The sequence below is a fragment of the Paenibacillus sp. 79R4 genome, assembly GCF_013393165.1.
Taxonomy (GTDB): domain Bacteria; phylum Bacillota; class Bacilli; order Paenibacillales; family Paenibacillaceae; genus Fontibacillus.
The window spans coordinates 1-57,671 of record NZ_QJOT01000022.1 but is presented as its reverse complement, the minus strand read 5'-3'; the positions used below and the strand labels follow the sequence as shown (position 1 = coordinate 57,671).

53 protein-coding genes, 1 rRNA gene and 2 riboswitches (1 of these 56 running past the window's edge) are annotated in these 57,671 nt (G+C 48.6%); of the genes, 2 read left to right on the top strand and 52 right to left on the bottom strand.

Annotated elements, in window-relative coordinates:
• The 39 genes from hslO to DMN77_RS21650 form a co-directional block, all read right to left on the bottom strand.
• A protein-coding gene (gene hslO, locus DMN77_RS21840) for an Hsp33 family molecular chaperone HslO (RefSeq protein ID WP_372776399.1) crosses the window boundary here: on the bottom strand, window positions 1-402 show its start. Its footprint begins 507 nt before the window's first position; only the first 402 of its 909 coding nucleotides appear in the window; it begins with the start codon at window positions 400-402; the stop codon falls past the left edge of the window.
• Between the two features lie 131 nt (window positions 403-533).
• Entirely contained in the window at window positions 534-1,298 is a 765-nt protein-coding gene (locus DMN77_RS21835; protein WP_068778542.1) for a type III pantothenate kinase, read from the bottom strand.
• Window positions 1,299-1,303: 5 nt separating this feature from the next.
• Window positions 1,304-2,170: a carboxylating nicotinate-nucleotide diphosphorylase gene (gene nadC, locus DMN77_RS21830; RefSeq protein WP_179016297.1), complete on the bottom strand. Its 867-nt coding sequence runs from the start codon at window positions 2,168-2,170 to the stop codon at window positions 1,304-1,306.
• Window positions 2,160-3,776, bottom strand: a complete 1,617-nt coding sequence (gene nadB, locus DMN77_RS21825) for an L-aspartate oxidase (protein ID WP_068778544.1) — start codon at window positions 3,774-3,776, stop codon at window positions 2,160-2,162. Before nadB ends, nadC begins: the two co-directional genes overlap by 11 nt.
• Window positions 3,777-3,811: 35 nt before the next feature.
• Window positions 3,812-4,750 (bottom strand): quinolinate synthase NadA, encoded by a 939-nt coding sequence (gene nadA / locus DMN77_RS21820; protein WP_179016296.1) that lies wholly within the window; start codon window positions 4,748-4,750, stop codon window positions 3,812-3,814.
• A 290-nt stretch (window positions 4,751-5,040) separates the two neighbouring features.
• Window positions 5,041-7,170, bottom strand: coding sequence for an ATP-dependent zinc metalloprotease FtsH (gene ftsH / locus DMN77_RS21815; protein ID WP_068778546.1), 2,130 nt, complete (start codon window positions 7,168-7,170; stop codon window positions 5,041-5,043).
• Between the two features lie 100 nt (window positions 7,171-7,270).
• Complete coding sequence (hpt, locus tag DMN77_RS21810) at window positions 7,271-7,810, bottom strand: hypoxanthine phosphoribosyltransferase (protein WP_068778547.1); 540 nt, start codon at window positions 7,808-7,810, stop codon at window positions 7,271-7,273.
• Window positions 7,811-7,864: 54 nt separating this feature from the next.
• On the bottom strand, window positions 7,865-9,313 hold the full coding sequence (gene tilS, locus DMN77_RS21805; protein WP_179016295.1) for a tRNA lysidine(34) synthetase TilS: 1,449 nt from the start codon (window positions 9,311-9,313) through the stop codon (window positions 7,865-7,867).
• Window positions 9,314-9,354: 41 nt separating this feature from the next.
• On the bottom strand, window positions 9,355-10,296 hold the full coding sequence (locus tag DMN77_RS21800; protein ID WP_179016305.1) for a serine/threonine protein kinase: 942 nt from the start codon (window positions 10,294-10,296) through the stop codon (window positions 9,355-9,357).
• Window positions 10,280-11,026, bottom strand: a complete 747-nt coding sequence (locus DMN77_RS21795; RefSeq protein WP_179016294.1) for a vWA domain-containing protein — start codon at window positions 11,024-11,026, stop codon at window positions 10,280-10,282. The genes DMN77_RS21800 and DMN77_RS21795 overlap by 17 nt, the downstream gene beginning before the upstream one ends.
• 235 nt (window positions 11,027-11,261) lie before the next feature.
• Window positions 11,262-14,969 (bottom strand): non-ribosomal peptide synthetase family protein, encoded by a 3,708-nt coding sequence (locus DMN77_RS21790; RefSeq protein WP_179016293.1) that lies wholly within the window; start codon window positions 14,967-14,969, stop codon window positions 11,262-11,264.
• Between the two features lie 63 nt (window positions 14,970-15,032).
• The gene (locus DMN77_RS21785) at window positions 15,033-16,784 is read right to left on the bottom strand and encodes a methyl-accepting chemotaxis protein (protein ID WP_068778551.1); all 1,752 of its coding nucleotides are present in this window, start codon (window positions 16,782-16,784) and stop codon (window positions 15,033-15,035) included.
• Window positions 16,785-16,941: 157 nt separating this feature from the next.
• A riboswitch (cyclic di-GMP riboswitch) is annotated at window positions 16,942-17,031 on the bottom strand.
• Between the two features lie 185 nt (window positions 17,032-17,216).
• Window positions 17,217-19,718, bottom strand: a complete 2,502-nt coding sequence (spoIIE, locus tag DMN77_RS21780; RefSeq protein WP_179016292.1) for a stage II sporulation protein E — start codon at window positions 19,716-19,718, stop codon at window positions 17,217-17,219.
• Between the two features lie 398 nt (window positions 19,719-20,116).
• Window positions 20,117-20,590 carry a S1 domain-containing RNA-binding protein gene (locus DMN77_RS21775; protein ID WP_068778553.1) on the bottom strand — a complete coding sequence of 158 codons (474 nt, stop codon included), beginning with the start codon at window positions 20,588-20,590 and terminating at the stop codon, window positions 20,117-20,119.
• A gap of 114 nt (window positions 20,591-20,704) precedes the next feature.
• The gene (locus DMN77_RS21770; protein WP_068778554.1) at window positions 20,705-21,049 is read right to left on the bottom strand and encodes an FtsB family cell division protein; all 345 of its coding nucleotides are present in this window, start codon (window positions 21,047-21,049) and stop codon (window positions 20,705-20,707) included.
• Between the two features lie 41 nt (window positions 21,050-21,090).
• Window positions 21,091-21,660 carry a spore cortex biosynthesis protein YabQ gene (gene yabQ / locus DMN77_RS21765; protein ID WP_068778555.1) on the bottom strand — a complete coding sequence of 190 codons (570 nt, stop codon included), beginning with the start codon at window positions 21,658-21,660 and terminating at the stop codon, window positions 21,091-21,093.
• Entirely contained in the window at window positions 21,657-21,938 is a 282-nt protein-coding gene (gene yabP, locus DMN77_RS21760) for a sporulation protein YabP (protein ID WP_068778556.1), read from the bottom strand. The genes yabQ and yabP overlap by 4 nt, the downstream gene beginning before the upstream one ends.
• A gap of 116 nt (window positions 21,939-22,054) precedes the next feature.
• Window positions 22,055-22,330, bottom strand: coding sequence for an RNA-binding S4 domain-containing protein (locus DMN77_RS21755; RefSeq protein WP_068778557.1), 276 nt, complete (start codon window positions 22,328-22,330; stop codon window positions 22,055-22,057).
• The gene (locus DMN77_RS21750) at window positions 22,330-22,602 is read right to left on the bottom strand and encodes an HU family DNA-binding protein (RefSeq protein WP_018753532.1); all 273 of its coding nucleotides are present in this window, start codon (window positions 22,600-22,602) and stop codon (window positions 22,330-22,332) included. Before DMN77_RS21750 ends, DMN77_RS21755 begins: the two co-directional genes overlap by 1 nt.
• A 181-nt stretch (window positions 22,603-22,783) precedes the next feature.
• Window positions 22,784-24,277, bottom strand: a complete 1,494-nt coding sequence (gene yabN / locus DMN77_RS21745; RefSeq protein ID WP_179016291.1) for a bifunctional methyltransferase/pyrophosphohydrolase YabN — start codon at window positions 24,275-24,277, stop codon at window positions 22,784-22,786.
• A 179-nt stretch (window positions 24,278-24,456) separates the two neighbouring features.
• Window positions 24,457-26,142 carry a putative polysaccharide biosynthesis protein gene (locus DMN77_RS21740; protein ID WP_179016290.1) on the bottom strand — a complete coding sequence of 562 codons (1,686 nt, stop codon included), beginning with the start codon at window positions 26,140-26,142 and terminating at the stop codon, window positions 24,457-24,459.
• Between the two features lie 215 nt (window positions 26,143-26,357).
• Window positions 26,358-26,900 carry a stage V sporulation protein T gene (gene spoVT, locus DMN77_RS21735; RefSeq protein WP_068778562.1) on the bottom strand — a complete coding sequence of 181 codons (543 nt, stop codon included), beginning with the start codon at window positions 26,898-26,900 and terminating at the stop codon, window positions 26,358-26,360.
• A gap of 284 nt (window positions 26,901-27,184) precedes the next feature.
• Entirely contained in the window at window positions 27,185-28,303 is a 1,119-nt protein-coding gene (locus tag DMN77_RS21730; protein WP_068778563.1) for a peptidylprolyl isomerase, read from the bottom strand.
• Entirely contained in the window at window positions 28,290-31,814 is a 3,525-nt protein-coding gene (mfd, locus tag DMN77_RS21725; RefSeq protein WP_179016289.1) for a transcription-repair coupling factor, read from the bottom strand. The genes DMN77_RS21730 and mfd overlap by 14 nt, the downstream gene beginning before the upstream one ends.
• Window positions 31,815-32,007: 193 nt before the next feature.
• Window positions 32,008-32,238 carry an anti-sigma-F factor Fin gene (fin, locus tag DMN77_RS21720; protein WP_068778565.1) on the bottom strand — a complete coding sequence of 77 codons (231 nt, stop codon included), beginning with the start codon at window positions 32,236-32,238 and terminating at the stop codon, window positions 32,008-32,010.
• 102 nt (window positions 32,239-32,340) lie between these two features.
• Window positions 32,341-32,901, bottom strand: a complete 561-nt coding sequence (pth, locus tag DMN77_RS21715) for an aminoacyl-tRNA hydrolase (RefSeq protein WP_179016288.1) — start codon at window positions 32,899-32,901, stop codon at window positions 32,341-32,343.
• 593 nt (window positions 32,902-33,494) lie between these two features.
• Window positions 33,495-34,448 (bottom strand): ribose-phosphate diphosphokinase, encoded by a 954-nt coding sequence (locus DMN77_RS21710; protein WP_068778567.1) that lies wholly within the window; start codon window positions 34,446-34,448, stop codon window positions 33,495-33,497.
• A 138-nt stretch (window positions 34,449-34,586) separates the two neighbouring features.
• The gene (glmU, locus tag DMN77_RS21705; protein WP_179016287.1) at window positions 34,587-35,996 is read right to left on the bottom strand and encodes a bifunctional UDP-N-acetylglucosamine diphosphorylase/glucosamine-1-phosphate N-acetyltransferase GlmU; all 1,410 of its coding nucleotides are present in this window, start codon (window positions 35,994-35,996) and stop codon (window positions 34,587-34,589) included.
• 124 nt (window positions 35,997-36,120) lie between these two features.
• On the bottom strand, window positions 36,121-36,405 hold the full coding sequence (gene spoVG, locus DMN77_RS21700) for a septation regulator SpoVG (RefSeq protein WP_068778569.1): 285 nt from the start codon (window positions 36,403-36,405) through the stop codon (window positions 36,121-36,123).
• Window positions 36,406-36,590: 185 nt separating this feature from the next.
• Window positions 36,591-37,418 carry a pur operon repressor gene (purR, locus tag DMN77_RS21695; RefSeq protein ID WP_068778570.1) on the bottom strand — a complete coding sequence of 276 codons (828 nt, stop codon included), beginning with the start codon at window positions 37,416-37,418 and terminating at the stop codon, window positions 36,591-36,593.
• Window positions 37,419-37,493: 75 nt separating this feature from the next.
• Entirely contained in the window at window positions 37,494-38,348 is an 855-nt protein-coding gene (gene ispE, locus DMN77_RS21690) for a 4-(cytidine 5'-diphospho)-2-C-methyl-D-erythritol kinase (protein ID WP_179016286.1), read from the bottom strand.
• A 220-nt stretch (window positions 38,349-38,568) separates the two neighbouring features.
• Complete coding sequence (locus DMN77_RS21685) at window positions 38,569-38,751, bottom strand: small, acid-soluble spore protein, alpha/beta type (RefSeq protein WP_068778572.1); 183 nt, start codon at window positions 38,749-38,751, stop codon at window positions 38,569-38,571.
• 198 nt (window positions 38,752-38,949) lie between these two features.
• A complete protein-coding gene (veg, locus tag DMN77_RS21680) occupies window positions 38,950-39,225 on the bottom strand; it encodes a biofilm formation stimulator Veg (RefSeq protein WP_179016285.1) in 276 nt (91 codons plus the stop codon).
• Between the two features lie 134 nt (window positions 39,226-39,359).
• Window positions 39,360-40,256 (bottom strand): sporulation peptidase YabG, encoded by an 897-nt coding sequence (yabG, locus tag DMN77_RS21675; protein WP_068778574.1) that lies wholly within the window; start codon window positions 40,254-40,256, stop codon window positions 39,360-39,362.
• A 52-nt stretch (window positions 40,257-40,308) separates the two neighbouring features.
• Window positions 40,309-41,199, bottom strand: coding sequence for a 16S rRNA (adenine(1518)-N(6)/adenine(1519)-N(6))-dimethyltransferase RsmA (rsmA, locus tag DMN77_RS21670; protein WP_179016284.1), 891 nt, complete (start codon window positions 41,197-41,199; stop codon window positions 40,309-40,311).
• Window positions 41,199-41,750 (bottom strand): ribonuclease M5, encoded by a 552-nt coding sequence (rnmV, locus tag DMN77_RS21665; RefSeq protein ID WP_179016283.1) that lies wholly within the window; start codon window positions 41,748-41,750, stop codon window positions 41,199-41,201. Before rnmV ends, rsmA begins: the two co-directional genes overlap by 1 nt.
• Before the next feature lie 273 nt (window positions 41,751-42,023).
• The gene (locus tag DMN77_RS21660; protein ID WP_179016282.1) at window positions 42,024-43,160 is read right to left on the bottom strand and encodes a resuscitation-promoting factor; all 1,137 of its coding nucleotides are present in this window, start codon (window positions 43,158-43,160) and stop codon (window positions 42,024-42,026) included.
• 259 nt (window positions 43,161-43,419) lie between these two features.
• A riboswitch (cyclic di-AMP (ydaO/yuaA leader) is annotated at window positions 43,420-43,633 on the bottom strand.
• A 216-nt stretch (window positions 43,634-43,849) separates the two neighbouring features.
• Complete coding sequence (locus DMN77_RS21655) at window positions 43,850-44,620, bottom strand: TatD family hydrolase (RefSeq protein WP_229520791.1); 771 nt, start codon at window positions 44,618-44,620, stop codon at window positions 43,850-43,852.
• Window positions 44,621-44,690: 70 nt separating this feature from the next.
• The gene (locus DMN77_RS21650) at window positions 44,691-45,980 is read right to left on the bottom strand and encodes an HD domain-containing protein (RefSeq protein ID WP_179016281.1); all 1,290 of its coding nucleotides are present in this window, start codon (window positions 45,978-45,980) and stop codon (window positions 44,691-44,693) included.
• 347 nt (window positions 45,981-46,327) lie between these two features.
• Between DMN77_RS21650 and DMN77_RS21645 the strand changes: the two genes are divergently transcribed.
• Window positions 46,328-46,582: an AbrB/MazE/SpoVT family DNA-binding domain-containing protein gene (locus tag DMN77_RS21645; RefSeq protein WP_068778580.1), complete on the top strand. Its 255-nt coding sequence runs from the start codon at window positions 46,328-46,330 to the stop codon at window positions 46,580-46,582.
• A 184-nt stretch (window positions 46,583-46,766) separates the two neighbouring features.
• On the opposite strand, the gene rsmI is transcribed toward DMN77_RS21645, so the two are convergent.
• From rsmI to DMN77_RS21595, 10 genes are all read right to left on the bottom strand, one after another.
• A complete protein-coding gene (gene rsmI, locus DMN77_RS21640) occupies window positions 46,767-47,657 on the bottom strand; it encodes a 16S rRNA (cytidine(1402)-2'-O)-methyltransferase (RefSeq protein WP_179016280.1) in 891 nt (296 codons plus the stop codon).
• On the bottom strand, window positions 47,654-48,409 hold the full coding sequence (locus tag DMN77_RS21635; protein ID WP_179016279.1) for a tRNA1(Val) (adenine(37)-N6)-methyltransferase: 756 nt from the start codon (window positions 48,407-48,409) through the stop codon (window positions 47,654-47,656). Before DMN77_RS21635 ends, rsmI begins: the two co-directional genes overlap by 4 nt.
• A 106-nt stretch (window positions 48,410-48,515) precedes the next feature.
• Window positions 48,516-48,881: an initiation-control protein YabA gene (locus DMN77_RS21630; protein ID WP_068778583.1), complete on the bottom strand. Its 366-nt coding sequence runs from the start codon at window positions 48,879-48,881 to the stop codon at window positions 48,516-48,518.
• A gap of 51 nt (window positions 48,882-48,932) precedes the next feature.
• Entirely contained in the window at window positions 48,933-49,733 is an 801-nt protein-coding gene (locus DMN77_RS21625) for a PSP1 domain-containing protein (protein ID WP_068778584.1), read from the bottom strand.
• A 132-nt stretch (window positions 49,734-49,865) separates the two neighbouring features.
• On the bottom strand, window positions 49,866-50,846 hold the full coding sequence (holB, locus tag DMN77_RS21620; RefSeq protein ID WP_179016278.1) for a DNA polymerase III subunit delta': 981 nt from the start codon (window positions 50,844-50,846) through the stop codon (window positions 49,866-49,868).
• 17 nt (window positions 50,847-50,863) lie between these two features.
• Window positions 50,864-51,307: a YaaR family protein gene (locus DMN77_RS21615; RefSeq protein ID WP_068778587.1), complete on the bottom strand. Its 444-nt coding sequence runs from the start codon at window positions 51,305-51,307 to the stop codon at window positions 50,864-50,866.
• Window positions 51,308-51,380: 73 nt separating this feature from the next.
• Window positions 51,381-51,710 (bottom strand): cyclic-di-AMP receptor, encoded by a 330-nt coding sequence (locus DMN77_RS21610; RefSeq protein ID WP_068778586.1) that lies wholly within the window; start codon window positions 51,708-51,710, stop codon window positions 51,381-51,383.
• A gap of 76 nt (window positions 51,711-51,786) precedes the next feature.
• Window positions 51,787-52,428, bottom strand: coding sequence for a dTMP kinase (gene tmk / locus DMN77_RS21605; protein WP_179016304.1), 642 nt, complete (start codon window positions 52,426-52,428; stop codon window positions 51,787-51,789).
• A 4-nt stretch (window positions 52,429-52,432) separates the two neighbouring features.
• Complete coding sequence (locus DMN77_RS21600; RefSeq protein WP_179016277.1) at window positions 52,433-54,055, bottom strand: aminotransferase class I/II-fold pyridoxal phosphate-dependent enzyme; 1,623 nt, start codon at window positions 54,053-54,055, stop codon at window positions 52,433-52,435.
• A gap of 193 nt (window positions 54,056-54,248) precedes the next feature.
• Window positions 54,249-54,434: a sigma factor G inhibitor Gin gene (locus DMN77_RS21595; RefSeq protein WP_068778589.1), complete on the bottom strand. Its 186-nt coding sequence runs from the start codon at window positions 54,432-54,434 to the stop codon at window positions 54,249-54,251.
• A 218-nt stretch (window positions 54,435-54,652) separates the two neighbouring features.
• Between DMN77_RS21595 and DMN77_RS21590 the strand changes: the two genes are divergently transcribed.
• The gene (locus DMN77_RS21590) at window positions 54,653-55,174 is read left to right on the top strand and encodes a hypothetical protein (protein ID WP_068778590.1); all 522 of its coding nucleotides are present in this window, start codon (window positions 54,653-54,655) and stop codon (window positions 55,172-55,174) included.
• Window positions 55,175-55,285: 111 nt separating this feature from the next.
• On the opposite strand, the gene DMN77_RS21585 is transcribed toward DMN77_RS21590, so the two are convergent.
• The 3 genes from DMN77_RS21585 to rrf form a co-directional block, all read right to left on the bottom strand.
• On the bottom strand, window positions 55,286-55,711 hold the full coding sequence (locus tag DMN77_RS21585; protein ID WP_068778591.1) for a hypothetical protein: 426 nt from the start codon (window positions 55,709-55,711) through the stop codon (window positions 55,286-55,288).
• A 189-nt stretch (window positions 55,712-55,900) separates the two neighbouring features.
• Window positions 55,901-57,070: a PdaC/SigV domain-containing protein gene (locus tag DMN77_RS21580; protein ID WP_179016276.1), complete on the bottom strand. Its 1,170-nt coding sequence runs from the start codon at window positions 57,068-57,070 to the stop codon at window positions 55,901-55,903.
• A gap of 383 nt (window positions 57,071-57,453) precedes the next feature.
• Window positions 57,454-57,570, bottom strand: a 5S ribosomal RNA gene (gene rrf / locus DMN77_RS21575).
• Between the last annotated feature and the right edge of the window lie 101 nt (window positions 57,571-57,671).

Below are 57,671 nucleotides of genomic sequence, written 5' to 3'. Positions count from 1 at the left end.
CTCCTTCAATCCTAGATCCTTGGTGACATGAATATAACCGGTCGTCCCTACAGCAGCGGCCACATCCATCTTGCCTTTTCTTTTGCTCGTCGTCTGTACATGAGGATTCTTGACTGTACCACGAACCTCACCTTTGGCATTGGCGTCGGCAATGATCTGCCCGATCGGTCCATCACCCTTCACTTGCACCGTTAATTTCTCTTCGCCCTTCAACATAGCACCCATCATAGCCGCAGCGGTAACCGTGCGGCCTAATGCTGCCGTTGTCGTCGGGAATGTATCATGCCTGCGGCGCAGCTCTTCAACAAGCCCGGTTGTGCGCACGGCAAAAGCGCGAACCTTGCCATCCAGCGCGATTCCGCGAATGAGACGGTCTTTTGTTGTATTTATAGAATTATCCACCCGAGTATCCTCCCTATGTCTATATAAATGGATGTTCAAAAAGGCCGGGTTACAGCACCCAGAAGGCATTAGTCTCGATTGGTTGTTCCGATCAAAGCAGACTTTTTGAACTACCTTTATGATGTAATTATTTATTGGTTGCGTTCGTAAATAATACGCAATCCCTCCAGAGTCAAGAGTGGATCTACTTCTTGAATGGATTTGGATTCGCTGGCAATCAGTTCGGCAAGGCCACCCGTAGCGATTACCTTGATATCTCCATCCATCTCACGGCCGATTCTGTCTACGATACCATCAACCTGTCCGGCATAACCGAAGATGATACCAGCCTGCATAGCGTGGACCGTGTTGCGGCCAATGACCTTCTTAGGCTTCTCCAGTTCAATCCGCGGCAATTTCGAGGCTCGTTGATACAGCGCCTCCGTCGAGATTCCAATCCCCGGAACAATGGCCCCGCCGAGATAGTTCCCTCCATCATCCACGCAGTCGAAGGTTGTTGCCGTACCAAAATCAACGACCACGAGCGGGCCGCCATACTTCTCTATCGCCGCAACAGCATTGACAATCCGGTCCGCACCAACCTCACGCGGATTCTCGTATCTTAGATTCAGACCTGTTCTGATGCCCGGTCCGACAACCAGAGGTTTCCTCCGTAGATATTTCACACTAAGTTCCTCCAGCACATGCATCAGCGGAGGAACTACAGAAGAGATAATAACCCCTTCGATTTGCTTAATATCTATATTAGACATTTGGAACAAGTTATAAATCAGTACTCCATATTCATCTACCGTAGATTGACGATTCGTACCAATTCGGAAATGATGCAGCAGTTCCCGCTCTCTATAAATGCCCAGAACGATATTTGTATTGCCGACATCCACCACAAGGAACATCGATTTTACCTCACTTTCTTCTCGCCCAGATCCAAACTGATATCCAGGCTTTCAAACGAATAGGTCAACCGGCCTACCGAGATGACATCGACGCCGCTCTCGGCGATGTTATGAATCGTCTGCAGCGAGACATTCCCGGATGCCTCCACGGTGACGTGCGGAGCTTTAGACTTGATGAGAGCTACCGCTTCCTTCATTCGCTCTGGGGCCATATTATCGAGCATGATAATGTCCGCCCCGGCAGTCAGGGCCTCCTTCACCTGCTCGAGGCTCTCGGTCTCCACTTCAATCGTCATCGTATGAGGGATATTCGCCCGGGCTCGGCTAACCGCTTGCGTGATTCCGCCTGCGCCCTTGATATGATTATCCTTAATCATAACCGCATCGTACAATCCAAAACGATGGTTCGCTCCGCCACCCATCCGTACGGCATACTTCTCCAGCATACGGTGGCCTGGCGTCGTCTTGCGCGTATCGACAAGGCGCACAGGCAATCCCTCCAGCGCGTCAATGAACGACCGGGTACGTGTCGCTATGCCTGACAGGCGCTGTAGAAGATTCAGAGCAAGCCGCTCCCCTGTTAAAACGCTGTGCGTACTTCCCTCAACTTCTGCTAGAATGGTGCCTTTAGCTATAGCTTCCCCATCCTGGACGAATGGAGTAAATTTCAACGTGGGATCCACGACCTCGAACACCAATTGCGCGACAGGCATGCCCGCCGCTACCCCCGCTTCCTTGGCATGAATAATCCCTTTGGATTCATGGCCAGCCGGTACGGTCACACTAGTAGTAACATCGCCTGAGCCCACATCTTCGCGCAGCCATATGCGAATTGACTCCACTAGTCCTTCATTATATCCATTAAACATCATCACTGATTTCCTCCAGCATCCCTTGTTCCCGGTGCCGCAAAATATGCCTCAGCCAACGCTCATCATTCCGCAACGGGAAATCCTCCCGATAATGGCCGCCACGGCTCTCTTCTCGGGCTAGCGCTGATTCTGTCAACAGCAAGGAACAAGTTAACATATTGGCAAACTCCATCTGCTCACTTGTGTGCAGTTTCGTCGTGAAAATAGGCTGCAGCTTGTGCAGCTCCTCTAATCCCTTGAGTAAACCACCCCGCGTCCGGCGTACACCGACCTGGCGAACCATCACTTTCTGCAGCTTCAATCTACGTTCAACAATCGGCTGTGCTTCTTGCTCTATACGCTCCCCAGAGTAAACGATATTCAAGCCCGTCCTCCGGATCGGCCCCAGCTGACGGATTCGTTCAATGATCCGGCTCCCATATACAATCGCCTCAGATAGCGAATTGCTGGCCAGACGATTGGCCCCATGCACCCCGGTTGATGAGACTTCGCCACAAGCGAACAATCGTTCAACGTTGGTCTCTCCATGATGATCGGTTAAAACGCCACCCATCATATAATGCGCAGCTGGAGCAACCGGAATCCAATCCGTCGTCATATCCAGGCCATAACCGAGGCATGTCTCATAAATGGTTGGGAACCGACGCTTGACCAGCTCGGATGATTCATGAGTGATGTCCAGATACACATTTGTGGATTGAGTAGCCTCCATCTCGCTCACAATAGCTCTGGCTACAATATCCCGAGGCGCCAATTCCAGCAGTTCATGATATTTCTCCATAAAGCGTTCGCCTTTGATATTGCGCAGAACCGCTCCTTCGCCACGCACCGCCTCTGAAATCAGGAACCGCGGTGCCCCGGGATAGCACAGTGAGGTAGGATGAAATTGAATAAATTCCAAATCACGCAAATAGGCGCCAGCCCGATAAGCGATCGCAACACCATCTCCAGTAGCTATCTCCGGATTCGTCGTATAACGATACAATTGACCGGCTCCGCCGGTGCATAGAATCGTGGCTTGTCCGCGCAAAAATACACGTTGCCCATCCGGCCGCTGAACCAGCGCCCCCAGGCATTCATTGTCCTCCGTAATCAAGTCGATGACATAATGCTCGCTCCATACATCAATCCGATCATGGGAAATAACCTGCTCAGACAATGCCCGTACGATCTCATAGCCTGTAGCATCCCCATTGGCATGAAGGATACGACGATGGCTATGCGCCCCCTCCTTCGTCAAGGCAATTGCTCCATTCTCTACGTCAAACGATGTACCAAGACGAATCAGTTCCTCTACGCCCTTAGGCCCTTCATGAACCAGAATGTTGACAGATTCCAGGGAGCATAGCCCGGCACCTGCCATCAAAGTATCCTCCCGATGGGATTCAGCGGAGTCGTCATCGGACATGACGGCGGCGATACCGCCTTGCGCATATCTTGTATTGCTCTCCATAAGCGCTTTTTTCGTAATCATGGTTACGTGCCGATCTTCACTTGCCTTAATAGCTGTAAACAACCCGGCGATACCCGAGCCGATTACAATGATGTCTGTATCGATCACAGGCAATTGCCCAAGATCAAAATCGACCAAATATTGTGGAATCACGGTAGTCACCTGTCTTGAGATGAGAGTAGCGCATGCTACTGAACTTGTAGCATGCGCTCTAGAGAAATTCTAGCCTTGTCGGCGACAGCAGGCGGAACATAAATTTGCGGCTGCATCGTCTCGAGACATTTCACGAGTTTCTTCAAGTTGTTAACCTTCATATTTGGACAAACGAGGAATTTGGAGGCAAAATGGAACGCCTTATCCGGGCTATCCTTCCTAAGCTGATATCCGGTTCCATCTTCCGTTCCGACGATAAAGTCCTGCGTGTTCGAATTTTTGCAATAATCAATGATTGCTGTTGTACTACCTACAAAGTCGCCCATAGCGACAACCTCAGGGCGGCACTCAGGATGCACGACGAACTCCGCATTTGGATGCTTCGCCCTCATCTCAACCACATCTTTTACAGTTAGCATGTCATGGGTGTTGCAGTAGCCTTCCCAAATGATCATCTTCTTGTCTGTGTGCTGCTGGACGTAGTGGCCCAGGTTCTTATCCGGAACCCAGATAATCTCATCGGCATCTACCGAATTGATCACCTTGACTGCATTTGAGGATGTGCAGCAAATATCGGTCTCTGCCTTAACCTCAGCGGAAGAATTAATATAGGTAACAACCTTGGCATTAGGATGCTGCGCTTTTAGCTTGCGAAGGCCGTCGACATTTACCATATCGGCCATCGGACAGCCGGCCCGTTCATCCGGAATAAGTACCGTCTTGTTCGGTGCCAAAATCTTTGCGCTCTCTCCCATAAAATGAACTCCACAGAAGACGATCGTCTCTGCATCGGTTGAAGCCGCCTTCTGGGCAAGCAAAAATGAGTCGCCACGGAAATCGGCAACCTCCTGAATTTCATCACGTTGATAATAATGCGCTAGAATAATTGCGTTGCGTTCCTTCTTGAGCTGTACGAGCTTCTCCCGCAGTTCGCGGTTCATCTCCGCCTTCCGCTCCAGTGCCTGTGCCTCCACGGATCCTTCCTCCCCTGTATGCGCTCACGATTCTACGCCGCGGCTTCTCTCTATAACCACCAACAACTGTTCATTTCATTGACCTAATCTTATGACAGTACTTATTGTCACACGGTATTAACAATTAATTTACACAAGGTGAGTTACACTGTCAATCAATCTGCATGGCATAATTCACACGTGATTAGGCGCTATTTATAGTGATAGGCCTATTATAAGCGCAAAAAACCGGAGGACCCTCTCAGGTCCTCCGGCATGCTATCCCTCATCTTGGGAATGTATCGCTTCGCTTATACAGTAGGCGTACTGCCACCGTTATTAGATCCGTTATTGTCGCCATCTTCCGGCGTAACCGGAGGATCACCTACAGTTCCCTGCGGCTTATCCACGACTGGATCTTGCGTGAAGTCATTGGCAGAACCGCCTGGTACGTCGTTCGGGATGTCTCCTTTAGGGATTACTGTATTCGTATCTTCGGTCTTACCTTGAATACGAACCTTCACATCTCCAACGGAATCAATAACCGGTTCTCCAGACTCGGTGGAACCGCCATTGTCGTTGCCATCAGTCACTTCGCCAGACTCCAGCAATCTGCCATGCTTGATCAATTGATCGATTTGATCAAATTCCAGAGTCTCAACCTCAAGCAAAGTTTCTGCAATCAGATGAACTTCCTTGGAGTGCTCAGTCAGGATTTGTCTACATTGCTCATAGCACTGGTTAATGAAGCGCTGCATCTCTTGATCAATCTCATAAGCAATTTGATCACTGTAATTCTGCTCATGCCCGAAGTCACGGCCGAGGAACACTTGCCCTTGCGAGGTTCCAAATTGCATTGGGCCAAGCTTCTCGCTCATCCCGTACTCGACAATCATGCTGCGTACGATGCTAGTCGCTTGTTGGAAGTCGCTGTAAGCCCCGGTACCGATCTCGCCGATGAACAATTCCTCGGACACACGGCCGCCCAGAAGGCCTGTAACTTTCTCAAGCAGTTCTTGCTTCGTAACAAGCATCCGATCTTCCTTCGGCAGCATGATGACATAGCCGCCAGCGCGTCCACGTGGAATAATGGTTACCTTGTGAACCATATCGGCATTGGCCAGGAAGTATCCGACAATCGTGTGGCCCGCTTCGTGGAAAGCGACAATGCGCTTCTCGCGGTCACTGATCACACGGCTGCGTTTCTCTGTACCTACAATGACACGGTCGATCGCTTCATCAACCTCAACCATGGAAATATCTTTACGATTACGGCGCGCTGCAAGCAAAGCAGCCTCGTTCAGCAAGTTCTCCAAATCTGCGCCTGTAAATCCGGTCGTCCGTTTTGCGATCACATCCAGACGGACATCCTTCGTAAGCGGTTTGTTGCGGGCGTGTACTTTCAGTACTGCCTCACGGCCTTTCACGTCTGGACGATCAACCGTAATCTGACGGTCAAAACGTCCCGGACGGAGCAATGCCGGGTCAAGAATATCGGCACGGTTCGTTGCCGCAACGATGATAATACCTTCATTGCCGCTGAAACCATCCATCTCAACGAGCAATTGGTTGAGTGTCTGCTCGCGTTCATCATGCCCGCCGCCAAGTCCGGCGCCACGCTGACGACCCACAGCATCAATCTCGTCAATAAAGATAATACATGGAGCATTTTTCTTCGCATTCTCGAACAAGTCCCGTACCCGGGAAGCACCGACGCCGACGAACATTTCAACGAAGTCGGAACCGGAGATGCTGAAGAACGGAACGCCTGCTTCGCCGGCTACCGCACGAGCGAGCAAGGTTTTACCTGTACCCGGAGGGCCCACAAGCAGGACACCCTTCGGAATTCTTGCACCTACCGCCGAGAATTTCCGCGGGTCCTTCAAGAAGTCAACGACTTCGACAAGCTCTTGCTTCTCTTCATCCGCCCCGGCTACATCCTCGAAGGTAACCTTCTTCTTCTCTTCGTTATAGAGACGGGCCCGGCTTTTGCCAAAGTTCATCACTTTGCCGCCGCCGCCCTGCGCCTGATTGAACAGGAAGAAGAACAGAATGAACATAATTGCCAGCGGAACAATCGAAGTCAGGAAAGTAAGCCAGATACTTTGTTCCTGCATTTTCTTCCAGGTTACTTTAAAATCGTTCTGCTCGCTAAGATCTGTGATCTCCTTGAGCACATTCTCGTCAAATGGAATATAAGCCGAGAATTTCTTCGTCCTGCTGTCACCGACTTTTTCTTTATACTCACCGGTTACCAGATAGGCATAACCGTCAAATTTACCGGTTAATTCCTCAACATTGTTCGCCTTCAATTGCTGGCGTAACTCTGTATAACTAGGGGTGACGGTTTCCTCTTGTCCGCCAATAAGAAATTGAGCGATGCCCACCACGACTAAGAAAAGTATCAAATAAAAACCAGAATTCCGGATGAACCGATTCATCCCCTACCTCCTCTCAGAACCTTAAAATATTTTACCATAGCCGCATACGCCTTTTCAAAAAACAGGCAAAGAGTCCATCAGACCGTAAGAACGGCTGATCTTAGCTGGAGTATACCTCCGGCTTAAGTACCCCGATGTAAGGGAGGTTACGGTATTTTTCAGCATAATCCAGTCCATATCCAACCACGAACGCATCCGGCAGAATAAATCCGGAGATATCAGCCTTCAGATTTACGGTCCGGCGGGCTGGCTTGTCAAACAGTGTAGCGATCTTTACAGATTTTACATTGCGGCGCTGGAGCACATCCACCAGATAGCTTAGAGTCAGTCCGCTGTCGATAATATCTTCCACGATCAGAACGTCGCGTCCTTCGACGGAAGAATCCAGATCCTTAATAATCTTTACTTCACCTGATGAACGGGTGGACGTACCATAACTTGAGACAGCCATAAAGTCCATCTCTACAGGTACTGTAATCTGCTTTACCAGATCCGCCATGAATATAAAAGCGCCCTTAAGAATACAGATGATCAGCGGATTGCGCCCTTCATATTCTTCACTTAATTGTTTGCCGATTTCTGCGACTTTTGCTTCGATCTGTTCCTGTGTGAACAGAACCTCCTGAATATCGTTGTGCAAAGTAAGTAAACCCCCTACGTTAAACTATGAATGCCTAGATTTGCAGTTCCTGCTTCAGTTAAACCTTCTCGTATCCAAAACTATTCGCAAAACGGAAGTCGTATGCTGACTTACCGTAGCAATTTCGGAACGACGGAGACCGGGAATCCATATAATTTGGCCTTCCGCGTCCGTCACCATAGGGATTTGGGAGCGAGAAGAAGGAGGTATTTTCGCGTCGATGAAAATATCCTTTACTTTTTTGCTTCCATTTAATCCTATGACCTTCATAAAGTCTCCTGGCAGCCGGGAACGCACAGTAAGCGGATAAAGGAGCTTATCCGCATCGAATACCGCTTCCTCGTCCCCCAGTTCATCCAGGGATATAGAGCCCATATTAGCTCTATACCGGGTGAAACGCAAACAATGCTCCGTATTTGGAACAGATATTTCAGCCGGAAAATGCTTTACGAGATATGTATAGGGTAAACCTGAATTTCCCGTAGGATCAAGCATAAATCGGATCGTATCATATTCACGCATACAGCGCAGTCCACCGCCAAGATCAAGACTCCATGTTGTAGTCAGATTCTGAATTGCACCCTTGCGAATCGCTTCAATCTTGGTAAAATCATTGTCTTCTGTGCCTAAAGGCAGATAATTTAATATTAGTTTAATCAACCTCCGTTGTAAAGCGGCATGTAAGGCGACAAAGGGCTCAATCTTGAAAGAAAAAATCCCGCCTTCGTCAAAGACCAGTTCCTGATATACCTGTTCCGCCTTCTGCTGTAAAAAATCATCTTCTGCACCAACCACTTCGGCCAATCGATTAAGCGATTCTGTAAGTCCGCTATTATATTGCCCCAAAAAGGGCAGCACATCCAGACGAACTGCATTTCTTGCGTACTTAGGCAATAAATTTGTGCTGTCTGTAACATATAGTATGCCTGTCTTCTCACACATCTGAATCAGGTCATTCTTGTATATACGAAGCAGCGGACGAATAAGTTCCACATTTTTTTCGCGCCGCTTCATGCGCATGCCGGCAATACCGGAAGTTCCACTGCCACGCATGATCCGCATCAGCACCGTCTCGGCCTGATCGTCGGCATGATGGGCCAGCGCTATTGCGTTAGCCTTATATTTCTCTGCTACAATATGCAGGAACTCATACCTCTTCTCGCGGGCCGCAAGCTGGGCTCCATGCCCCGATTCCTTCATATATGCTGGAATATCATAGACACCAAGCTCGAACGGGATACCAAGCTCGCTTGCCATCCTGCGTACGAATTCCGCTTCTTCATCCGACTCCGCACCGCGAAACCCATGATTTACATGGGCGCAGACTAATTGAAGTTTGAGATCAGGCTCCGCAGCCAATTGATGTAATATATGTAGAAGCGCAACTGAGTCAGGGCCTCCCGATACAGCCACGACAATACAGTCTCCCGAAGACCACAAGCTCTCCTCATAGCCGATCTGGCGCACTTGCTCAACTAGTCGGTGCATTACTCTACTGTTCATGCGCCCTCCCCCTCCAATCGTCATCTCTCTATTATAAACACCTAATTCCAGAATGTGAAAAACAAAGCGCAAAGAAGTAAAAGCAAAGATAGCGTAAAAGCCCCCATCATCCACGCTGGTGTCGGTGATTTGGCCTTACGCTGCATCACTTGCTTCTGTACCTGTTCTCTCCATAATTGGCGAGCCTCCGCCGTGCTGCGGAATTTCCCCTCTAACGCTCGCTCCAGCCATTTGCGGTAAGGCTGCAGGGACGCCTCGCCCCGTACGATCGCCAGCAAGTCGCCCTTGCTGCGAGTTTGCGGCAAGCCGGTGGCGACCTCCTTAAGCGGGGCCTCAGCCAGCAAATGAATGCATACGACCGCCAAGGAGAACAGATCATAGGAAGGCTCCGCCGTCCTTCCCCCCGCGCCCCAGTAACCGCGGTCGTACCATTCTGTGAACTGTCGCACGCTGCGGCCGTTTTCGCTGACTCCGCCATAGTCAATGAGCTCCACCTCACCATAAGGCGAGACGAGCACGTTCTCCGGCTTTAAGTCCCCGAACGTGAAGCCCAGGCCATGCAGCCCCTCCAGCTGCTGCAGCAGCGAATATCCGGCGACATTCAACCATCTGTTGCCCTGTTGTGCCAGGAACACTCGCAGCGGCTCGCCCTTCACATAACGCATAACATAGAAAGGAATCTCCTTGCCTTCCAGAGAGTAATCATCTACCTCTACCAGATATGAGAGATCCCTTTTTCCTGTTGAGCTTATCTTGCGTTTTCTCCGCTGCAGCGCCTTAAGCACGTTGATTTCCGATTGCAGGTCGATCGTGTCGAAGCCCATTTTGAGTGCATACAGTCTTGAGCTCTTCACCTGCTTCACCAAATAGACGACCCCGTTGGCGCCTTGTCCAAGCAGACGCTGAATCAAATAGCGTTCACCCTTCCAGCGGCCGGTTACAATCGTTCCTGGCGGCAGGGTCCATTTAGACGACGTAGTCACCAAGCATCGCTTCTCCTTCACCTTTCTCGTCCAAACCATTCCTAGCTCCGTGTCCATTCAGTGTACCATAACGGAAGAATTCAATCACCTTCAGGATCGCCGGACCAGTTGGAGTTGCCCCCCTCATCGTCAGGCGCTGGAAAATAGACCGGGCTGAGCCTAAATTGCTGGTCCAACCGATATCCAGGACCGCATCCTCACCGCTATGAGCGCCCGGAAAGTGGAAGACGGCCAGTTGGCTGCTGCCCTTCCTTGCCCCCAAGCTTAGCATCATATCGCGGATCGCTTCCTCAACAGCAGCCAGCTTTGGCTTCATACTGGCGCTGGCGTCGATCAGCAAGGCTACCTGCAGCGGACTGTTCTCGCTAAGCTCATCAATCACCTCCACCACCGCTGCGCGCTGTTCGGGCGGCAGAACCTCAACCGAGGATTCACCCAATATTTGCTTTAGCTCCTTGCCTACCGCCTGCTGTATCGTCTGAACGACCGTCTTCCTCGTCAGCATCTGCATCGTCTGTGCCAGTTTCTCCGTCCCCGTTAGACGGCTCATTCCTCCGCCGCTTCTAGCGATCTCCTCAATTTCGATACTGCCAAGCTCACCAATCGTCCCATAATCAACAACCCCTACTACATTGACGGTGATCCCTTCCTGACGGGCCAATGCCGCCGCCATTACCGGACTCTCTCCTACATTGGAACAACCATCTGTAATTAGCATAATTTGTTTCATAATTATAATCGCCTCCTAATCATTCCTGTAACTCTCTCTTCTCTAGCATTTCCAGGATTGATAGGATTCAAACTAGATCGGTTGAAACTAATTGAAAGGCAGGGAACTAAAGGAATATATTCTTGCAATTACCCTGCTGTACCCCTGGCTAAAATAGAAGAAGCGGCCTCCGTCAACGCGCTGACGTGCCGCTTCTGTACTATATTTAAGGCTCAAGCTATTGGAAACATAGCTTCTATGGCGCAGGGAAGTACCCAATCCGCACCGCATAATCTATCATACGCCGGAAAAATTCACGATCCGGCTCGTGGCACATAACAGGCGTACCTGCTAGAAACTCATTTGTCTGTGGGCAAGCGAAGCGGTAGATCGAGTTCTTCGCACCATCTCCCTCCAATTGAGCCATCGCCAGCTCCATACCGGTCTGGTCTTTCGGCTGATTCGGATCGAGCAGCCATGCCTCGTAATCACGCCACTCCAACAAATCCACATAATAGCCATATTCACGCAAATGTTCAACCATGTCTATATAAGCGATCTGCACGGGATTGCAGATGTGGAATAACCTTCCCGCACTCTTCTCCTGTAGTGCCAAAGCCGAGATAGAGGCACCCGCATAATTCACCGGCGTGAAGTCTACCTGCCAATGCACTCGCGGCGCCTTGCCAAGCAGGAGCATCGCCTTCAGCATCCGGTAAAAGGCGTTATTGTCTATGTTCTTCTGGAATACACCCGTAGTTGAATAGCAGGACAGGTTACCTACCCGGTATACCGAAGCAGCCACTCCTTCTTCCTCACAGGCCCGAATCACCAGCTTCTCCGCTTCGAGCTTACTATTCGTATACACATTCTCGGTGGCTACCGCGTTGTAGCCACTGCCTTCTGTGAACGACTCCCATAGGCCGAGGAAAGCCAGATCCTCCGGAATGCCCAGTGTGGACACATAATGGAAGCGCACATCCTTCCCGCGCGCCAAATCAAGCAGACGGTCCGTACTTCCAACGTTCACTTTGGTAAAATAATCAGCCGAACCGAAATGCTTCACCTCAGCTCCGCAATGGATAATGGAATCGAGATGCTGATCCAACAGCGCTGCATCCTGTGGGCTAAGGCCAAGATGGGGCTGCTCCAAATCCCCGCGAACCGCGAAAACCCGCTTCTCCATATTTCGTGTAGTTTCGGTTCCGTAATACCCCTTCATCACATCGACGAGACGCTGATAGGGTTCTTCCCCTTCTTTGGCACGCACAAGGCAATATACGACCGCCTCAGAGCTTTGCAGCAGTTGATAGAGCAGAGAGGAACCCAAATACCCGGTAGCCCCGGTCAATAGAATATGACGCTGAGGGGAGACAGAAGGTTTACTGTTCCTGCCGAACCTGCGTGGATATTCCGCTAAATCACGAATTTCCCCATTACCCGCGAAGGCATCCTCTTCCTCAGTTGAATCCATTAATTCAATCACTCGCTCAGCCATAGCATGCACTGTCGAGTACACGAAAAAATCGTTGATTTTTAATTTAGGAAACCGCGGCTTGAGCCACACCAGCGTCTCCAGAATTTTCAGAGAATGCCCGCCAATCTCAAAGAAGTTGTCATATAAGCCTACGCGACTGCGATGAAGCGACTTCTCCCAGGCGAGCGCGATTTCCTGCTCTAATTCGGTAACCGGTGCAATATAGTTAGGGTCTTCCTCGACCTGCACAGGGATATCATAGGTGCCCAGACGTTTGCGATCGATCTTGCCTGTCGGTGACAAAGGCATCGAATCCAACATCATAAATTGACCTGGAACCATGTAGGCGGGAACCTTGGTCTTCAGGAAGGAAGCAAGCTCCTGCTTACTGATCTCCTCGCCGGACTTGGAAGTATAGAAGCCTATCAGCATCTTCTCGCCGTCATCGTCCTCCCTGACGATCACAGCAACATCCTTCACCTTCTCATGCTTCGCCAGATTCTCCTCAATCTCTCCGATCTCAATCCGGTAGCCCCGAATCTTCACCTGAAGGTCCTTTCTCCCCATGTACTCGATACCGCCATCATTCAACAAGCGAACCAAGTCGCCGGATCGATAATACCTTTTACCCGAACCAGGGTTTGTCGGATCGATAATAAAAGCTTCTTCCGTCTTGTCAGGCAAATTTAGATAACCTTTAGCCAAACCGATGGAATGAATCAGCAGTTCACCCATTACATTCACCGGGCAGAGCTGGTCATTCTCATTGACGATCAGTACCTCGTAATTAGCGATAGGCTTGCCGATGCTGACCGTTGTCAGGTCTTCTGATACTTGTTCCCTGATCATATGCGTCGTCGCGGCCACCGTAACCTCTGTGGGTCCATAAGCATTTACGATAAACGGCTCATGCCCCATCTTCTTCTGCAAATTACGGACGGACTCCCCTGGAAGTGCTTCGCCACCGATAACAAAGCTGCGGATCGCTTGATACTTGACCGCCTCTTCTACCGTCAAATACGCCGATAATTGATTGAAGAACACGGTTGGCAGAATTCCTATCCGCGTCGCCCCGGTATCCTCAATCGCTGCGGTAAAGCTATCGACCGAATAACGCTGTTCATTGGACAATAAATGCAGTCTGGCACCGCAGCATATTGCACTGAATATATCGTATACGGAAGCATCAAAGCTGAAGGTAGAATATTGCAAAATGACGTCATGCTCCGAAAATTGAAGCTGCATAGCAGTAGACATCGACAGGTTTACAACCCCAGCATGGCGGATCAGGACCCCCTTTGGTCTTCCCGTTGTACCTGACGTATAGATCGTATACGCAATATCCTCCTGATCGATAGCAATCTGGCAGGCCTCCGTTGAATAAGCGGCGAATTGCCCAAGATCAAAGCATAATAGCTTCAGTTCATTCGCATTATCCGCTACAAGCGGCTGCAGCTTAGATCGATAAGCCTCCTTAGTTAGTACAATCCGGGAACCCGTATCTTCGATAATATACTGATTCCGATCATCCGGATGCTCCGGGTCCAGCGGAATATAAGTCCCACCCGCTTTGAGAGCGCCAAGCATGCTGACGACAGCTTCCATGCTGCGCTCCATGTAGATAGCCACGAATCCGCCTTTGTGCAGTCCCTGCTCCATTAGCGCATGGGCGACCTGATTGGATAACCGGTCCAGCTCAGCATAGGTCAACTTCCACTCAGCCGACGATAGGGCAATCCGGTCCGGGCAGCTCTCGACGGTCCTGTTAAGCATCGATGTTATCGTCAGTTCTACTCCCCAATTTCTCGCCGTATCATTGAGTTTCTCATAAGCCAGCACATCCTCATCGGTCATGACAGAGATATCGCCTAGAACGATCTCGGGATGAACCAATACGGCCTCAGCAATACATTGATAATGTCTGGCGAACTTGTTTATCGTACTCTCTTTGAACAGACGGCTCGGATAGTTAATCTCAGCTACCCACTTTTCCCCCTCTGTCCGCACATACCAGTTAAGACGGCTGGCCTCATAAGCGGCATTCCGCCCATAGATGGTCTTCACTACAGGAGACTGTGCAACCAGCTTCTCAATTTCTTGAATAGACAAACCTGCTTCATTGGATGAAACTAGCCGCTCCTCTATTGCAGACAGCAATTGGCTGAATGGCATCTCAGCTTCAGTATGAATCCGCAATGGAAGGATTCGACCGTCCCCTGTTTGTATTCCCACGATTTGATCCTGTTCACCGCTCATTCGATATAGGAAGACATAATAACAAGCGATCAGCCAGGTTTGAACATCCGTCCCATGGGCCATCTGTCTTTTGAGTGATGAACTAATACTCAATTCATAGCTCATGCTCTTGGACTCGCTGGCCATTGCCAAATCTGGATAGTCAGTATGGATATGAAATCCGGATAATGGCGGCTGAAGCTCTCTTAGCCAATATTCCCGGGCTTTCTGATTTATCAGTAGGGTACTCACAAATGTTCAGCTCCTATTCTCTCTCTCTATTTAGGGGTGCTCAATCAGTCTCCCCTTGCACGATTACAGCTTCAATCCCTCTACCAATTTCTCTAACTTTCCGGAGATTTGATTCAAGTGCTCGGCAGAGCTCATAATATTGTCGGAAGAAGCTCTCTGCTCCATGGCACTCTCCTTGATTCGTTCAGAGATAACCGCATTTCTCTCCGCATATTCGGCAATTTGCTTAATAGTCGCAGTAATCTGCTCTGTCTCAGCTACCATCTCCTCAGTAGCGGCAGAGACCTCCTGAATTTGACTGGTCACGGAATCTGTACCATCCAATATCGTAGCGAACAGCTCTCCTGTTTCTTGAACGATCTGGATACCGGCAGCCACATTCCGTTCTCCTTCGCTGATTGCGGTGACGGCTGTGCTTGTCTCTTTCTGGATATAGTGAACCAGATCAGCGATTTGCTCTGCTGACTTGGCGGACTCCTCGGCCAGCTTCTTCACCTGGTTAGCTACAACTGCGAAACCTCGTCCTTCCTCACCTGCTCTGGCCGCCTCAATGCTGGCATTCAACGACAATAGGTGAGTCTGTTCGGCGATTTGTGTAATTACCTGTACAATCTCCTCAATTTGCCCGGAACGTCTCTGCAATTGTTCAATCGAGACGACCGATTGCTGCACGGATTGCTGAATGGAATCCATCTGCTTAATAACCCCGCTGATATTATCCCGTCCAATCTCAGAATTGTCCTTCATCTGCATCGATGCATCCGACAATGCTGAAGTGCTGCCAGCAATCGTTCCTACGCCTGAATTGATCTCTTCCAGTGAAGTCACACTCTCGGAGATCGACTTGCTCTGCTGCGTAGCCTTCTCGGAGATTTCCTCGATATTATCGCTGATCGCCATAGAGCTCTCATGATTCGTCTCCAGCGTCTGGAACAGAATCTTCGATTGATCCGCCGACTGAATAGACACCGTCTTGATGGTCGCCACCAGTTCATTCATATTGCGAACCGTTGCATTAAACTTCTCATTCACCTGGCCCAATTCGCTCTCATCCGTCTTCAACTGTACGCTGAAATCGCCTTTGCTGAGCTTGTCCAATGCTGACATAAGATCCTTCACGGGCGCAAAAGTTTTCCGGGTCGTGAAATATTGAGACGACAAAATAACGATCAGAATGGCAATAAGTGCGAGTACCGTATATTTCAGCAAATCTGTTTGGCCCGTCATAATCAGACTGGCATCGAAATCCATGCCTATGTATGAGAATACTTCACCATTCTTGTCCTGAATTGGATAGAGTACCGTCAACCAAACGCCGTAATCGTCCTTATAAGGCTTTGTGAACGTAATTTTTTTTGTTTTTAGCATTTCTTCGACGCCCTTCACATGGTAAGCAGGCTGTCCAAGCATATCGCCCAGGAACAAGCCCTCACCCTCGAACATATCAAGGATGGCCGTCGGAAAAGCGATCATCTGAGTACTATCGTTCTCTACCTTTGCTCCAAAGATATAACCTTGAGCAACATCGGGATGCGTTGCTGACAAGTCATCAAATACTTTCGTCAGCTTCTTCTGAAGCTCAGAATTGCGATCCGTGTCTGTCATCGCCGCTTTGGCTTCTTCCGATGTGATCTTGTCCTTCCAGGCTTCCATGACCTTCTGTGAGTTGTCCTCCAACTGATTGGTTAATACGGCACCTTGAATATAAAAGCTGGCGGCGATCAGGATAACGCCGGTCATTAGAATGGAGATACTCGTTAACAACATATTTTTCGTAACAATGCTCAAACGGTTAAAAAAACCAAAAATCTTCATATTCAGTCTCCTTTTCAGTCCAGATAGTGACTTGGAATCAAACATAATTCCTTTCTTTTAAACCTGTTTTTCTTCATTCCCCCTTGAATAAGTAGATCCACCTAAAATTTGGGCAAAAAAAAAGATAACCGCATAGCAAACACTATAGGTTACCTCTTTTAGCAACTGGCTGACATATCCCCCATAAGGAGAATTAGTCCCTATAGCTTTGCGTCACTACCTTTCGATAGCTTTGCCCAAACATGTATAAAATTAGTTCAATGGACGGATCTATCTAACAAATTTCGACAACACGACATGATAATCTTACTATGATTTTCAAATCATTCCCATGATAAATAATACCAAAATTGTGTACATTGTTTGAATTTTCCCATCTTTAGATTCGCTACTTAAGACCTATTCTGCTAGAAAATGACTGCTTGTCGCATGTCAGCTTACGGTCCGCGGCCGCTCCAGCCTTGATATTCCGGGAATATGCAGGGTTGCCCATTCAGGCAACAAATGATCAATTTTAGCCACTACAACGGTCATATCATCGTGGATCGTATTTTTCTGATAGCGAATTACTGTCTCCAGCAGGCAATCGGCGATTTCCTGCGGCTCATCCGCATGGATCTCCGAGATCATCCGTTTGATCCACAATTCCTTATTTACAGCATAACCGGGAGCATCATACACTCCATCCGTCATCATAATCAAAATATCTTCAGGAAGCAGCTGCACTGTAACCAGATCAATCTCGATATCCTGAATAATCCCAATCGGCAGATTGCTAGCCGTGATCGGTATAACCTCATTTCCTCGTTTGATAAAGCTCGGTGATGAACCAATCTTAAGGAATGTCGTCTGCGCAGAGAACTCATCGATCAGAGCCATATCAACTGTAGCATATACTTCATCCGGCGAACGGAGCATCAGAATCGAGTTGACCGACTTCACCGCCAATTTCTCATCCATTCCGGATTGCAGCAGCTGCTCGAGAATCCCAAGCGCCGTGCTGCTCTCCAGTCGGGCCCGCTCTCCATTCCCCATACCGTCGCTGATGGCCACAGCATAGGTTCCGTTCCCAAGCTCCATGGCACTAAAGCTGTCTCCGGATAGCAAATCTCCGCCCTTAGCCGCCCCGGCGACGCCGGTCGTCACCTCGAAAGTCTTGGCTGAACCAAAGGTTACCGTAGCCAGTCCATCTCTACCCGTAGGCATATTCTCCCGAACCACCGTAATATGCTCGTCCACAATATCGGATAATAGCGGCGCTATAATCTTCCGGCATTCATCAAACCCACGAGTATACGCATGGACAATTTCGATTTCTACATTGCCGTGGTCCAGACTGATGATGTCGATGCTATGAATGGACAATCCCATTTTGTCGAGTGCATCCCGGATCTGCTCCTCTTGCTTATACATCGCCTGCCCTTCCCGCTGAATCTCTCTCGCCAAATCTTCCATGACCTGCGAGACTCCCGACAGCTGCTCAGCTACAAGCTGTCTGCTATCGTATATTTGCCGCTTCCAATGCATATCATTTTGATATAGGTTGTATTCCTGCTTCATCAGATCAAGCACTTGATCTGTCTTAATACACAGCTTATTCCACTTCGGCGGAAGATCACGCCTCGTCAACTCCGGATTATCTTCCACAGCTGACATCATCTCCGTCATTAATTTATAGGTTTGATAGAAGTTGCCGTCCCAGCAGGCCTTGCGGCGCAAGCAATTCGCACAGGCTCCCTCGGTAATTGCATCCATGAAATGGCCAACCTCTTCGCTTTGCTTGGACATTTCGCCGCTGCTGGCCATCTGACCGAAGCTGCGCGACAATTGTTTGAATACCTGGGAGAACTGAGCTACCCTTCCGGCTGTAATCTCCCTGACCCGCTTCGCATATTCATGCTGTGATTTGATATGATCCTGCGTGCCGGGCACATACTTGGCGATAACGCTTATAACGCCCTTTGGCGTTGCGAGGAAGAGGAGGATTGCCACACAACTCTCCCAGGTTGAAGACATCACTTCGGCTGGTCCTGTCAAATAGATCGCTAGAATGGACGATCCGAGCAGCATTCCCAGGGCAACCGCCCATTTGCGTCCCTCCCGCAGCATACCAGCCAGCATGCCGGCAAAAGCTAGCAAACTCATTTGATAGAGCGCTGTCATATTAGCCAAGCTGAGGATTAGTCCGGTAATCACACCCACCGAAGCCCCTAGCGAGGCGCCTCCGACCAGGGCAAACAACAGAATCAAATATCTCGACATGATATGTTCGATCGACAGACCGTATATTTCCCATCCGACAGCTCCGGTCATCACCGATGCCAACAGAATAACCAGACAGAGGATTTCCTCACTCTTGAGATGGCGTCCCTTCCTGCGAAGGGAGAAGACCGGAACAGACTGAATAAAGACCAGGGTTAAGACGAAGCTCAGTATAGAATCGGCAACCATCATCATCATCGAATACCAACTTAACGATGGGCCAACGACCGCCTGAAATAATCCTACGAGGAAGGTGCTGGTGAATACCGCCAAGGGAGCGTAGGATATATCCGCCCGCTCAAAACTCTCAAGTCCTCTATGAATCAAGTAGAAAATTAGTAGCTCCGCAGCAATCCATAGTCCATGCTGAACCGGAGACAAAAGCGCTCCAATGACCATCAGGCTCCCTGCTGTTATTGCAATATCACGGCGCATAAACATCATCACTGCAAAGAAGGCGGCAGCGAACGGCGACAGCTCGTCCAGAATAGTAGCTCTTCCCAGTAAGAATGCCATCACCAGAAAGAGCAAATTCCATTTATTCACCGTAAAACGCTGAGCGGCTCGCTCTAGAAACGGTACATCCATCCATGTTCTTCTGCCATTTGCCTTGGCTTGCCCTTTCAGTCTCTTCAAACCGGGAAACGTAATGACATTCCACTTCTCCATCAACTGGCACCACCTTATCCAATTTGTTAGGTATGTCCCATTATAGGTAGGGTGAACTGGAAAGTTTGTCAGATACCGGAGTAAGCAGCAAAGAAATTTCCGACAAATTGAGAGGGGTTTACGAAACACCACGAACCTAGGCCTGTCAAAGGATACATCCCCCTTATACGTGCCTATGTTCGTACCAAGCCTCGTAATTTTAGCCGACTTTAGCGCAGATGGATCTGAAACATATCGTGTTATTGCGTAATAACCTGTCGCCTAAGCGGGACAGACGACAAAAATAGAAGCTGGAAAAAAAATCTAGACATGGATTTGAGAAGAATCCTAAATCATTTTCCTATGAACAACAAAAAACCGTAGGCATATATATGCCTACGGTGGATTTCATATTTAAAAAATTACATTCGTTTAGCTCCGCGTCCTCCGCGTTTGCCTTCCGTATTCTTCTTCAACGAAGAAATTCGCTCTTCACTATCCTTCAGAAAACGCGACATCTTGTCTTCAAAGGTAGATTTGTTAGAGAAAGAACGTCCCCCTCGATCCCGATTAAATCCGCCACTTGGCCGGTCCCCGTCTCTGCCGCCGCTTGGGCGATCGCTTCTTGGTGCACGAGGCGGTCTGGTTGACTCAACCGGCTTATCAACGGCTTGCTTAATGGAAAGTCCGATCTTACCGTCCTTATCGACATTAATTACCTTCACGGTAACCATATCGCCAATCTTCAAGTGATCGTTGACGTCCTTCACGTAATTGTCGGCGATCTCCGAGATGTGAACGAGACCCGTGACACCTCCTGACAGATCCACAAATGCTCCGAAATGCGTGATGCCTGTCACTTTACCTTCTAACTTGGTGCCCACTTCTATTGCCATAAAATAAAATGATCCTCCCTTAAAAATATACAGCCAGGCCTCGAAATCATGACTGCGGTGATTTGATTATACCGAATGAGTGAAACAAGGTCAACAGACGGATGCCCTTAGATTTCAATCATTATCCGAGCCGGAATCGGATACCCGAACCGGAATCTCACCAGGTTTATACAGTCCATACTTCTTCATTGCGATCTGGCCAATATACTCAGGATCTTTCAGACGATTCAATTCATAATTTAATTGATTCAAGCTCTGTTCCGCCGCTACCTTGGAAGCTTGACGCTCCGATAGCTGCTGAGATTTCTGTCCGATCTCGCTGGATTGAGATATAAAGGTATGGCCCGACCATATTATGAATATAGCCATGAACATCATCCATAACCGTAACCGGCGGCGCGCTCCGGTTGTTCCGGATGCCTTATTCTGCGATTGTCTGTCTGTCGATACCTTATGCAACTGAGCGCCCTCCATTCTCTTAATCTTGTATTCTGCGAAATCTATTCTCTATGAAACCAGCGTCTCCATAACGACTTTATCCAATCCCGCACGGCAATCAGCCTGTCCGAAATGCGAAGTCGTCTACGAATCGGCCTAGTCGCCCACAAAAGAAGCTTCCAAAACGGCAGCAACGTAATCCGCCCCAGAAATAATAACATCACCCATATAAAACCAAGCAACAACCAAATTCCTTTGAGTAACAATCTGATCGGTGCAATAAGCACAACCCGGACAATTCCGACTAATATCCTATAAAACCGTTTTATTACTATAATTAACATTACCACAAAACGTTCAGTTATAACACTAAGAAACAAAAAATGAATCCAAACGCCTATAAAAAGCCCTAGAAACACGTAAAATCTGATCTCTCCCTGATTTGTATGATACATCGTCCGGAATACAAATAAAGCTGAAGCGAACCAATATAACAGATCAAGGGCATGGATACTCCAGCGCGGGAAGCGGAATTGGATGGATACGACCCGGTAACCGTCGAAGACCATTCCCATAATTCCTCCGCATGCCAGCATCCAGAGAAGGGTTATCCACTGTGTATGCAGATTCATCGGAACAATTTACCAAGGAAGCCCTTGTTTGATGAATGGGAGCCCGGCTCCAAATAAGACAGGGAATTTACCAGGCCCTCGATACTGACAAGCCCCTGTTCTAGATTCAAGTTCTTGATATGTAAATTCTGTCCGCGGATCGTCAAATGCCCTAGCTCGGTCTGCAGCAGAAACTCCTCGCTATCGAAGCTCTCCACATTCTGCACCCCTGATATTTCGAGCAGTTTTCTTTGAAATAAATGCAACTCCTGACGCTTCCCTTTTCCTTGTTCGACCATGGCATGTACCCCTCCTTCTTACAGATAGCTTATGGAGCGGATGCTTGGTTTAGAACCAGAGAGAAAATAAAAAGCGGTGCCCTGTGGCACCGCTGAATAAGCAGTAATCTAATTTGTTACTCGAACAAATCATGCTTTGCGATCGGTTCTTCCTTCACCAAGGTATACAGCGTAGCAGCTTCTTCTTTGCGAGTCGTCTCAGCTAAGCGTTCAACTCTTACAGTGACCAGCTTCTGGCCGAATTGCACCGTAATCTCGTCGCCCACCTTCACCGGACTGCTTGGCTTCGATTCACGGCCGTTAATCAGAACTCTTCCTTGGTCGGAGACGTCCTTGGCAACCGTGCGCCGCTTAATCAAGCGCGACACCTTAAGGAATTTGTCGAGACGCATTATTTTACAGCTTCTTTAAGTTTGTTGCCAGCTTTGAATGCAGGTACATTGGATGCAGGAATTTCGATCGTCTTGCCAGTTTGCGGGTTGCGGCCAGTACGACCGGAACGCTTGCGAGTTTCGAAAGTTCCGAAACCAATCAATTGTACTTTGTCTCCACCAGCGAGAGCCTCAGTGATTTCACCAAGAAATCCGTTCAATACGGATTCAACGTCTTTTTTAGTTAAGCCACTCTTGCTGGAAATGTTGTTGATCAGATCTGTTTTGTTCATTAATAATGCCTCCCAATAGATAAAGAAATAAATGATATTGCTGTAATTGGAGCGAGAGCCCCTCCTACCGCAAGGATATCTTTGTATGAGTATTCTTGCTTGAAATGAAAAATCCTGCCCGGAACTTAGAATTTTTTTGTTTATTTCGCAAAATTAACCGCATTTTAGGCAATTTCCCTAATTATCTCCGTTCATTCTCCTTTGATTGCTCCCATAAATGGTCCATTTCGACAAGGGAGCTGGTACCTGGAGTTTTCCCGGCTTCGTGCAGCCGCTGCTCTACATAGCTGAAGCGACGTACAAATTTGGAGTTTGTCTGCGATAAGGCTTCCTCCGGATCAACACCGATGAATCTTGCGGCATTCACGACCGAGAATAGAACATCTCCCAGTTCAAGCGTCTGTTCTGACAAGTCCTTCGTCTTCACAGCCTCGCGAAGCTCAAGGACCTCTTCCTCCAGCTTGGCCCATACCGCATCGATATGCTCCCAATCGAAGCCAACCTTCGCTGCTTTCTTCTGGAGCTTATACGCCTTCATCAGTGCTGGCAAATCGCGCGGTACACCGCTTAGCGCTGATAATCGCTCAGGCTCGATTCCTTTGCGGCGCTTCTCCTCCGCCTTCATCGCATCCCAGTTCCGAAGCGCAGCCTCGGCGTCATCGGCACTCAGTTCTCCGAATACATGCGGATGGCGGTAGATCAGCTTCTCATTCAGCTCCTGGATTACATCGAATACGGAGAAGGTTCCTACCTCTTCCTCCATCTGCGAGTGCAGCATAATTTGCAGCAGCAAATCACCCAGTTCTTCACGCATATGGTCCGGATCATCCTCATCGATCGTCTCCAGCACTTCATAGGTTTCTTCGATCAGATTTTTGCGGATCGACTGGTGCGTCTGCTCACGGTCCCAAGGGCAGCCGCCAGGACTGCGCAGAATCGACACAATCTCGTGCAGACGATCCAGGGTGCGAATGCGCAAGGCATCATCCATACTTGCAGGAACGTATACCAGCGACAAATTGCCAAAGCCGGAGACGCGATCGAGCTCATATAAGGGCACAGTCACGATCTGCTCGCTTCCCTCTACACCGAGGGCATGTCCTACGGTTATCTCATAATTGTCCGGGTAGATATCCATCAGACTCAGCTTGACATCGGAAGCTGTGAATTCATCGTATACTTGACCGATCAATGTATGCAGACGCGGGTTAAATGTTCCGGCGGATATATCCGAAGCGTCCAGCAGCTGGAAACCTTCGATCGGGTCAAAGCCCAGCCTTGCGAATGCCACATCCAGGAAGCTCTCGCCACCGATGATATTCAACGGAATCCGCTCAGCAGGACAGCGCTCCCGCAGCAGCTTGACCGTCGCTTCCGCGACCATCGGATGACCCGGAACAGCATAGATGATCTCTTGCTCCTCCGGCAGTCGATTAGCCCGCTCGATCAGTCGTTCTACAATTTCTGCGTATACAGAAGGGAAATCCTCCTTCGCCTCATACACAGCATCAAATGAAGTGAACCCGACTCCCGTCTCCTCCAGCCAGCCCACTACAGGATGCTCCTTCGTACGCACATATCTCTGCTGTGCTTCCTTGAGCTTCCTAAGACTGCCCAGAGTTAAATGCTCCGGATTGCCGGATCCAAGCCCCATCACCGTTATGCTTCCGCTCATGTATGAGTCACACTCCTGTTCCAATCGTGTTTAGGACGGCTTGCCGGCCGCCTGCTTCAGCTAGTATCCTGCACTGCTGTCCATAAAATATGCCCAAATGGCATGATAATACTATACCACTAGTTCTGTCCAATTACGAAATTGCAAACACCACTGATATAGAGGACAACCGCCTGGTGTTACTCTCGGCGTATCAGCCTCAGCCGGATGAATAGCCTCAACAGCCTGGGACCGATCCGCGGCAGGGCGGCTACCTCCGCCGCGGTCAAGAGCCGTGTTCGCAGGACGGCGACGGCGAACACGGCTGCGCCGAGCAGCACGCCCAGCAGGCTGACCAGGGCCGCGATCAGGCGGCTCTGCGGCAGCGGGGCGGCGGCCAGGAGCAGCAAGAGCACGGCGGCAGCCAGCGCCAGAACGGCGGCGGCCGGCCGCAGCAGCGCTGCTTGCGCATGGGGGCGCAGCCCCGTACGTCGGAGCAGCAGCGCGAGGTTGAGCGCCGCAGCGACAGCGTAGACGACGATACCGGCGATGGCAGCGCCGGTAATGCCCAGCTGCGGCACAAGAGCCGCGTTCAGCGCCGTCTTGAGCGCGGCGGCCAGCAGCAGGTTAAGCGCGGGAGCACGAACGAAGCCAAGCCCCTGCAGCAAGGCTGCTGTTACCGTAACCAGCGCGCTTGGCGCTGCCGTCCAGGCGATCCAGGCCATTGTGCCGCTGCCTGTCCCATCCTGATAGAGCATCACATTGATCGGCTCGGCGAGAAGAGCAAGCCCCGCCGAGGATACGAGCCCGATTAGCCAGAACCAGCGCAGCGCCAGCGTTAGCTGCCGCCGGATGCCTGCAGCGTCCCCGCGGACGTTCATCTCCGCCAATACAGGGATGAACAACACCGATAATGAAGAGGCTAGCATCGTCACCAATTGAACAAGAGGAATCCCGCGATTGTACACGCCAACAGCCGACATAATAGCCAGCTCATCCCCATGAGCAGACAGCAGGCGCGGCAATGTGAAGGTGTCCACCAGGCTGATTAACGGTACCGCCAAGGATGCAAGACAGATTGGAATCGCATAGCGGAGCAGGGACGAGAGCAAGGCGCTCCCCCGTTCCCCCGAATCCGGGGTAACAGGTGCCACTCCCTTGCCAGCATGCCCCTTAATACGATTAGTCCCCGCTTTGGCCAGGTCTATGTGCCCGATTTCTGCTCCAAGCTTCCTCTGGTAGCTAATCCAATACATCAGCATCACTATCAGGCCAGCTGCCCCGCCGAATGCCGAGCCAGATAGAGCCCCGCCAGCAATAACCGACTCCTTCGCCCCGGCACTGCTTAAATACAACAGGAATACAATCATAACCGCAACTCTCACAGCTTGTTCCGTCACTTGGGATACCGCGGTTGGAATCATATTTTGCAATCCCTGAAAATAACCGCGAAGCGAGGCGCTCAGCGGTATGAAGAGCAATGCCGGAGCAGCGCTGCGCAGTGCCGGGACCAACTGGCTGCTGCCAATAAGCTGTGCCAACTGCGGAGCGCCAAAGTACATTAATGCGCTGCTGGCTAATCCCAGGACGATCATCAGAATTGTAGCGAGCCGCAGTACCGCCTGTTTGCCGCGTTCGTCTCCTTCCGCATGGCGCTCAGCCACAAATTTCGAGACCGCTGTTGGAAATCCAGCTGTCGCCAGCGTTAACAGAATCGTATAGAACGGATAGACGGTATTATAAATGCCGAATACTCCGTCTCCTCCGATATTTTGCAGTGGAATTTTCTGCAGGGTCCCCAGCAGCTTCGTCATAATCGCCGCCAGGCTAAGTACCGCCGCTCCCTTTAACAGTTGGGACGAGACGTTGTTATTGCCTGATTTCATAATGAACCTACTTTACGTAAAATAATAAACTTTCGCTATTCAGAATATGTCCATTATAAAACGAAACCGACTGCCGCGACCACTTTTGCTATTCACTCCCCAGGTGTTTACCAGATGGGCATATTCAAAAGCAGCCACTAAGACATAAAAAATACACTCCGAGATATGGCGGCTGCAAGCCGTCTTATACATTGGAGTGTACGTGTAAAAATGCTTTATTGTTCCATCTGTTTGCCGAGGAATCCAGCTGCAGTCTCTGCCATCTTCGTCTCTAATTCAGACATGTTCACCGATTCATCCTTGTTCATCAAAATCACAGTACCGATGGGATCGCCGCTTGAGATAATTGGCGCAATCACGTAGGAAGAGATCTGCTCCGGATGATCCTTATTGATCTCATAAGTTCCTGATGTTGTTTCTAGAATCGTCTTGCGCCCCTCCATACTGCTCTCCAGTAAGGAACTGATCTGCTTGTCCAGGTACTCCTTCTTGGAAGCGCCTGCTACAGCGATCATCGTATCCCGGTCCGAGATAAGCGTAATATGCCCAGTGCTCTCATAGAGCGACTCCGCATACTCCTTGGCAAAATCCCCCAATTCACCAATTGGTGAATATTTCTTCAAGATCACTTCACCATCGCGGTCCACAAAAATTTCAAGTGGATCCCCTTCGCGAATCCGTAAAGTGCGGCGAATCTCCTTAGGGATAACCACCCGTCCTAAATCATCAATGCGACGTACAATTCCAGTAGCTTTCATATCACATGTTGCCCCGCTTTCTTAAGAAGTTTTGAACTACTACTGTTTGGATATCTGTTTAATCTTCGGATGTATTTGTACAGAATTAGAGGGATTGTCGGCTCCTTGTGATTCTGACCATAGTATTCATCCCTTCCCAAATCCTTATGCATCGTATTTTACCTAATCGACAAGTACTTGCTAATGGCAACAAGAGACAAGAAAGCAGCGTAAAATAAATTCACGCCGCTAAGTAATGTCTCCCTAAGGAAACAGATCATCCCTTGATCCAAGATGGATCAAGATTATTTGCTGCTATTCCCGTTATCAGCACCGGAGGTATTGCTACCATCCGATTTCTCCGAGTTGCTGGAATTACCGGAATTACCAGATTTATCAGCATCCCCATTGGTTCCGGTATTGCCTGAACCTGAGTTAGCACCCTTATCTGTGTTTTCCGCTTTCTTCTCTACCTTAGGTAAAGTAATTTTCTTGATAATTTTCTTCTCCAGATCACCGGACATAAACTCGTCCAATTTTTGCGAGCCAACAGACATCTTCAGCGTATCCTTTTCAGTATCCGTCAAATCTGCGAATGTCTTCTCAGTTCTGGCCTCTACACGGATAATATGGTATCCGTAATCGGTCTCCACTGGATCGCTGATTTTGTTCAGAGGAAGTGTCATTGCCGCTTCTTTAAACTGCGGTACCCATTGGTTCACAGGTGCGTCTGCATACAAACCGCCGTTATCAATGTTCTGCTGTCCATCATTTGAATATTGCTTAACCAACGCAGCAAAATCCTCACCCTTGTCCAACTTAGCCTTAACTTCTTTGGCTAATTTCAGAGCATCCTCCTTACTGCGTTCCTTACCTTCCGAATCTTTAAATCCAATCAGAATGTGACGAACGGAAGCGGTAACGTAATCTTCCTTCGTTGCTTCGAATTCCTTCTTCATATCATCTTCGGTAATGCCTGTTAACTGAGTCTCCATTACCGTATAAATACGGGTCATGTAGTTCTGAAATTCTTTTTCTGTAATTTTCTGTGCGTCCAGCATTTGCTTCACATTATCAGCGCCATTAGCGTCCTTCATGGCCTTGTATTGAGCTTCAGCCTTCTTCTTACCTTCGTCCTTCATCTTGTCGTCGGCTTTGCTCTCCCAATATTTATAGGCGATCGCCTGTTTGACCAAGTATTCCCGGAAGTCATCCATTTCCGTAAACTGTGCCATTTGCGGCTGCAAGGCAAGAACCATGCGCTGTTCAAGATCGAATTCCTTTTGTGTAATCTCTCCACCGTCGTACGTAGCTACGACATTGTTGTCCGTTTTTTTGCCGCATCCAGCCATTACGGATACAGCCAGCACGACCACGAGGGTAGTCAGCAGCGTCTTCCAAGAACGCCCTTTACTTCGAAACATCTTGTAGTTCCCCTTTCGTCTTGAACGAGTCCTTTAGGGCTCCCAGGAATTGCTCCAATAGGCCCATCAATTCTTGGTCGTCCATTCCTTTGGTTTTGATCCGGATTACCATACCAGACCCTTGGTTAAATTGTACACGTCTTCCGAACAGATTTCCAACCTCCGCGAGTTTCGCCGGAATCAGATCCTTCTCTCTGCCTGCATAGAACTTCATAGTCACCTCGTCACCGCGAAGCGCGATCGATTCAATGCCATACTTTTTGCCATACAGCTTAACCCTGGCAACGGACAGCAGATTCGTTACTGCCTCTGGCAAATCGCCGAAGCGATCAAGCAGCTCGTCCTCTAAATCGGCGACATCTTCGAATGAAGCCGCGGATGCGGTTTTTTTGTAAATCTCAATCTTCTGCATACTATCATAAATGTAATCCGGCGGTAAATAGGCGTCGATGCCAAGATCGATCGTCGTGCTCCAGGATGATTCCATCGGATCAGGCTCGCCAAGCATAGATACCTTCCGTTTCTGGATTTCCTCCGCCAACATTTGCGAATACAGGTCGAATCCAACCGAAGCGATGAAGCCGTGCTGCTCCGCTCCGAGCAGGTTGCCTGCGCCACGGATTGCCAAGTCCCGCATAGCAATTTTAAACCCTGAACCGAGTTCAGTAAACTCCTTAATCGATTGCAGACGTTTCTCCGCAACCTCCGTCAAGGATTTGTCCCGCTGATAAGTGAAATAAGCATAAGCGATCCGGTTGGAACGTCCGACTCGACCTCGCAGCTGATACAGCTGGGACAGGCCCATCTTATCAGCGTCGTGTACAATCAGGGTATTCACGTTCGGAATATCGACCCCGGTCTCAATAATACTCGTACTCACCAACACATCAAATTCCCCGTCCAGGAAGTCGAGGATCGTCTTCTCCAGCTCCTGCTCGGACATTTGCCCATGTCCCACAGCTACTCTAGCCTCTGGAACAAGCATGGAGATCTGTGCAGCCATCTCTTGAATCCCTTGAACTCGGTTATACAAGTAATAAATCTGCCCACCGCGTGCAATCTCCCGTTCCACCGCTTCGCGGACGAGAGAAGGGCTGTATTCTACGACATATGTCTGTACAGGGAACCGGTTCTCCGGCGGCGTCTCAATGACGGACAGGTCGCGAACGCCCAGCATCGACATATGCAGGGTGCGCGGAATAGGTGTCGCCGTTAGCGTCAGCACGTCCACATTGGTCTTCAGCTTTTTTAGCTTCTCTTTATGAGTTACACCAAAGCGCTGCTCTTCATCGACGATGAGCAGGCCCAAATCCTTGAAGATCAAGTCTTGGGACAGCAAACGATGCGTACCAATCACGATATCGACAGTCCCTTGCCGTACTCCCTTGATCGTCTCATTCTGCTCCTTCCGACTACGGAAGCGGCTCAGCGACTGGATGTTGATTGGATAACCCGCGAATCGCTCGCGGAATGTCTCATAGTGCTGCTGCGCAAGGATAGTAGTAGGCACCAAGACAGCGACCTGCTTGCCTTCGATCGCTGATTTAAAGGCAGCGCGGATAGCCACCTCGGTCTTGCCATAACCGACGTCTCCGCAGAGCAATCGGTCCATGGGACGCGAGATTTCCATATCTTTCTTGATTTCCCCAATCGCGCGAAGCTGGTCCGGCGTCTCATCGTAAGGGAACATCGCTTCAAATTCCTGCTGCTCCGGCGAATCCTTCTCAAAGGCATATCCTGGTGAAGCCTGACGTTCCGCATACAGCTTAATCAGGTCATCAGCTATATCCTGTACAGAAGAGCGGACTTTATTTTTGACTCGGTTCCATTCATTGCCCCCAAGCTTATAAACCTTCGGTTCCTTGTCCTCTGAACCAACGTATTTCTGGATCAGATCGATCTGTTCGATCGGTACGGACAGCTTGTCACCGCCGGCATACAAAATATGAATGTAGTCCTTATGGATACCGCCAACCTCCAGCGTACCAATGCCTACATACTTCCCGATCCCATGATTCTGGTGAACGACATAATCGCCTACCTTCAGCTCGGTATAACTCTTGATTCGCTGGGCATTATCCATACTTTTTCCGAATTTACGGGCTTTGCGCTGCTTCTTGGAGAACATCTCCCCTTCTGTAATCACAACCAGGTGAACGGACGGGAATTCGAAGCCGGTTTGTAGGTTACCCTTCAACAGCATCGGTTCATCAATGCCATAGTCAAGCAGCACCCTGCGCATTCTGTCCATGCGTTCTTCGTTGCTGGCCAGCATCATGATGTTGGCCCCGCTCTTCTTCCAGCGCTCCATCTCTGACTTAAGCACATTCATTTGTCCGTGGAAGTCCTGCATCGAGCGGGCTACAAAATTGATGATGTTCTGCGGTTGTGTGTGCGGAACCTGCCTTAAGAATAGCGACAACAGCAGCGTCTGGAACGGACGATGATAGAGCACATGCTCCGCCTCCACCGCTAACGGCAGCTCAGGCAGACTCTTCCCATTCTGCAGCAGATGCAAGTTCCACTCCGCCTCATCGCGCTCCAGCTGCTTGGCTGTCTCTAACAGACGTGCGGGTTCTTCCAACACAAGCAACGTATCCTTGGGCAAATAATTGTACAATGTGTGATGCTCCGGATAGAGCAAAGAGACATACTTATAGATCTCCGGAAAATATACATGCTCACGCAGCATTTCAATTTCCCGGGAAACTTCCTCTTTCAGCTTAATCTTTGCCTGACGGTCGGTCATCTTCTCAAGCTGACGCTCCAGTTGCTCTGTTGCCGCCTGAGCCGCCTTTGTCATTCGATCGCCGGAAGCAATTAACTCTTTGCTCGGCGTAATCGTTACCTGCTTAATCTTGTCAACAGAGCGTTGGTCAGCAGGATCAAAGGTACGAATTGAATCGACTTCATCATCGAACAATTCCACACGATAAGCCAATTCGGAGGTCAGTGGATAAAAATCCAAAATACCGCCCCGTACGCTCATCTCCCCACGGGATTCTACGCGCTCGACCCGCTCATACCCAAGCTCCACCATCTGGGTCAAGAACGAATCCAGTTCAACGGTCCCTCCTACCTCAATCGACAGGCTGGCGCTTGTCATCACCTCTGATGTGGGGATGTAGCGGCGCACGCCAGAATAAGGCACCACCACAATGCCGCGAAACTGTTGCGAGCATTGCAGCAGCACCTCTATCCGCTGGGCCAGCGTCTCCGGGCTGGAAATGGCCGACTCTGCAGCTACCAATTCATTAGCCGGATACAGCATGACCTCTTCAGATGATAGCGCTTCCTGTAAATCTTCATATATCTTCTGGGCTGAGAACATGTTATGGGTAACCACTAGCATCGGGCGGTTAACCTTCTTGTGCAGCGATGCCAGCATAACCTGTCTGGCTGAGCCGGACAAACCGGAAATAAGCTGCTCTCTCATTCCCGATTCTATCCCGGCTACCATTGAAGCAAAGTCAGAATCTTGCGAAAAAGCCTGTATGAGTGCTTTTAACAAATGAGGCACCTCTCTTATTGCTTAATTGATACTATTCTTAATAAAATTCGCATGACGAAAAGTCACGATTTCGTGAACATTGAGCTACCCTGGCGATTCGGGGTCCGTATTCGAACCAAAAAGGAGCCTCAGCACGCTTGCCAAGGCTCTAATATCCGTCTTTTCAAAGTGAATCCTTCATCCTCGCTGCCGATCATTGCAGCGGATTCGAGAGCAAGGTCAGCTCCGGATTGTTCTCCAGTGCCTCCCTGCAATAATCGCAGGTCACCCGAACCGTAGTATCACCGTTCGAATCATACGCTATTATATCTCTCCGCTCATCGGGGGTCAAGGAATGGAAACCTAGCTGCGACTCGGATATATAGGGTGCCTCTATTCTACCAATAAACGTTCGGCAATGCCGACATATATAGTTTATTGCCATCTATATGCCTCCTGAAGAATCATTATGTCTTCAGTATGCCCTGAAACGCCGTAGCTTAGCCCTATGCATTACCTGTTTGGGCCAACTATATGAAGTCCGAAACTATGGATTAAACCTGGCCATCGTCTGCTCAAAAGTGTGATCCATGCTGTATTCCAGCGCATCACAAGCCGCATCAATCGACTGTTGAAGCAGCGGCTGATCCTTCTTGGCAAACTTGGACAAGACATAATCTACTACTGCATACCCCGGCTCCGGCCGGGAAATCCCCATGCGAATCCGGTTGAACGTCTGCGTCCCCGTATGCTGGATGATCGACTTAATCCCGTTGTGCCCGCCGGCACTCCCTTGATAGCGCAGGCGATTACGCCCCAGCTCCGTATCCAGATCGTCATACACAACGATCATGTCTTCCAGAGCCACTTTATAATAATCCATAAAAGCCCGAACCGCCTCACCGGATAAATTCATATATGTCATCGGCTTGATCAGCGCGACCTTGCCACCCGGCAAGAACCCTTCACCAACTAAGGCCTTGCACTTGCTCTGCTTAATCTCAATATTGTGCCTGCGCGCCAACTCATCCAATGCCATAAACCCGATATTATGACGGGTCTTCTCATATTGACTCCCCGGATTCCCGAGGCCGACAATCCACTTCATCTTCGTTAATCCTCCATTTATCCTCTTCTCTGGTATCCCGGCGCATCCCGCAGGGATGTGGCTCCTCGTCCTTTCCCACCAATTTCGATGGATAACTGACTTCTCGCCCTTACCTAGCGTATCCCGGAGGGACAGCGGACTTTCTTCGCCCCACTGAACCTCTCTCAGTTCACACAATAATCCCTGCTCTAACCTCAGCGCGTTCCGAAGGAACAGCGAACTCCTTCGTTGAAAAAGCAGCAGTCAAAGAGCACCACAGACCACTCTACGCTCCCTCACAACCGCCAATAATAGAGCGTACCCCGCAGGGTGAAAAGCGGCCCAACCTCACCGTCACCCAGACAAGCCGGAAAGCAGCAGAGATCTCCCCGGCATGTTTTTCAGGTAACCCAGGTGCTCCCAAAGTAAGACGTACCCGGAGGGGGAAAAGCGTTCCATACAACAAAAGCCCCTAGCGCCTCCCCCTGGAAGGGGGACAGTCGCAGGAGCACCTCTTTACCTCCAACGTTATCCATATGCAGGAGTCCAGAGGGCTGCAAGCCCTTTGGAGCCCTCCCTTATGGTAAGGGAGGGTTTGGGAGGGTTGAGTCAAATCACTCTATTTCAAACAACTTACTAATCGACAATTCCTCATGTACACGAATAATAGCTTCGCCCATGAGAGGGGCTACAGACAGAACCTTCAACTTGCTAGTCGGGTTAGGATGCGTAATTGGAATCGTATCCGTAACGATTACTTCTTTGAGCGGAGAATTCTCAAGCCGCTCCATCGCAGGCCCGGACAGCACAGGGTGTGTGCAGCAGGCATAAACTTCCTCTACGCCGCCTTCCTTTAGCGCGTTGGCCCCAAGCACGATGGTGCCTGCGGTATCAATGATATCGTCGACGAGAATAGCGGTCTTGCCTTCAATATTCCCGATGATGTTCATAACTTCACTTACGTTAGGTTCCGGACGACGCTTGTCGATAATCGCCAGCGGGGCATTCAGGAAGTCGGCCAGCTTGCGGGCACGAACTACACCACCGTGGTCAGGAGATACGACAACCGGGTTCTGAATATTTTTTGAACGGAAATATTGAGCCAGAATTGGGACACCCAGCATATGATCCACTGGTATATCGAAGAAGCCTTGAATCTGCATGGCATGCAGGTCCATCGTAATGACGCGGTGGGCACCTGCTTTCTCAATCAGATTAGCTACCAGCTTGGCCGTAATTGGATCGCGCGAACGCGCCTTGCGGTCCTGGCGCGCATATCCGTAATACGGAATAACTACATTAATGCTCTTAGCTGAAGCACGTTTCAAAGCATCCACCATAACGAGCAGCTCCATCAGATTGTCATTAACAGGAGCACAAGTAGACTGCACAATATATACATGGCAGCCGCGTACGCTCTCCGACAATTTGACTTGAATTTCACCGTCACTGAAGCTAGTCGTCTCCGATTCCCCCATCGGGATTCCAATATAATCGGCAATTTGATGCGCTAATTTCGGATTGGAGTTACAAGTGAATATCTTCAGTTTAGAATCACAATAAGTCATAAAATTTAATACCCTCCGTGCTGTGTAGATAGATTAGAGATGTCTCAAACTATCCCCGTCATTAATATGATCACTGCATCCTGAAAAACCTGAAACTTCGATTCATACTACTTCTTCCATGGCCTAGGCATCTTGCTGCTATTCTCTTGATTCTTCTTGTTCTCTTTGCTTCTTCGCTTTGGCACGGGCGCGAATCTTCTCCGCGTAACCCGGCTTATTCTCCTGACGATTCCGCGCAATAGCCAGATCATTATCCGGCACGGTATTCGTGATCGTTGAGCCAGCTACGACATAGGCGCCCTTGCCGATCTTCACCGGTGCTATCAGATTGACATTGCTGCCGATAAAGGCATCATCTTCGATCTCAGTAATAGACTTATTATATCCATCATAGTTGACCGTAATCGCGCCACAGCCAAAGTTGACGTTCTTGCCTACCTTGGCATCGCCGATATAGCTAAGATGAGAGACTTTCGAGCCATCATCCATAGAGGCATTCTTGATCTCTACAAAATCGCCGACCTTCACATGACTACCCAACTTAGTTCCTGGACGCAAATAAGCAAACGGCCCTACGGTCGTATCCTTGCCAACTTCCGCCTGGCTCAGCACCGAATGTTTGACCTTTGCACCGTCAAGAATGTGACAGTTCTCGATATCGGAAGAAGGACCGATCACACAATCCTCTCCGATAACCGTCTGTCCATATATAGAACATCCCGGCAAAATAACGGTGTCCGCTCCGATCTCAACATCGGCTCCAATATACGTAGAACCTGAATCGACAATCGTAACACCGTTCAACATATGCTTACGGTTAATGCGAGCTCGCATAAGCGTCTCCGCTTCAGAGAGAGCGATACGATCATTAACACCGATAGACTCGGTATAATCGTCCGTTCTGTAACCTTCAACAACATCGCCTTCTTGAACCAGAATTCCTATGACATCAGTTAAATAATACTCCTGTTGAGCATTGTTATTTGTCACTTTCTCCAGAGCGGAAAATAACTTCGCATTATCAAAACAATAAGTGCCGGTATTGATTTCCTTTACCGCATCTTCTTCAGGAGAGCAATCCTTCTGCTCAACAATTCGCTTCACGGAGCCATTCTCACCACGGATAACCCGTCCATAACCTTGTGGACGATCCACCTCAGCAGTAAGAATTGTAGCCGCCGCCCCATTCTTCTCATGAAGCTGAAGCATCGCTTCGAGCGACTCCTCAGTGACTAACGGAGTGTCTCCACAAATAACGATCGTCGTTCCATTCTCTTGGCCAAGAAGCTGTTTGACTTGCTTGACGGCGTGACCGGTCCCTAGTTGCTTCTCTTGCAGTACATATTCCGCTGAGGTGCCAAGATAAGACTGTACAGCCTCCGCACCATGGCCAACAACGACAATACTGCGTTCACATTGGACCTTCTTCACCGTATCCAAGACATGACCGACCATCGGCTTACCGCAAACGGGGTGGAGCACTTTATAGAGCTTCGACTTCATGCGTTTCCCCTGTCCTGCAGCAAGAATAATCGCAAATCTTTTCAAGGCCCCGGCCTCCTTCAATTGAACTCATTACTGACTATATCTCATTTAGGGCAAAAAGAAAAGAGAGCCATGGGCATGGCTCTCTTTTCCTCGAACCCCAATTAGTTACGATAATACAAAAAACTTAAGCCCCTTCTTCAATAACTTCCTCTTGTTCAGCTGCGCGCTCGTATTCTGCGAGAACTGCGCTCTGAATCTTCTCGCGAGTACCCGAAGAGATCGGATGCGCGATGTCCCGGAATTCCCCGTCCGGTGTGCGCTTGCTAGGCATAGCTACGAACATCCCGTTGTTACCGTCAATTACACGAATGTCATGAACAACAAATTCGTTATCGATGGTAATGGATGCAATCGCCTTCATTCTGCCCTCAGAGCTGACGCGGCGGAGTCTTACATCCGTAATTTGCATATGTGTTCACCACCTTTTTCCATCAGAGACTTGGTGTAATATTCCACATAGCAAACGGAAATCCTTTTTTTTTCGTGAATAAAATAGGCCAAAATCAAGATTTTTTTTGGAATAATGTGCTATTCGACACAATTCGCCATAATTCCGGTAGTTTTTACGGGAAATCGACTAAATTCTGGCTTAAATCATTTATCAAAATAATTACCAGGGGTAACTGAAATTTCCTTTTCCTTAGCATCCACCGCACGTAGTGTAGCCAAGGACACATAGTCCTGGAGAAGGCGTTGTTCCGACTCAACCTCCCCGGATTCCACCAGGACCCCAACTCCTGCGACAACCGCATCGAACTCGGCGAGCAAATCAACCATCCCCTGAATCGTGCCTCCAGCCTTCATGAAGTCATCGACGATCAACACCCTTGATTTCTCCTTGAGCGCACGACGGGACAATGTCATCGTATGCAAGCTTTTATGTGAACCTGATACATAGTTAATGCTTACCGCCGACCCCTCCGTGACCTGATGGTCTCTACGCACAAGCACAACAGGCAGGTTTAATTCGGCACCGGTAGCATAAGCCAACGGAATTCCCTTGGTCTCAACAGTCATAATGCAATCAATGTCTACATGGGCGAAAGCGGTCGCAAACAGCTTCCCGGCCTCATTCATCAATGCCGGTTGTCCCAGCAGATCCGACATGTACAGATACCCCCCGGGAAGAATGCGGTCGGGCTGAGACAATTTCTCGCACAGCTCGTTAATAAATACAAGAGCCTGCTCCTTGCCTACCTTGGGAATATACTTGACCCCACCGGCAGCGCCTGCCAGCGTCTGCAGTTCACCAATTCCCTCATCTTCGAACACTTCTTTGATAATTGCCAAATCCTCACTGATGGAAGACTTGGCTGCGCCATAACGCTGCGCGAACGTTGTCAAAGGTATCAGATGATGGGGACGGGATAACAGATATTGGGTCATTTCAACTAATCGAGCGCTTCTTTTCAATTTTTTCACGAAGACCCCTCGCTAAATCCGAATATTTTAATGAAAATATAACATTTTCGTACGGTTTTGTACAATCTTTACTTATTAAGTCAATAGGCGGACGGCATACACCTCTTTGCAGAAGCCCCTTAGCCCGTTGTAAATCCGCGGTACCTTCGACTCCTTGGACACAAGTCCGAAGACCGTCGGGCCGCTGCCTGACATCAACACACCATCCGCTCCGAGCCGGAGCATCGTCTCTTTGAGATGAGCCACCTCCGGATGCATTTGCAGCGTCACTTCCTCAAGCACATTACCAAGCTCTTGACACATTCCATGGAAGGAGCCGCTATCAAGCGCCTGGATCATTCGGCTGGCCGAAGGATGCTTCGTAATCCGATCGCTGCGGAATCGGCCATAGACCTCCTCAGTCGATACATTGATCGGCAGCTTGGCCAGAATGACCCAGCATTGCGGTGGATTTGCCACCGGAGTTAGCTTCTCCCCCCGGCCTGTAGCCAGCGCTGTTCCTCCTGTGACACAAAATGGCACATCCGAGCCAAGTTCTGCACCAAGCTCCATCAGCTCCGTATCCGAGATACCAAGCTTCCACAGGCGGTTCAGGCCGCGCAGTGTTGCCGCCGCGTCGCTGCTGCCACCGGCCAAACCCGCTGCCACAGGGATCTTCTTGTCCAAATGGATGTAGACCCCGCTTGGAACCTTGTAGCGCTCCTTAATCAGCTTAGCGGCCTTAAAAGCCAGATTCTTCTCATCTAACGGAATATAACCCGCCTGACTCGATATAATAATCGTGTCGCGGGGAAGCTCGCTCATCTCCAGACGATCCGCCAAATCGACCATCGTCATGATCATTTCGACCTCATGGTATCCATCAGGCCGTTTATATAGCACATCAAGCATCAAATTTATTTTTGCCGGTGCTTTCTCATAAATTTTCAAGGCGTTCACCTATCCTCAAATATCCATACACTAAGATCTCGTAGCTGTTATTCTGAATTTGTATTAATCCATAATGTAATGGGTTCAGTATACCTATTTTATAAAATAAAGGTTCATTCCGTCTATGTAAACGAAAAGACAAACCTGCCTTCTCTATATTACTTTATCCTGATACAAAAACAAGGCTCCCCCCTCGGGAGAAGCCTAATTATTTGCATTCTTATTGTGAATTCTTTGCGGCAGCCCGTTCTGCCATTTCTATCGCCCTTTTGACCATATTTCCCGCATCCTTGGCTCGAATACCTCCCCAGCCTTGCTGCTGCACCGTATTGTAGAATCCAAGCTCCTTGGCGAGCTCTACCTTCAGCTCCTCCGACATCACACTGCGCCGTCTGCGTGCCATAGCCACTTCCCCCTTTAATCCTAAGATAAAGTGCGAGTTCAATAAGGAACATCCGTAGTATGCTACATTAGGCCAAACTTCATACGATGATTAGGGCGAAGTGACGTCCCGGGCATATGTACATTTTGGACATAAAGTTGTCATGAAAAAAGCGACCTTCGCAAAATGCAAAGATCGCCTGCTGTTATATCATGATGTTCACGGTTTAATATACGAAAGCCCCATTCCGTTGTCATCGTTATACACCATAACTTCAACGGATTCGGTCAGTATATCGGCATAACTATAGGACACACGTTTGAAGCTTTGTTGATCCTGACCCAGCTTCACGATAAAGACTGAAGGATAAGTCTCCTCTAACACTCCAGTACGTTCGACAGTCTTTCGGCGACCACCGTTTGCCCGCAGCATGATTTTCTGACCAACGTGAGCTTCCAGACTATTTTTAATTTCTGATAGTGCATTTTTAGCCATGGCCTGTGACCACCTTCCTTCTTTGTCCATTATACATGAAGGGGGTCGCAATTGTCAAATTAAATAAATAATTATATCAGTATGAAAAAAATCTTGTCAACGATTTTTTTTCGACACTTTCTGAAAAGTTCGATTTACATCGTTGGAACAATGTTTAATTTGGATAAATCCTTGAGCGTAGGCAGTCCGATCCGGTAGCTGCCCCGCGTCTCGATTCCCCCAACTCCCTGCGTGCCGCTAATCGTCTGATTGAGCACATCGGTAATATGAATCGTATCCCGAATTGATGTCAATGACGCCTTAGCCGCAATATAGACGGGGTCCAGGGCATGAATCAACACGCGGGCAGGGGAACTGGCAAAATTGGCCCCTGCCTGCAGCAAGGCCTCAAAATGCGACTGACAAGCTCCCGCCACGATCGTCAGTGTATCGAAGTTACGTTCATATTCACGCGCTATACGCACAGCCTCTACAAAATGCTTGGAGTTTTTGTAACTGGTCAAGTTGTACAGGTCTCTTGATGGAGGGTTTTTTAATACCCCATCATGCCCTGTCAGCACGACAATGTCCGGGTTGACCGTTGGTAGCAGCCGATATAGCACGCTAGGCATCGCAGACTCATTTACATAATAGCCGTTCACAGGCACTCTAAGCTTCTCGTAGAGATCAAGGCTCTTCTGTAAGTATCTCTCATCCCCATCCAAATGCAACACCTTGCCGGGCACCTCAAAATAAGCCTGCTCCTGAGCTGCAGGAGACCACTGCTGGACCGCAACCTGATTGCGCTCCGCCAGCTGCTGGCGGTCCTGACGCAGCCGTTGCAGCGATTCGGTCGCCTTGATTCGCGCACGCTCTGTCTTCTCTCCAGGTGAACCTGGGTCCACCTTTAGCAAATCCGTCAGCGGCGCATCGGCCAGCAGACGGAATTCTGTTCCCTTTATGATGGCCACGCTCCGCTCGATTCTCTCCACTCGGAAGGTAACATCCCCTCCGTAGGATTTGCGGACGACCAAGTCTCCCAATTTCGTCACAATCCATCACCTCTATCCCCATCGTATGGGCGGATAAAGGGATTGGTTACAGCTAAGCTTCGTTCAACCCAAATTGCACGAGCATATTGCTCAGCTTGGCGAACTCATGCAAATCCAGCGTCTCCGCCCGTCTTGACGGAGCAATGCCGGCCTCTCCCAGCAGAGCTTCCAGACGCTCCCTGCCCTCCTTCGGGAAGAAACGGCTCTTAAGATTGTTTGAGATCGTCTTGCGTCTTTGTGCAAAGGAAGCTTGTACCACCTCAAAGAAGAACGCTTCATCCTCCACTTGAACCGGAGGCTGCTTGCGCACCTTAAGACGAATTACTGCGGACTCCACATTCGGCTGCGGGATAAACACGCTGTGAGGCACTGTACAGACCAGCTCAGGCTCACTGTAATATTGCACAGCAATACTTAAGCTGCCATATTCCTTCCCTCCAGGAGAAGCTGCCATTCGCTCAGCTACCTCCTTCTGAATCATGACCACGATATTCTCCAGAGGCAGCTTCTCTTCCAGCAGCTTCATCAGGATAGGTGTGGTGACATAATAAGGCAGGTTAGCCACTACGCTAACGCCATTCACAGCGCTGAATTGCCGAGCGAACAACTCCTTCAGATCCAGCTTCAGCACGTCGCCATGAACCACCTGCACATGCGGGAACGGCTCAAGCACTTCTTCAAGGATCGGCAACAACCGCTGGTCGATTTCCACGGCGGTCACTTTGCCGGCCTCCTCAGCGAGCCTCTCAGTAAGCGCTCCAATGCCCGGGCCGATCTCCAGCGCTCCCTTCGTCTTATCCAGCCCTGCTGCGGATACTATTTTGCCAAGAATATTTTGGTCGATCAGAAAATTCTGACCCAGACTCTTCTTAAACGAGAAACCGTGACGCTGGATAATCTCCTTCGTTCGGCGTGGAGTTGCTATATCTTCTCTTATCGTCATTAATGAATTACCCCTTCATCCTCCAATTGTGCCAGTGCAGCCGCGAACTCCTCTCGGCTGATCTTAAAGGCCACCAGCCGCTTATATAGCTGTTTGCCGTTGCAATACCCGATTCCGAGCAGCTCGCCAAGCTTACGTCTTCTTGCAGCCGCTTGAGAGTGAATAATGAGACCTGCATCGATTAAGTCTTCCCAATCGATCAGAGGCTCCATTCCCGCCGTCTCGCTGCGTACTCGGCTCAGCGCCTCCCGAATCGCCTCTGGCGACGCATTCTCGACCCCGATATCTCCCCGCTTGGTCGCATCGGCCTCCCGCAAGAAGGCATGCTTGCAGCCTGGCACGCGCTTCGCAACGATCTTGCGAATCCTCTCTCCGGCATGATCCGGATCTGTAAATATAATAACCCCGCGCCGCTCCTGGGCGAGTGCTATTTTACGCAATGTTCTCTCATTGATGGCTGAACCGCCCGTCTCAATCGTATCGGCCTCTACGGCTCGCTTAATCGCCACAGTATCGTCCCGGCCTTCCACCACAATGATCTCTTTGATCATATACGGCCTTCCCTTCCATGTAGAGATTGTTCAAAAAACCTGCTCCTGATCACAAGATCGCACTGAAAACCGGCCTTTTTGAACACTCATATATATCCCTAAAAATTATACGCTTTAATAAACAAAACAAAAAGAAGAGGATAGATTCCCCTTCTTATCCACTGTCTTATTCATCATCCTAATAGAGGTTGCTCAAAAAGTCCACTTTTTGAACCCCCGCTAATCACGATCCTAGATCTTATTTTCGATATATCCTTTCAACTTTGCAGCCAACTAGTTGAGCTCTGGCTTGGTCGGGCCGATGACATAAACTGTCCGACCCTTCTTGCGGCCGAATTGGTTTGCTGTTTTGAGCGAATCAAAATATACGTCCATCTTGTTGCCTTTAATAGCGCCCCCAGTATCTTCCGCTTTGCGGAATCCGAGGCCTTCAATGTATACCCACCAACCTAACGGAACGACATTTTTATCGACAGCGATCGTTCTTCCCTCTTGAACTCGGGTTCCTGTAGCTGTTTTCGTGCCGATTCCATCCTCTTCTGCAGAGTAGGCAGTCAAGGTTACGTTCTTGAGCATTTTTTTATATTTGAACGAGACTCCGCCCTTTTTGGTCAATCCACTGATGCTCACCTGATCCGAGGAGCGGGAAATGCTAGCGGACATCACAGCAGTCTTCGGCTTCGTGCCCACGGCAATGACTTTAGGTGTGGCCTTCTTAACGACCTCCTTGCCAAGCCAACGCTTTGACACGAATTTGCCATCCTCATACACCTTCTCAACATTGTGTACGACTAGGCCCTGGCTGCCTTCCTGTACGACCTTCGTTTCACCCTTCAGCAGCTGATCATCACTTGTCTTGACGACATTGAATGGTACGGTCTCTTGTTGTTGAATATTATGTTTCTTGACACGAACGATATTAATAACCATATTCGCTGTGACGGCCTGATTCAGGCCTGGAGAAACTTTATCCTCCTGATTCACATCTACGCCTAGTTCCTGAATAGCGTCCTCTACCTTGGCCTTCGTGGTAAAGGTCAGCTTATGAGCGCCATCCACACTGATACTGACGGGAACGGCCCGGACAATCTCAATCCGGTCCCCATCCTCTATTGCGCTCGACAACGATTTGGAAACTTCATCGCCCGGCTGCAATATGATGGATTGTTCATCCAGCACTTTATTGACCAAGGAATGTCTGGTGGTGATTGACTCTGTCTTTCCATCAACAACCAAATATATTTTTTTACTGTTCTGTGTGTAGAACCAAATCAGGATGATGGTGATTACTGCAATGGCCAGAACTCCAACAAGCAAAACCTGACGCAGATGTTCTTGCTTCCATCGCATTGCGTAAGACATGCTGGATGAGCGTGATTCATGGGTATCCTGGTTACGGAAAAATCCCATATCTTCCGTCCTCCTTACATAGTCCCGCCGTCTAGATCGACATATCATGAAATTGACGTGACTACAGATCGATTTTACGAAATGCCATAAAGCGCACTCCGCATTCCTGTCCCAGTCCTCTCGGCATTGGTCACCCCCTGTAAACAACAGTATGATGACCCTACTAAGTTTATTCAAAACAAAAGAAGCCTAAAGAAAGAGTTAGAGGAACTCTGTTCGTGGCTTCCGGAATAATCAGTGATGTATAGATGCACGAGTTGTTGCCTCTCTGGATACGCCTACGAGGTTAGCTGTCGGGTTAGGACGTAGAGAGTCGCCCTTTCTTAGTTCATTCGCTCATGGCGCAATGACCTCGAATTCACCCCATAGACCCTTACAAAGAAATCCTTCACGACATGCTCATTCATAATCTCATGAATTGCCGTGGTCGGTTCCCCCGTTCTCCACACTCGGAGATTCAGCGAGACTGGTTTATGGAACTTCGGTAATCTCTGGCAAAATAAGTCTGTGAGAATCGCCAAATGGATTACTGAAGAAATTCTATCTTGTTTCGATACATGTTGTAAAGGACGAATCAACAACGTTTATTTTAATAATTGGTTAAAAAAATGTAATAAACAGAGTTTTAATTGTTAAAATGCATTAATCTTTCTCGTTTACTCATTTTTTCATTACTTTTTCTCAATATTTCAGCGAATGCCAAATCGTTCCATTGCATTTTTGGTTGTTACGTTGGCTAATTCTTCCAAAGAAATCCCTTTTAATTCCGCTGCCGCCTCGGCGACGAGACGGACGTAACCCGACTCATTTCTCTTCCCACGATATGGGTGTGGTGTTAAATATGGGGAGTCTGTCTCAATCAATAATCGGTCCATGGGAACCTTCATAATAACCTCTTTTGGCTGCTTGGCATTTTTGAACGTAATCGGCCCGCCAAATGACAAATGAAATCCCATATTCAGACACAATTTGGCAATTTCCCAGCTGCCAGAGAAGGAATGCATCACACCGCCAACTTCACTTGCCTTCTCTTCCTGCAAAATTCGTACAATATCCTCATGTGCATCCCGATTATGAATCGAAATTGGCATTCCCAGACTTCGAGCAAGCCCGATCTGATTGCGCAGGACCTTGTGCTGCACCTCTTTGGGTGACGTATCCCAATAATAATCCAGCCCGATTTCGCCGATTGCGACGACCTTCTCATGCTTGCACAATTCCGCAATCCAGTCGAGGTCACCATCCTGCATCGTAATCGCATCTTGCGGATGCCAGCCCACGGCTGCATAGATAAAATCGTATTGCTCCGCCAATTTCATCGTCGTCGGAATCGTCTCCCGATTAAAGCCAATGTTGATCATCCGCGTCACTCCCTGTTCCAGAGCCCGCTGAATGACCTCCTCGCGATCCTCGTCGAACTGTGGAGCATCCAGATGGGTATGTGTATCAATAAGCATCAATGTATATGCGCCTCCCAGCTAGTTCATTGGTTAATTTTTGTTGAGTTCATCCTGGCATCATTCGAGAATTTTAATGCTGTTCTACGAATAGTTCCGCAATCTCCCGCGGCAAATCGTCAATAACTGCAAGAACTTTATCATCTGGAAAATACAAATGGAATTTCCCGCGCTGCAAACCGCTGATCGATCTGACAATATCCGATACTTCGGAAATCTCACGCAAACGTTCTTGACGGTCCAGAAGCAGGATCTGCTTCTCCCGCCCTTCCCCATCCGGACGAAACACATCATAAGGCAGATCCGTTGGAAAATCAATTTCCAAATCGTATTCCGGATTAAGCCCCGCCTTATCAAATGCAGCTCTAATCTCTTCAATTGTCTCCATATCCAAAGAGTCCATCTCTACATATTTATACAGCTTGCGGTCGATGAACCGGGAGCACAGTTCTCCAAGCAGCTCGTCCGTCTCCTTTCTCCACTGCATAAAGGCCGTCTGAACCAACGCTTCATCTAATTGAAGATAGTCCTGTACCGTCATGGTGCGATTAAATAATGAAGGCAAAGGTTCCGGCAGAAACTTGAAGCGATGGCCTTGCTCATACAACGCCTTCGCTCTTTTGAAAATCTGCCTTAAAATGATCTCTGAGCTGCGCGTAACCGGATGGAAATAAATTTGCCAGTACATCTGATATCTGGACATTAAATAATCTTCTACCGCATGCATGCCCGAATCCTTGACGACAATTCTTCCTTTATACGGTCTAAGCATTCGCAGAATCCGATCCATATCTATCGTTCCATAATTAACACCGGTAAAATAAGCATCGCGCAGTAAATAATCCATCCGATCCGCATCCAGCGGGCTGGAGACGAGATTCACAACAATCGGCTGCTCATAATCCTTGCGAATCACCGCCGCTACCTTATCTGGGAAATCATCCCCCATCCGGCGCAGCACCGATCTGACCTCTGTGTCACCGAGCAAAATGCGACAGGTCCAATCCTCATGATGCATCTGGAAGGCCTGCTCTACCGAATGAGAGAAGGGACCATGGCCGAGATCATGCAATAGTGCAGCACATAGAGCTACCATTCCCTCTTCCCGGGGCCAGTCCGCATAATTGGCGCGCTCAAATTGAGAAATAATTCGCCGGGTAATCTCATAGACTCCTAAAGAATGGGAGAATCGACTGTGCTCAGCCCCATGGAACGTTAAATAAGAAGTTCCAAGCTGACGAATCCGACGCAAACGTTGAAATTCCGAGGTATTAATGAGCGACCAAATAATTTCATCCTGCACATGAACATAATTGTGAACGGGATCCTTGAATACTTTCTCTTCTCGAAGCTGACGATACATGTAAAATCCCTCCCTAACCCATAATCTTAAAAAAAATTTGTAAGGTGATTTGACGAAACTTTAGCTAATGTCGACAGATTTTGTCGAATTTTGTCTAAAGTTGTTGAATAAACACTTTCCATATTGTCGAATCATAGAATAACCTGTTTTAAGCGGAAAAGCGCCTATCTACCAGTAATTTAAGGATAAATTATGTTTTTTCAACCAAAAAAATAGAAATAAAACTGAACTCTACCATAAATAGGTTGACTATTCTGGCAATGGTTGGTATCATAACTATCATAAAAGATAGAAGTTTGTCGAATAATGACACTTTTAAACTATAGCGAGAGGGGCTACTATCAGTTATGATGAAATCAACAGGTATTGTTAGAAAAGTAGATGAATTGGGACGTGTCGTGATCCCGATCGAATTGCGCCGTACACTAGGAATCGGTGAAAAAGACGCTCTTGAAATTTACGTTGACGGAGAACGGATCATGCTTAAGAAATACGAGCCCGCTTGTATCTTCTGTGGCAATGCCGAAAACGTAACTTACTTCAAGGGAAAAATTGTTTGCCACGAATGTTTAAGCGAATTGCCTACCCCTGTGACAAATTAATAAAAATAGTATATAATAGATTTACTGAATATGTTAATTCTAACCTTTTTCATATCTCCTTGGCGCCTTCCAGGCTTGAACCCGGCCTACGAAGGCCCCTTTTTTGACCCATAAATACAATTTATGGTTTTTTAGCAATTAAAAGTAAATTATTAAATGCTTTTTTTAAAAAAAGGTTCCTCTTTTACAGCAGCATATTGTAAATATCCCGTTTAGAAACTCCTCGATCATTAGCAGCCTTCTTCATCGCTTCTTTTCTCGGCAGCTTCTCCTGTTCTTCATAGTGTGCGACATGATCCTCTACCGAGAGCGCTTGCCACCATGCATCTCTCCGTTCCTTCACCTCTTCAGGATGAGCCCCGGAGACAACGATACAATATTCGCCAATCGGCGGATGCTCCTGCAGCCATTCGAGGCATGCGCTGAATGTTCCCCGCACCATCTCTTCATAACGCTTTGTCAGCTCGCGAGCCAGCACAACCTGTCTATCCCCCCAGGCCTCCAGCAGCGCCTCAAGTGATTTTACCAATCGATGGGGAGATTCATACAGCAGCAATGTACCTTGCTCATCCAATAGTGAGCTTAATAGCTTGTCTCTATCTTTATTATCTCGCGGTAAGAAGCCAAGAAAGGTGAATCTCTCTGTAGGCAGGCCTGACACAATCAAAGCTGACAGAGCTGCGTTTGCCCCAGGCACCGGAATTACGGAAATACCCGCTTCCAGCGCTAGCTTAACCAGATCGCTGCCCGGGTCGGAAATGGCCGGCAACCCGGCGTCACTGACCAGCGCCAAATTTTTTCCTTCTATTATAAGGCGTATCAATTCCGGGCCACTGGCTGCCTTATTATGCTCATGATAGCTCAGCAGTTTACCGGGAGATATTTCGAAATGACTTAACAGCTTGCGCGTCTGTCTCGTGTCCTCCGCAGCGATGATATCCGCCTCCTGCAGGGTTCGCACAGCACGATAAGTCATATCCTCCAGGTTGCCGATCGGCGTGGCGACAAGGAACAATTTCCCCTGGCTATTATTTTCCGGCTTATCCTCAAAACTTCTCTGTATGTTTATACTCATGCCTTCCCCTCTTTTGGTCCATAATAGATATCCATAACTTCGTGAAAGTACTCCCCGCTCTCCTGATATACGATCAGCGGAGGCAATATTTTGACGTCCGGCTTCCCATCCCGATGCGCCTCGATCAGCACCATGTTGGCCTCTGATCCCGCCCGTGGGTGTACAAATCGGATCACCTTGGGCTCCATCCGATATTTCCTGAACATTGTGATGATATCACCAAGCCGCTGTGGTCTATGAACCATCGATATTTTGCCCCCGGGCTTGACCAGTCGCATTGCCACTTGCGCTACATCCTCCAGCGTGCAATGAATCTCATGCCGAGCGATGCTCTGATGCTCACTCAGCTTCAGATCCCCACCGGTTAGCGGCATATAAGGCGGATTAACCGTTATGGCATCATATATGCCATTCCCGCCTTCCTTAGCCAGATCGCGCAGATCGCCCTCCATAATGTTAACCCGCTCCTTCAAGCCGTTCATCTCCACGCTGCGCCGAGCCATGTCCGCAAGCCGGGGCTGAATCTCGATGCCTTCAATTAGCGCCTTCGTCCGCGTTGACAGCAATATCGGAATCACACCGTTGCCGCTGCATAAGTCCAATATCCGGCCGTATTTCGGAATATTTGCAAATCTCGCCAGCAGTACGGCATCCATTGAGAAGCTGAACACCTGCTCGCTCTGAATGATCGACAGATCATGGGTAAGCAGATCATCCACCCGCTCTGTCTCGTAAATTTCCACATTTCTCATGAATCGCGCTCGCCCATTTCTGCTCATTATTTGTTAGTTCCTTTATAAGGATGCATTTTCCCGTTAAAATCTAAAAAAAACCGTAGGAAGCTCTCCCTACGGCTTGTTATTTATTCAGAAAAGACAGGCAGAACAGGCAATCGCCCTCTGTACGTAAATGTCCGTAATATACGTTGCAGATATGAAAACCTTCGTGATATAACCGCGCCAGGTTATCATAACCTTCTCCCACGATATCGGTATTTTCCTTATGCTCCAGCTGCGCTTGTTCCTGCTTACCTTCGGAAGATGCCAGCTCTATCTCATTTTCCTGCTTCAGAACTTTACGCATCTTCTCATTCTCTAGCCTGAGCTGCTGGTTCTCCTCCATCAGCTTCTTCACCTCAAGCATAAGCGTGCCAAAATCGCCGTGTACTTTAGCTATTTGTTTTTCCAGCGCTTGCATATACGCGAAAATATCTTTATTCTCCAAGTTCCCACCCCAGAGTCATTCTCAATTATATTGAAAATATGATATTCTTGACTATTTAACAACTACGTCGTCTAACGAAAGCTCCTTAACCTTGTTGATCTCGAACAATTGCACATGCACTGTCCGCGAACCGGCATTAATTCCGACGACCTTGCCTTCTCCCAAAGAAGTAATGACTTGCTTGCCAACCGTCGGCATTTCTTCCTTCACACTCTCGTAGTTATCATGCTCAAATTTGAGACAACACATTAATCTTCCGCATAAACCGGAGATCTTGGTTGGATTGAGCGACAAGCTCTGGTCTTTGGCCATCTTGATCGAGACAGGCTCGAAATCGCCAAGCCAAGAGGAGCAGCAAAGTATCCGACCGCAAGGGCCGATCCCGCCTAACATCTTCGCCTCATCTCTGACGCCGATCTGTCTCAGCTCGATCCGGGTACGAAAGATACTGGCCAAATCCTTCACCAGTTCTCTAAAATCTACCCGTCCCTCCGCCGTGAAATAGAAAATAATTTTGTTGCGGTCAAACGTAAATTCGACATCGACCAGCTTCATTTTCAAATCATGGTCTTTGATTTTATTTAAACATGTGGCAAAAGCATTCTTCGCCGCAAGCTTATTCTCTTCAACAATGTCGGCATCAGCATCGCCCGCAATCCGGATTACTTTCTTGAGCGGAAGAACAACGTCCGCCTCCTCAACCACCTTCTTGCCAACTACAACCTTGCCGTATTCGATCCCTCGCGCCGTCTCGACAATGACGCTTTGATCTCTCTCAACGGGAAAATCAAGCGGATCGAAATAGTATATTTTACCCGCTTTCTTGAAGCGGACACCTACTACAGTATACAAAAACTTACCCCCTTGTATAGCGATAAAAAACTGGAGAACCTCGAGCAAGAGGTCGCCACCTGTGATCAAACCCCTGCTTACCACGGGAGAAAAGTTTATCTATCTGTCAGACACGATACGTACTGCCGCCGATTAATTACGCCCGTCTACACCAATAAGAAACTGTTCAAGACAGAGCTGGGCATTCATATTTTGTCGCAGTTTTTTCTTACTTTCCGCCACGAGTTCCATCGCATGAATCCACTGCTCTTCAGCACGTGAGAAGGCATGCTTCGTTATAAAATCCAGCTCGTCTATGAAAACGATTCGGTCATGTCTATGATAGAGCGCATGAATCATGTCCTTGAACCATATATGGAAAAGGCTGAACAGGATGTCCAAATGTTCGCCTAGTCCGGCCTTGAATACGTTCTGCTGCGCTGTAATGATCGGAGATCCGCCACGGCCAGCGGTTTCCTTCCCTAATTGTAACACTACGTTTCTAATTTCTGCAAACCAATTCTGATCAAGTAAATCCCGGCAGGATTGGACTCCTGCTGCCAATTGTACAGCACATCTGCACAGATTTACAGCATATCCTTCTCCCGTTAAAATTTGCATCATACGGTCCGGATCCAGCGGCATGAAGGACACCCACTGTGCTCGGGACTGAATGGTCGGCAGAAGAGCTCGTCCATTATCAGACAGTAAAATAGCTACGGCCGGAGATGGCGGCTCTTCAAGAAATTTCAGCAGACTGTTAGCGGCTTGAACGGTCATCTTATCGGCTTCATCAATAATGTATACCTTCGGATTGCCCGTCTCCGAGCGATATGAAAAGATCCGCTGTAGGTCGCGGATTTGTTCAATCTTGATACTCGCTCCCTCTGGAGCGATATAATGTAAATCAGGGTGATTGCCATGCTGGACCTTGCGGCATTCCAGACATTCACCACAAGCGTCGTCTCCGCCCTTAGTGCAAAACAGAGCCTGGGCGAACGCCATAGCTACTTCCTTCTGTCCGCTTCCCGGCGGACCACTGAAAATATATGCATGGGATATCTGTTTGCGGCGGAGACTGCTCTGCAGCTGCTGCTTGGCAGCCTCCTGCCCGATAATATCTGTAAAAGCCATAACTCCTCTTACCTCTTTTAAAAGCATAAATTTATGAGCATACCGCGAATTTCACCGATTTTCTGCAAAAGATCAATTTTTCCCTGCTCTGACTCAAGCAGTTCATCAGCCATCTGCAGCAATGTAGCATCGATCTCATCCAGCAGCTTGTAACGCTTCCCGCGGCCGCGCCGATCCCAACCTCGGGAATCCTTGATGCCTACTCCCCGTCGAACGGTGTCTTCAAGAAAGCCCTTAACCATAAGACGGTAAGCTTTCAGCTCCCGAACCGTCATCGAACGAGCCAAGCGGTCACCCTGCAGCTGAATTTCCTTAAATTTACGATTCAATTCATCCTTGCTGGCCTGTTCTCCGTGCTTATGCATCACATCAGCGAAGCTCTTGGCCTGAGTTGGCTTAGTCGCATTATCGCTTACGCCCAGGCGGCTGTTCAACGGCCTGAACCCCGGATCAATCTTCAAAGCTGTCACCTGCCTATCCATCTATGATTGTTATGATTCTATCATACTAAGCAGATATATGGTTAACATTATGTTAGAAATGTTCAAATCGATCAACCGGCAATACGAATACCGTTGCCCCACCAACTTGCACTTCAACAGGCAATGGCAAATAGGAATCCGTTGTTCCGCTCATAGGAGTTACTGGAGTTACTAGCTGCTCACGTACTTTACAACTATTGCGTATGACATCCAATACGGATTCTACCTGATTATCATCGACCCCGATCATGAATGTCGTGTTGCCTGCGCGCAGAAACCCACCGGTACTGGCCAGCTTCGTTGCTCGATAGTTCTCCTTAACAAGTGCGCTGGACAATTTATTGCTGTCTTTATCCTGGATAATCGCAACAATTAATTTCATTTGCAGTCCCTCCTCATATTTTTGTGAACCAAACCTCCTCGATTAGGATAAGAAGGTGGTGATTCGACTCATCTATTTATTTTGACAAAGAATGCTTAAATTCCTCTATAGCCCTAAGAAGTTGGCTCTTAATCAATTCTGCAATCTCCTGCTTCGAACCGGAAGCATCGATTACTTGAATCCGCTCCGGGTACATTGAAACTACTCTTTGATACCCCTCACGAACCTGATGGTGAAAAGCAAGCTCTTCCAGATCAAGGCGATTCACTTCCCGTCCTTGATTGGACGAGATGCGTGTCAAGCCCTGCTCTGGTTCAATATCCATGTAGAAGGTAATGTCTGGCATCCGTCCATGGGTAGCGAACAGATTAATCGACAATACTTCCTCTATCCCTAGACCACGGGCATACCCCTGATAAGCCAGGCTGCTGTCAATAAATCGGTCACATAATACGAAGATGCCTTCGGAAAGGGCCGGCTCGACCCTCTCGGCCAGGTGTTGACGCCTTGCGGCTGCATAGAGCAGCGCTTCTGTACGCGGATCCATCGCCGTATGCTCAGGATTGAGTATGACTGCCCGAATCTTCTCAGCAATCTCAATACCACCGGGCTCACGGGTCTTGATATAAGGGATTCCCTGATTCTCAAGCACCGCCGCCAGTTCTTCAATCACCGTCGTCTTGCCCGATCCTTCACCACCTTCCAATGTAATAAACATTCCTCTATCTTTCGCTTTCACGATGTTCCCGCCTTTGTTCTGTACTTTGATATACGCTGATCGTACGCAGAGAGAAATCCTCTACGCCTTGGCATTTCGCCTTGAAATTCCTAAGCTGGAGCAACATGGTCTCTATTTCATTCGTAATCCATTCGCCCGGATACAGGATAGGAATCCCTGGCGGATATGGGATAACCATCTCCGCCGCCTGGCGCCCAGCGCTCTCCTCGATCGGAATTCTCTCGATCAATGGCGCTGCTACTGGTTGAAGACTGAACAATACGGGAGTCGACACGTTCGCTGTCATGTGCAGGTTCTGACTGCTATGTTGCGCATTTAATTGTGGTTGTGATGCGACTGGTGACTCAAATATGTTCCACGTGGAAATATTAGACTCAGATGGGTTCGCTACTGCTGAACAAGCCAGCTGCACTCCCGTTGTTAAGCCGCTTCCTGCTGCAGTGATTTCCCGCAGAGCAGCAAGCAAACGATTCAGATCCTGCTGTGAAGTACCCACACTCAAAGCGAGGACAACATATCGCTCATCGCTCATCTCCGGAATACAGCCACGCGCCTCCAATGCTTCCTGCAGTGCATAGCCGTTAAGCTCTCCTGCTGCATCATACAACACCACTTTGAACGGGTCTTGTATAGAGTATGCAGCGCTGACTCCGCTTGCGCCTAGTTCGACAAGACCGAAGCGCTTCATGGTCCTGATCTCACTACGCATTTGCGAGGCTAAGTCCAGCGCCTGCGCGAACAGCTTCTCCCCGCTGGCCTGAAGTAGACAGCGGCTGAGATCCAGCGAAGCCATGATCGGATAAGAAGGGCTGGAGCTCTGCACCATAGTGAGCCGCTGCCGAATCAAGCTGCGGTCGAGCAGATCGCCCTGCACATGCAGCATTTCGCCCATCGTCATTGCGGTCAGCATTTTGTGCGTGGACTGTACCACGCCGTCCGCCCCCTGCGCGAGAGCGCTGGGCGGCAGCTGCCGGTGCAGCCCGAAATGCGCGCCGTGCGCCTCATCCACGAGCAGCGGTACGCCGCTGTCGTGGCATAGCTGCGCTAACGGCTGCAGCTGGGTCCCCATCCCGTAATGGTTCGGGTGCGTAACGAGCAGCCCCTTGGCGCCGGGATAGCGGCGCAGGGCCTCACGCACCGTCTCCACGGACGGGATGGTGGCCAGGCCACTCGCCGCGTCAAGCTGCGGCGAGAGGAACACAGCGTTCGCGCCAGCAAGCATTAATCCGTGAATTACGGATTTATGGACATTGCGCTGAACGAGCAGCACATCGCCTGGAGCGGTGCACACGCTCAGGATCAAAGCCAGGTTGCCGACCGTACTGCCGCCAACCAGGAAGAATGTCTCTGCGGCGCCGAAATACTCCGCCGCAAGCTGCTGCGCCTCCAATATCACTCCCTCGGGATGATGCAGATCATCCGTCCCTGTAATTTCCGTCGCATCGATTTTCATGACTCCTGCCAGAGCCATCTCCTCATTGATATCCCATATATCCAAATAGGCTTGTCCGTCCTTATGGCCTGGCACATGGAAGGAAGCGTCCTTCCGCTTCCGGTAATGAACCAGCGCTTCATACAACGGGGCCCGTGGCTTATGCTCCGCCATCGCTATAATCTATTCCTTCCTGTTACGTTTGCTCTTGCTGTTCTTTTGCTCCATTTTACCGCTTAATTGCCTGACAGGGCAACATAAAAGGACCCGTCATCGTTCAGATCAGGTCCTCTTTAAGTACTTTTTAGGCAGTAGTCCGGCATCAATCTTCTGTTTATAATGTAATTGAAGGATATAAAAGGAGTAACTAGGCATTTCTCTGCATCCAGATTTGCTTCATTTGATGAATAAAGAAATGATATTTCTCTTCCTGCACATCCGTATGGACCATCTCTGATTCACAAGCATCACATATAAATTCTGATACGATATGAATGCCGTCTTTCTTGGTCTCTCCACAGATGATACACGTATTTCCGGTAAGCTCATTCATATGCGATCCCACCTTGTTCGTTTTACTACCAGTATGATACATATTCTATTATTTTAAACCCTTTCATAGTTAGATTCCTACTTTATATATATGCGGGAGCCCTGATGACTGTGTTTGTACGTAAACAAATCTTAATTATTTCTGCTTTCATCCGATATATTAATCATGGATTTAGATTTTTTTAGTTCTATTGACAAAAAGGAGGGTCGTCCACGCTCATGCCCGCGGAGTCCGGAAGCGCAACCTTTTATAATTACAAGCTTCTCAGAAGAATTGCCATCCCCAAGGCCCTGATTGGAGGCTTATCCACGCTTCCCTTCATTTGGCTATTGGCTGAAATAGTATTCATCTCATGGACAAGTATATTTACTTTCTTGCTGGCGTTATTTATCGTCTTGTGGATCCAATTCGTTATTACTCGTTCTGTCCTTATTATCATTAGCCACTCTTATAAGAAACGCTGGCATTTCAAAATGCGTCTGCCATGGATCGGATATCTGCCGGAGCAATTCGTCAGCTATTCAACATTCCGCCGTACCCAGCATTATGCCACCTGGATTGGAGGCTGTATCATCGCCATTCTCATCCCTTGGTCACCAGTTTCCTTTATCATGGCCTTATTATTCTGGCATCTCTGGTTTTTGGCCCCAAGGCTGATTATTCTGATCCGCTTCCGCAAGCAGCCCCGTGACGGAATCATTAAGCTGACTCCTCAGGATGCTTCCTACTATATGCCTTAACCTAATTCATATAAATCCAAACCAATGAAAAAGCCTGTCACCCATTGAACTACCCGGGGACAGGCTATTTTTATGCATGACTACAAAATACTACTACTGATTATTCCTTGATTATGAACCGCTATCCAAGCCTTGAACGACAGCTCTACTTTCTCTCTTGGGAACGAGTACGGTAAAGCTATTATTATAAATTGTTAGCTGCACGGTTAATTTGTCTTTCTCGTAGACGGTTGTTGTGCCCTTACTTTCCTCGGCCTTCTCCATCCAGCCCCATTCTTTGATAATCTTCTGATAGGCCTCTGGTACACCCTTATCCTCATTCAGGCCAGACAAGGAATAATGGGCATAGTCCATCTTCGAGTTATTGGGCGCAGTCTCCACCCGATTGGCCTCCTTCGGAACCGGGAAGCTCTTCTCCACCGATGCTCCGACGAAAGTCGTCCAGGAAGGCTCAGAGGAACCGCAGCCAGTAATGACAAACAACATTAGGATCGTTCCCAACAGATAGAAGGAATATCTCGCTTTCTTTTGCCACATCAAATATTCCTCCTTACCCAGAATTATTTAAAATGATTCTTTCTTCACCCGGATCATTCATGAAGCAGGTTCAATTTCCTGAGTAATAAGGCACCAATATAATTATAACGATAGTCCTATATTTGTCGGTAACAAAAAGGTTACATTAGTTATTCTAAGATTATTGTTATATTTACTCTATTCTATTCCTTAAATGACCAAATAGGCTGTTTTTTTAGGGAATATCGCCTTTAATGAGAATGGGAATTCAGGAAATCCGGCTGCATACGGCGTATACTCATAGACCTGGAAGAAGATTTTTAAAGCCTCTTCTCCTTGCTGCAGATAGAAATCCGGCTGACTGCCCAGCGCAACGAAACCTCCAAAATAATCCGGCAGCTTCAGAAAGTCCGCCTTGATTTGTTCATTTAAGGGGCTTAGATCCTGTTCTCCCGGCCCGAATAAGTCTTCCAGAGATATCTGACTTCCATCGCTCAAAGAGAACGTGTAGGCCTTGCGATAAGGCATTCCATGAGCTCCTCCGGTATAGACATGCTGCTGCATCAGCAAACTGAGAATACCATCCTTATTATAAGTAACGATAAAACTGCTGGAATATTGATAATCGATGCTAATCTTATTCTGACCTTGGCTTTGGCGATCCTCGTTCCTCTCCCGCAAACTCTTCTCTATTTCTTCTCTGAACCGATCCGCATCGCTTCTCAGAACCTCATTGATCGCCTTCTCTGCCTTATCATTATCGATTCCTGTCACTTCCGGATATTTCAGATGAATCGAAGCCTGATCACTCTCTTGATCAAAAGCCTTAACATATATTCCTAACGTATTCTCCTTGACACTCAGCACGTTAAGCTTCTTGGCAGCTAGGCTCCAATCTCCTTGGTATCCCAAGTAGTTCTTCACAACTTGAAAAGGGATATACAAATGCCCGTCTATGCTACGGCCGCTGTCCTTAAGATAGAAGCCATTGATATCAACCGATTCCCCATATTCAGATACCACAATGTTCAATTGCCGATAATCTTGCCCAACGGAATAAGTATGAGTCTCCTTATTGTAACTTAGAGGCAGACCAAGTCCATCGCGCAAAAAGGTGATAGGCACCCAGGTCTTCCCCTCAATCCATAACCCTTCATGTCCGGTAATGATCCCATTCGCCTTCAATACAATCTTCGTATAAGTCGTATTCGTGTCTTCAGTTCCTATGTTAGCTGAACTATGATTAGCCTGACCTGGCTGAGCGTTGTCTACCGATCCCTGATCAGCCGCATAACCTATCCCCTGCATCGGTAAAATACCTCCCAATAGAACGCCGACTGCCAAGGCTGTAGCCCCTCTTCTCATTCGTAATCCAAACATTTGATTCTTCTCTCCCTTGAATAAAATAGATCTCTGTCTCTATCCAACATAGCTATTGTATTCAATTATTGTACAAAATGGATGACAAAGCCCATTACATTTCTTTAGCACTTATGACCAAAAATTTACAGTTTATTAACCAAAATGAGTACCCCTCACCGCTTTCCTCATGAAATATAGTAAATATTGCCTTATCACAAAAAACATTAAACCAAACCAAGCGCAGAAAATGCAAGGATACAAGTCATACCCCAGCCCTACTCAGGAACGTTACAAATAATTATCCACCCTGCCGATTATTTAAACCCAAGGGCTTTCATCCTAATTGCAATTTAGCAATGAAATAAAAAAACCACCACCGATTAACGGCAGTGGTTCTTATCGCTTGGCGGCTTCCTACTCTCCCAGGACCCTTCGGTCCAAGTACCATCGGCGCTAGAGGGCTTAACGGTCGTGTTCGGGATGGGTACGTGTGGAACCCCTCCGCCATCGCCACCAAACGTTCAAGGTTAATCCTTGAAAACTGGATACGAAACTCATTTTGCATATTTAGATGTTTTTTGGATAAGCCCTCGACCGATTAGTACCTGTCAGCTCCATA

Coding starts and splice junctions, on each gene's coding strand:
- DMN77_RS21645 (WP_068778580.1), top strand. CDS start 46,328: ATGATGAAATCAACAGGTATTGTTAGAAAAGTAGATGAATTGGGACGT.
- rsmI (WP_179016280.1), bottom strand. CDS start 47,657: ATGAGTATAAACATACAGAGAAGTTTTGAGGATAAGCCGGAAAATAAT.
- DMN77_RS21775 (WP_068778553.1), bottom strand. CDS start 20,590: ATGGCAATAGAAGTGGGCACCAAGTTAGAAGGTAAAGTGACAGGCATC.
- yabQ (WP_068778555.1), bottom strand. CDS start 21,660: ATGAATCTGCATACACAGTGGATAACCCTTCTCTGGATGCTGGCATGC.
- DMN77_RS21795 (WP_179016294.1), bottom strand. CDS start 11,026: ATGAAACAAATTATGCTAATTACAGATGGTTGTTCCAATGTAGGAGAG.
- DMN77_RS21835 (WP_068778542.1), bottom strand. CDS start 1,298: ATGTTCCTTGTGGTGGATGTCGGCAATACAAATATCGTTCTGGGCATT.
- DMN77_RS21710 (WP_068778567.1), bottom strand. CDS start 34,448: ATGACTTATTGTGATTCTAAACTGAAGATATTCACTTGTAACTCCAAT.
- DMN77_RS21660 (WP_179016282.1), bottom strand. CDS start 43,160: ATGGGATTTTTCCGTAACCAGGATACCCATGAATCACGCTCATCCAGC.
- rnmV (WP_179016283.1), bottom strand. CDS start 41,750: ATGATCAAAGAGATCATTGTGGTGGAAGGCCGGGACGATACTGTGGCG.
- DMN77_RS21740 (WP_179016290.1), bottom strand. CDS start 26,142: ATGAAATCAGGCAATAACAACGTCTCGTCCCAACTGTTAAAGGGAGCG.
- veg (WP_179016285.1), bottom strand. CDS start 39,225: ATGGCTAAAAATGCACTATCAGAAATTAAAAATAGTCTGGAAGCTCAC.
- tmk (WP_179016304.1), bottom strand. CDS start 52,428: ATGTTTATTACATTGGAAGGTGGTGAAGGATCGGGCAAGACGACGGTG.
- tilS (WP_179016295.1), bottom strand. CDS start 9,313: ATGAACAGTAGAGTAATGCACCGACTAGTTGAGCAAGTGCGCCAGATC.
- DMN77_RS21650 (WP_179016281.1), bottom strand. CDS start 45,980: ATGTATCGTCAGCTTCGAGAAGAGAAAGTATTCAAGGATCCCGTTCAC.
- spoVT (WP_068778562.1), bottom strand. CDS start 26,900: ATGAAAGCTACTGGAATTGTACGTCGCATTGATGATTTAGGACGGGTG.
- DMN77_RS21585 (WP_068778591.1), bottom strand. CDS start 55,711: ATGTGGCAAAAGAAAGCGAGATATTCCTTCTATCTGTTGGGAACGATC.
- holB (WP_179016278.1), bottom strand. CDS start 50,846: ATGGCTTTTACAGATATTATCGGGCAGGAGGCTGCCAAGCAGCAGCTG.
- DMN77_RS21750 (WP_018753532.1), bottom strand. CDS start 22,602: ATGAACAAAACAGATCTGATCAACAACATTTCCAGCAAGAGTGGCTTA.
- yabP (WP_068778556.1), bottom strand. CDS start 21,938: ATGGTCGAACAAGGAAAAGGGAAGCGTCAGGAGTTGCATTTATTTCAA.
- DMN77_RS21610 (WP_068778586.1), bottom strand. CDS start 51,710: ATGAAATTAATTGTTGCGATTATCCAGGATAAAGACAGCAATAAATTG.
- DMN77_RS21755 (WP_068778557.1), bottom strand. CDS start 22,330: ATGCGTCTCGACAAATTCCTTAAGGTGTCGCGCTTGATTAAGCGGCGC.
- ftsH (WP_068778546.1), bottom strand. CDS start 7,170: ATGAATCGGTTCATCCGGAATTCTGGTTTTTATTTGATACTTTTCTTA.
- DMN77_RS21595 (WP_068778589.1), bottom strand. CDS start 54,434: ATGAATGAGCTTACCGGAAATACGTGTATCATCTGTGGAGAGACCAAG.
- yabN (WP_179016291.1), bottom strand. CDS start 24,277: ATGAGCGGAAGCATAACGGTGATGGGGCTTGGATCCGGCAATCCGGAG.
- pth (WP_179016288.1), bottom strand. CDS start 32,901: ATGAAGTGGATTGTCGGCCTCGGGAATCCGGGGAGTCAATATGAGAAG.
- DMN77_RS21600 (WP_179016277.1), bottom strand. CDS start 54,055: ATGGCGGAGCATAAGCCACGGGCCCCGTTGTATGAAGCGCTGGTTCAT.
- DMN77_RS21590 (WP_068778590.1), top strand. CDS start 54,653: ATGCCCGCGGAGTCCGGAAGCGCAACCTTTTATAATTACAAGCTTCTC.
- DMN77_RS21580 (WP_179016276.1), bottom strand. CDS start 57,070: ATGTTTGGATTACGAATGAGAAGAGGGGCTACAGCCTTGGCAGTCGGC.
- spoVG (WP_068778569.1), bottom strand. CDS start 36,405: ATGCAAATTACGGATGTAAGACTCCGCCGCGTCAGCTCTGAGGGCAGA.
- DMN77_RS21730 (WP_068778563.1), bottom strand. CDS start 28,303: ATGTTTCGAAGTAAAGGGCGTTCTTGGAAGACGCTGCTGACTACCCTC.
- rsmA (WP_179016284.1), bottom strand. CDS start 41,199: ATGACGATAAGAGAAGATATAGCAACTCCACGCCGAACGAAGGAGATT.
- DMN77_RS21785 (WP_068778551.1), bottom strand. CDS start 16,784: ATGAAGATTTTTGGTTTTTTTAACCGTTTGAGCATTGTTACGAAAAAT.
- nadC (WP_179016297.1), bottom strand. CDS start 2,170: ATGATGTTTAATGGATATAATGAAGGACTAGTGGAGTCAATTCGCATA.
- DMN77_RS21635 (WP_179016279.1), bottom strand. CDS start 48,409: ATGAGAAATGTGGAAATTTACGAGACAGAGCGGGTGGATGATCTGCTT.
- fin (WP_068778565.1), bottom strand. CDS start 32,238: ATGGCAATAAACTATATATGTCGGCATTGCCGAACGTTTATTGGTAGA.
- DMN77_RS21685 (WP_068778572.1), bottom strand. CDS start 38,751: ATGGCACGCAGACGGCGCAGTGTGATGTCGGAGGAGCTGAAGGTAGAG.